Raw genomic sequence first — 50097 nt, 5'->3', positions numbered from 1 at the left:
GAAGTGATTGCCTCTTTGACTGGATATCCATTCATATTAAATGGGTTATCTGTAGCAAATATTTAGGAAAATGGTATCAGAGGGCACTATCACGGCAACTGGAGGTCTGGCATCGACTGCTTATTGTCTCAAGCTGTCCAAAGATGCCAATGACAGACTTGATAAGGTTGCTGAGGATCTCAGCGACGATCGATAGCGGATGGATTGCAGATAATTAAAGCAATACGACTGACGCAACAATCATCAGGATCGATCGGGGCAACCACGGCGGCATTGCCCCTACAAAACGCGCTTAGTCAGAGAAAAATACCATCGATCGCACTTTTTTAAATAAGGAGATTTCCTCTTTTGAGAACGTTGTGCCGACTGCGGAGAATATTGCTGTTCGGATCTGGCAATTGTTGCTTGCGCCCGTTCGGGAATTGGGCGCAGAGTTGCACAAGATTAAGCTGATTGAAAGTCCGAATAATAGCTGTGAAATTTTTGGCGCTGATTTAGAAGAAGTGGTGGCTGAACTTCAGCAGCCGGAAGCGGTTTTAGCTGGGGTTTAGAGTTAAAAATCGGGTCGGCTGGGGCGGGTTCACCGGGATAGTTGGCTAATTGTGCAGATTGGTGAAGCCACCCCTACCAGCCTAATGATAGATTCCGAGAGTTATCCAACCGCATGAGGCGCGAGAATATATTCTTTCACCAAAGTTCCCCAGCCAGAATTACTGGCAGTTTTCCTGAAAAGTCAGACTCCGCCCGTATTTTGGAGATAGTAAGTCAGCATTCCTCATGTCAGCTATTCTAACTGCTGAGAGTATGAGGTCGATCGCCCGATCGCTGACAACCAAGCACTAATTTCTCCTAAATGAGTTGACGTTTATGCGCGTCTCAAATGTAGCTCTCTTGACTCTGGCTGCCCTCGCATCCCACAATTTAACTGCTAATACTAGCGCCAATCCTGCTGCACATCCTATTTCTCCTGAGACACCGCAGGCTAGCAACTTTGTTGATGCGGTAAATAATACTGAATCGCGTCAGGCTGAGTCAATTAGCGAGCCTGAGACGATCGCCTACGAACAATTTTCCCCAAATAGTACCGTATCGCGTCGGGCTGAGTCAATTAGTGAGCCTGAGACGATCGCCCACGAACAATTTTTCCCAAATAGTACCGTATCGCGTCGGGCTGAGTCAATTAGTGAGCCTGAGACGATCGCCCACGAACAATTTTCCCCGCGAATTGCTGTAAAATCGCCAACTGGTTTGCTGGTAGCGGCCGCTCAACCCGATTTATCTGCTAGTGCAAAAACCAAGGCGAATACTCCTGCTGCATCCGGCGATGAACTAACAAAATCTTTACAAGAAACCTGGCTGGCTAAATTAATCGAAACTGGGGTTGAGACCAATCCTCAAGTTCGCGAGGTTGTCGCTTTTATCTCCCCGTCTAGTGGCAGTTCTGAATCTGGATACGGTTTTAATAGTACCATAACTTTGCTCAATATTTTACTAATTCTTGGTACTGTATTTCCACCAGTGACCATTGCCTTTTTTTGGATGATGCGACGGCTGATCATCAAACACTTGGTTGCTGATGCCAATAAACGATTGCAAGGCATTGGTGTATTGGAATCAGAACTCATAAATTCTAGCCAACTGACTCAAAAGTTGAGAAATGAATTAGAAGCGCAAATGAGTGCAGCTAAACAATCTATTGATTTTTTAACTAGAGAAACTGAACTTTCCAAATCTTCCGTCGAGCAAATTGAGACTCTCAAATCGCAATTTATCATGCACCTGCAAGTTTTGCGGACAGAAGTTGACGAGAAAAAATATCAAATTGTTCAAGAAATTTCCCAAGTTCCCGCAGTTGTTGCCAAAGAAGCTCTCAAAATCGCACCTCAACCGGCATTAAACAATTCCCAAAATTCGCAAACTGCACCTGCTAGCAACGAAAATTTGATTGCTGACGATTATATCAAGCAAGCCGAAGGGCTTTATTTTCAAGGCAATTATGATGAGGCATTAGTGTGTTTGGAAAAAGCTGTTTTAGCGAATAAATTTTTGAATGAGGCTTGGTATTGGCGCGGAAATGTGTTAATAAAATTGCAGCGCCCGGAAGAAGCACTCGTCTGTTACGACCAAGCAATATCGATTAAACCGGATAACTACGAAGCATGGTATAATAAAGCGCATTTGCTGGGAAAATTGCAGAAGTACGAAGAGGCGATCGCCTGTTACGAGCGAGCAAGTTCGAGCGAATTCCGAAAATACGGTTGTTGGCACAGTATAGCGGCTTTGTTGGGTCAATTGCAGCATTACGAAGAAGCGATCGCCAGTTACGATCGCGCCCTCGCTATCAAAGCAACCGACAGCGAAATTTGGCACAACCGAGGTGCGATGCTGGCCAAAGTACAGCAGTACGCAGCAGCAGTTGATTCTTACGATCGCGCTCTTGAACTCAATTCCAAGAGATATGAAACTTGGTACAATCGAGGCAATATGCTGTGGAGACTGCTCCGCTACAGTGATGCTATTGATTCTTATGATCGGGCGATCGGCATCCGGCCCGACAAATACGAAGTTTGGTACAATAGAGCCGCTGTGCTCGGAAAAATGCAGCGATATCAAGAATCGATCGAATCCTACGACAAAGCAATAGCGATTAAACCGCAGGATTTTGAAGTGTGGCACAACCGAGGTGCAGCTTTCGACCAACTGTCGCAGCACGAAGCAGCAATTGCCTCTTACGAATCCGCAATTACCCTTAATTCCGAATGTTACGAAGCTTGGTTTTGTAAAGGCGAATCATTGGCAAAATTGCAGCGCAATGAAGAAGCGATCACAGCTTATGAGAAAGCGATTGCTATTAAGCCAGACTCCTACGATGCTTGGCGTCATGTGGGGATAGCTTTGTCCGAATTAAAGCGGTATGAGGAAGCAATGGCAGCTTACGATCGAGCTATTGCCATCAAACCCGAAAATGCGGAAGCTTGGCGCGATCGAGGCGCACTAGTATCAGAATTAAAGCAGGATACAGAAGGATTTAGTGCCGGGGAAAAAGATACTCAAAAACAGCCACAATCCGATGATTCTTCGGACAGTTAGGTATATCAAATCCGTTAGCATCGGAATAGTAAATTTGAGTTGACGGTTGACTGTTGACGCCGTGAACAGTCAACCGTCAACATCATGTATGAGTGTAACCGGAAATGATATTAGGTGTAGCCTACAACGCTACGTACACACCCGAATTTTCTTATTGGTAATTGTGCGCTGTGATGGGAAATCGCGGGGTTTCTGCGATTTCCCATCACAGCGCACAATTATGGATGAAGATACCCGAAATTATAACGATCAAGCTGACAGCGACAAGACAGGCGACTCCTGCCGAATCGGAATCTCAATAATAAACTCTGTTCCCCCGCCTGGTGCAGAAATACACCCCAAGCTTCCCCGGTGTTTTTCCACTACAATTTGCCAGCTAATCGACAACCCAATCCCTGTGCCCTTACCGGGGGGTTTTGTCGTAAAAAACGGGTTAAATACGTGGCGACGAACCTCTTCCGATATCCCTGGCCCATTGTCCACAATTCGGACAGCTACGTAATTGTTGCTGGTTATTTCTGTGCTAATCCGAATCACGCTAGGATTCGCTTTAATTTCTTCTAGCGATCTCTGCGTGTTCCACTCGTCAATAGCATCGATCGCATTTGCAAGTACATTCATAAATACCTGATTCATTTCTCCCCCATAACAGTCCACTTCGGGCAGGTTTGGGCAATAGTCCCGCACCACTTCTATCGAGGGGCGGTCTGAGTTAAATTTTAGTCGGCTCTGTAAAATCATCAGCGTGCTGTCCATGCCTTCGTGAAGGTTGACCGCTCTCATTTCATATCCTTCTTGCCGTGCGAATAGGCGCAAAGATAAAACAATTTCGCGGATGCGATCGGCTCCTAAGTACATCGATTTGAACAATTTAGGCAAGTCGTCTTTGAGATAATTTAGCTCGCTTGCCACGATTTCTGCTTGTATATCTTGAGGCGGATGAGGATAGTGCTTTTCGTAGAGGTCAAGGATAGTGACCAAAGCTTTTGAATATTCCAGAGCATAGGAAAGATTTCCATAAATAAAATTAATTGGATTATTGATTTCATGGGCTACACCAGCTACGAGTTGGCCTAGCCCCGACATTTTTTCGCTTTGAATGAGCTGGCTTTGCACCTGCTTGAGTTCGTGCAGGGAATTTTCGAGCTGTAGGGCTTTGTGCCGCTCTCGCGCTTCCGATGCTTGCAAAGCTGCTTGTGCAAGCTTGCGTTCAGCAGCCTCCTGCTTGAGGCGTTCATTCGTTTGGGAAAGTTCAGCAGTGCGCTGTTCTACTCGCGTCTCTAGCTCTTGTGCTAAAACTTGTAGGTCGGCTTGCGCTTGCTCGCGTTCGACAATTTGCGCCTGAAGCTTTTTAGTTAGATTTCGCAGATTCAGGTGCGTGATAGCCCGAGCTAAAACTTCTTCCTGTTGAAGGGGCTTAGTGATATAATCAACTCCCCCCACATTAAAGCCTTGGACTTTGCTTTCTGTATCGTCCAGCGCGGTCATAAAAATGACTGGGATATCTTTAGTTAAGTCATTTGCTTTTAGATGTTGACAGGTTTTAAATCCGTTCATCTCTGGCATCAGAACATCCAGCAAAATTAAATCCGGCTGGGAATATTGCACTTTTTTGAGAGCGCTAGACCCACTGCGAGCCACCCAAACAGTGAAGCCAGATGCGCTCAAAAAATCCAATACTGAACCCAGATTAGTGGGCGTATCATCCACAATTAAAATGGTGCCTCTGTCTAAAGATTTGCTAGTCATTTTTAGTCCTCATCTAAACTGTTGAACAAATTCTACTAATTTGTCTTCTTCAAAGTTTTTGGTTAATTCAAGTAACTGATTGGCAAAAGGTGCATAACGCATATCTATTGCCTTCAGCTTGCTGGCTCGCTTCTCAATACTGAGTAGTTCACCTTTCATGGCTAAATCGAACAGGACTGCAACTTCTTCCGAAGGGGGAGCAATCAGTTGTTGGTCTTGGATTTGGGAAGGGGGATCGGTGAAGAGACCTTCTAAACTGAAAGTTGTTCGCTCATCATAAACCCATTCTAAACGTAAATGGTGCCCCAAGCATTCTAATAACTTTTCTGCCCGAATTGGTTTGAGGAGAAAAGCGTTGCAACCAGCCTGGAAAATGCTTTGGGGTTCGCCCGATAAAATGCTAGCAGAAGTTCCGATCGCGATTACATCCTTCAATGGAGGGATTTTTCTGAGCCGCCTCACCGCTTCAAAGCCGTCCATGACTGGCATTACTAAGTCAATTATAATACAGTCCGGTTGAAATAACAGCGCTTTATTCACGCAGTCTTGACCGTCCGTTGCCTCCATTAATTCAAACCCAATGGGAGCTAAGAGATTAACGAGGACAGAGCGATTTTGCCAGCGATCGTCAACGACTAAAATTTTCCGCCGATCGCCTGAGAAACCCCTGATAATTTTTTCAGGTTCTTTTTGATACCCTTCCCAGCTTTCCGTAATAGGCAACTCTAACTCAAACCAGAAAATACTGCCTTTACCTAAAGAGCTTTGTACTTTCAGTTCGCCGCCCATCATTTCCACTAATTGGCGACTAATTGGCAGCCCTAATCCTGTCCCCTCTATCTGGCTAACTGAACCGCTGGATTGCTCGAAGGGCAAAAATATTTTCGAGAGTTCGTCCGGCGCGATGCCAATGCCTGTATCTTCTACTTGGAAAATAAATTTCGCTGTTAAGGATTCGGGATTGGCGATTGGTGATGACAAAGATTGCTGAGTCTCTAGTCTTTCTACTTTAAAACTAACGCCTCCTTTTTCGGTGAATTTTATGGCATTACCGAGTAAGTTGATGAGAATTTGCCGCAATCTTTTTTCATCGGCTTGGACGCAAGTCGGAAGTGGAGTTAGCGGTTCGTAAATCAAAGAGATTCCCTTCTGGTGGGCGCGAATCTGGCAGATTTCTGTAATGCCTTGGAGAAAGTCTGACAGGTGAAACTCGGTGAGGTAGAGTTCCATTTTTCCGGCTTCGATTTTGGAGAGGTCTAGAACGTCATTGATCAGAGTTAGGAGGTGTTCGCCACACTGATGAATTATGTTAATACCAGAATTTTGCTGACTGGTTAAACCTGTGTCTCGTTTGAGGATTTGGGTATAACCTAAAATGCCGTTGAGCGGTGTGCGAAGTTCATGGCTCATGTTGGCGAGAAATTGGCTTTTGGCGCGGTTTGCGGCTTCGGCTGCTTGCTCGGCTCGCTGTCTCTCTTGAATTTCTACTTCTAGGCGCGTATTTTTGGCTTTTAATTCCTCGGTTCGCTCTTCTACTTTGACTTCTAAAGTGTGATAGAGGTTGGCATTCTCTAAGGCGATCGCCGCTTGTCCCGATAGCATCCGCAAAACTTCTACCCGCTTCGGCGTGAAAGCGCCAGCAATCACGTTGTTTTCTAGGTACAGGATGGCAGTTAACTTACCTTGATATAGGATAGGCGCACACAAAATTGATTTTGGTTTGTGTTGGGTAATGTAGGGGTCGGCGTTAAAGATTTCCTCGCGGCCCGAATCATTTAAAACGACATCTTTCTGAGTTCTGGTGACGTAATTAAGTACCGAGATAGGCACTTGCCCAGAAGTTGATACTGGTAAAGATTCCAGCACTCGAACTCTATCTTTAGTCCCCGCCGCTTCTATAACAAGTTGACCCTCTTTTGAGAGAATAAGCAATCCAGTTTCAGCGCCTGCGTTTTCTATCAAAATTTTCATTAACTTGGTGAGCAAGTTAGGTAGAACAATTTCACTAGAAATGGCACTAGATGCTTTCATTACAGTTGCTAAGTCTAGCAACTCTGTTTGACTGCCTGTAATGGTCAAAGGAGGAATTGTCATCGTAGGGTTGAAAGGGGTTTCGGTGAGCGCAGGCGAGCGCGCTATTAATTTCGGGTATTTTTCTTCTAGATGTTTAACTTTAGCTAAAGCTCCCCAGCGCATATAGGCATAATAAGCATCGGTCATGTAGGTGCGGGCAATCTTTTCTTTACCCCATGAAAAATAAAATTTAGCAGCGAGTTCGTGAGCTAGTGCTTCTTCGTTGATGTACTCATTTTCTTTAGCAAGAGCGATCGCTTTGTCGTACATCTCGATCGCTTCTACTGTTTCGCCTAAAACACGATTTTTTTCTGCCTCTACTAAATAGAATTTATGTTGATGATTCATTGGAGCATAATGCGCCCATTTTTGCAACTTTTCTTGATTAGCTTGTACTCGGTTAAGAATGTCCTGTTGGTCGGGCTGCGAAGTTTCAGAATACACAGCTAGGCGTACTAGAGAATCGTATAAATAGAAAATAACAACAGTTAGCTGCCCTGTAGATGATCCGAAAGAACTTTCTACTTGAGGGATATTTTTTAAAGCTTCCGCGTAATTCTCAAACACATAACAAAGCGCAAGTTTGTGCAAGTATAAGTAATGAATGGCCAGTTGGTTGTTGGTTTGCTGATATAGCGGCACCATTTTATCTTCGTCGTAAATTTCTCCCTTTAACTGACATATGTTTTCGCTTCTTCCCATCATGTTTAAGACAGCTTGCCAACAGATTTTTGTATTATTAAGCGCTGTTTCTTGGCTGATTTTATGAATTGCATCTGTGTAAGTTGCTATCTCTCGTTCGAGTTGCATTAGTTGCTTGCCAACAAAAAACGAGTAATGACTCCACACCATGACGGCATAGCCAGCATATTCTAAATCTCCCGTTTCCAGCCCAGTAGAGAAAGCTGCCAGGAAAGGTTCTAAGGTACTTCGGACGTGTTCTTTCCAATGTTGAACGGCAGCATACACTAAGTGGCAAGTCTTGGCTTCGATTTCTTTGGCATTTAACTTTGACACTAGACGTAAAGCTAATTGGCCGAACTCATAGCCCCGCTCAATATCTCCTACCGCCCCGCAAAGAAGAAGACTATATACCGCATACGCAAAGGGAGACACAGAAGCATTGCCATATTGAACGGATAAATCGACCTGTTTGCACACTGTTAAAGGCACCAGTACGGGCATTCCAGAATAGCAAGCAGAAAATATACTTGACAAAATCCTGATTGCTGCTAATTGATAAGGATCGGTCATTTCAGGGAGCTCGATTAAGTCCTCAATTCGAGTTCCGCTCAAAATTGCCGCAGTTTCCCCCAGCGCCTGCCCAATATCAGATGGGTTTGGCGAGTCGGGAAACTCTACCTCCAACTGCTTTAAGACTTCCAGCCCCGTATTCAATGCTTCCTGCAGCTTGTTCTGCGCCATATAAGCTTGAATCTGGACTTCGTACACTTTTACTATGTCCAATAGCGTTTTGGCGCAGTTTTGTACTATCTCAACGAATCTCTGCATTCCGTCAAAATCACCACTCAAATATGCTGACTCTGCTGCTTCCTCATGCAGCCTTAATGCCAGTTCATATTGATTGTCCCAACTATCTACCGCTAGCAGAGATAAACCCACTTGCAAATATTTAACGGCGGAATCGTGGGCTGTAGCAGCTTTCGCTTTCTGACCTGCAATTAGATTCAATTGAGCGAGTTCATATTTTTGGGATTCAGTTGTAAGTAAGTCAGTACCATAATTGAGTTGGTTAACTAAAGCGAAAATATTTTCTTTTCGGTCTTCTGGCGTTGTACTTTGCAGCAGCAGTTGACCGATTTTTAAGTGGGTTTCTTTTTTCTGCTCATCTGGAATCAAAGAATAGGCAGCTTGCTGCACGCGGTCATGTAAAAACTTGTAGTCAACTTTCACATCAGTTAAGGTAAAACCGCCCGATTCTTCTTGACTAAATACGAGGGGAATTTTGTATTCATTGCTCAAAGGTAAAATCAACCCAGCTTGCAGTGCTGCCCACAATTGCGCTGCCGTGACTAAGGATGATTCCTGATTGACAATCGCCAAAACTTCTAAGTTAAAACTGTTGCCAATACAAGCAGCAAATTTTAATACTTTTTGTGTATCTTCGGGCAATTTGCGTATGTTTCTAGCAATCAATTCTACAACATTGTAATCGGTGATGCCGATCGCTTGAATTTGCTCGATATTCCATTGCCAACCCCCCTTTGTCCCCCCTTGGTAAGGGGGGATTAGGGGGGTGAAGTTATAAGTCAACAAATCTTCTTGATAGAGAGTTTTGAGGAGTTGACTTATGAAGAAAGGATTGCCCTGGGTTTTATTAAACAGTAGAGACGCGAAATTTCGCGTCTTTACAGACAGGGCTTCCGAACCGCCCGATTCATTTAAAGTATCCGCAATTAATTCTTCAACATGAACCAGGTGTAATGGTTGAAGGACAATATTATTCACCGTCGCACCAGTTTGGCGAATCTTGTCAATTGTTTGAATCGTCGGATGAGTTGGAGAAACTTCGTTATCTCGATATGCCCCAATCAGCAATAAATACTTGCTATCAGAATCACTTATTAGCAATTCAATTAATTTCAACGACGCCGAATCCGCCCACTGCAAGTCATCGAGGAAGATAACTAAGGGATGGTCAATAGTCGTAAATACGCCAATGAATTGTTTAAAGACGCGGCTGAAACGGTTTTGAGCTTCAGTTGCCCCAAGTTCTGCTACGGGTGGCTGTTTGCCAATAATTAATTCGACTTCAGGGATAACATCAATGATGACTTGTCCGTTATCGCCTAAAGCGGATAACAGTTTTTCTTTCCAAGCTTGGATTTCTAATTCGCCTTCGGTTAGAAGTTGCTGAGTTAAGGATTGGAATGCTTGAATTAGGGAAGCATAAGGAATATTACGCTTGAACTGGTCAAATTTACCCGCAATAAAATAGCCTCGTTGCCGCACAATGGGTTTGTGAACTTCATTGACCAAAACTGTTTTGCCTATCCCGGAATAACCTGAAACCAGCATTAATTCGGTAGTGCCACTGGCAACGCGATCGAAAGTTTCTAGAAGTTTTTCAATTTCTTGGTTGCGACCGTAGAGCTTTTGCGGTATGTTTAATTGCCCTGCTTTATCCGCACTTCCAACAACAAAGTTGGAAATATATCCGCTAGCCTGTAGTTTGAGCAAGCAAGTTTCTAGGTCAAATTTTAGTCCTTCAGTGCTTTGGTAGCGGTCTTCAGCATTTTTAGCTAATAACTTCATCGCAATCGCTGAAATTTGTGGCGGGATTTCAGGATTTAGCTGGTGAGGGGGAATGGGAGTTTTGGCAATATGGCTGTGTACCAATTCCAGCGGGTCTGTTGAATTAAAGGGCAACTCGCCTGTGAGCATTTCATAGAAGGTAACGCCTAGTGAATAAAAATCAGTGCGGTAGTCAATTGACCGATTCATCCGGCCAGTTTGTTCGGGCGACATATAGGCGAGTGTGCCTTCGAGCAAATCTGGATGGCTGAGCGTCGAATTTTCTCGCTCCAAGCGCGAAGCGATGCTAAAATCAATAATTTTAAGTTTTTCAGTGGCTGGGTTGATGATAATATTTTGTGGCTTTACATCTTTATGAATAATGTTATTTTTATGGATTTCTGCTAAAGCAGAGACAAGCTGGAGACCCAAAAAAATAAATTGAATGGTTGTGAGTTTTTTACCCTTCATCCAATCGTTGAAAGACTGGGAGCCTGAATCTTCTAATATCAGTGCTAAACCGTTTTTATAGCTTTCTAAACTAATGGCTTTGACAATCCCTTCTACGTTCAAGCTGTGCAGGATTTGATATTCGTGTCGCAAGCGGGTGATGTCAGAAAGAGTGGGATACTCAGCCTTTAGCTTTTTGACGATCACGCTGGAAAAGTCTGAATCCTTCCGAACGCGATCGACTGAAGTTCTTATTCCGCTGTGGAGGGTTTCAACGAATTGATAGCCAGCTAAGTTGATAGTCATTGTTATTCTACAGATCGCAATGGAATGCAGCGTAAGGTTAAGGCCGGTTTTAAAACTTAATTATTGTTAGAGCTGATTGTAACATAGTAATTTACTCAACAAAAGTTAGCACAGTTTTTGCCCCGACTTTTCTACAAAGCGTAGAGGAGCCAAGGGCAGCGAGTCAGAAAGGCTTTTTCTACATCCAAAAGTTTACTATGTTAGAAAGGCTATGCTTGCTTTTAGCGAACTATGCCGGTCTATCTAGGATGCACTAAAAATATTAAAACCTATTAAAACTTAATAAAGTGTAATTTATTAATTTATTGGCTTTTACTCTCCTTGGTTCCATCGGATTGCGATCAAACGGATATCATTTAATTATATTTTTGTATCAATCAGTAAAGAAAACTTAACAATGTTAAAAATAATAAAAAAATAAATTCACAAAGCTTAAAATGAGTTTCAGGAATTATACGACTTTTATAAAAAACTGCTACAGTTAGTAGCTGTCTTTTTTGTGAGTTACTACCCAAATATAAAGAGCGGAAATGTCAGGAGTTGTCAAGATTGAAATGGAGGAAACAGAATCTGAACTGAAAGCTCTTCTCGCTCAGAGTTAAAGATGATCACCGACAAGAACAACAGCAATCTCTGCATTGGCCCAAAACCCAAATGGTACAAACAGTATCGTCTTCTTCTGTGCGCGTCGGGAAACATCGTACCTAGTTTGCAATGAAAGATAATTTTCTAGCTATCGTCAAGGGGGAATGGAAGAATTATTATCCCAACACCCCGTTGGGGAAGACCAATAATAATCAATCGTGAAACTGTAGAGAAATTAGAGAAGGAATTGCCAGAACCAGCAGGATTCAGTAGCTACAAGGAAGTACATCATCTGTTGGGGGCGGTTTTTTTTATGGTAAATTTAGGTGAGCTGCAAACAAGGAGAATAGTTATATGTCTGTTCAGCTTCAAAAACGGTTATTTACAGTAAAAGAATATCATTTGATGACTGAGGTTGGTATTCTCTCCGAGGGCGATCGGGTGGAATTGATAGAAGGAGAGATTGTTAAAATGGCTGCAATTGGAACTCGTCATGCAAGTTGTGTGCGACGACTGATCCGCAGTTTTAGCGTGATTCCACAAAATCTTGCTATTTTGGGTGTCCAAGACCCTATCCAGTTGACTGAGAGGACTGAACCTCAACCGGATGTTGTATTGCTGCAACCTCGCGCTGACTACTACGCCACAGCCCATCCAGTACAGTCTGAAGTTTTGCTGTTAGTTGAGGTTTCAGATAGTACGGTTGATTATGACAGAGATGTGAAAGTATCCATTTACGCGCGATCGCTCATTCAAGAAGTTTGGCTGGTAGATTTAGTTGAAAATTGTTTGGAATTCTACCCTCAGCCCGGCCCGAACGGTTATAGTTTAATGCTCAAGTTTTGGCGCGGTCAACAAGTTGCGCCGCTGGCTTTTCCCGAATTGGAAGTGAGCGTTGATTGTATATTGGGTTAATAGAAAAATTTTCTATTATTGAATTTTACTAATTTAGGGGGGAATTCAAATCGCCAAATTTCGGCTTCTACCTTCTACCTGACATCCGTTATATCCGTTACATCCGTTACAAAATCCGTTGCCGAACTTCCTTCTCCTATAATAAGTTTAATTACTCAAATCAGCGCAAGTGTTATGACTATTGCCAAATCATTTGAATTGGAAGTCACCCATCTCCCAGACCACACTGAACTGCCAGAGTCCGATGGTACTTTTGTGAAAAACTTTCAAGAACTTCCTCAAAGCATTATTCTCACTGATTCACTCCGACCAATTTTGCAACAAATTCATCCGGACGGACGCTATCGCATCGGTCAAGATTGTGGGATTTATTGGCGTTTAACTGACCCACTAGAACGAGGTGCCGAAGCGCCCGATTGGTTTTATGTGCCGAATGTTCCCCCACTATTAAATGGTGAGGTGCGACGTTCTTATGTATTGTGGAAAGAATACGTTGCACCGCTGATAGTTTTGGAATTTGTGTCAGGGAACGGTGCAGAAGAGCGAGATAGAACGCCGCCGCCCGAACCAGGTCAATCCGAAGAACAAAAGGTGGGCAAATTTTGGGTTTACGAACAGGCGATTCGCGTGCCTTACTATGGCATTTATGAAGTGAAAAAAGCCGCTGTAGAAATGTATCATTTAGAAGACAATTGCTATCAGCGCATGAGTGTAAATGAGCGCGGTCGCTATCTGATTCCTCAGCTTGGAGTTGAGTTGGGAATTTGGCAAGGTGAATATGATGAGATGAATTTACCTTGGTTGCGTTGGTGGGATAGTGAAGGGAATTTGCTGTTAATTGGAGAGGAACGTGCGGCAGAAGAACACCTGCGGGCAGAACGAGAAAGCCTTCGCGCACAACAAGAAAGCCTTCGCGCGGAGGAAGAAAAACAACGCGCCGATCGCCTAGCAGTAAAATTGCGCGAAATGGGGATTAATCCTGATGAGGTGTGATTGTTTTTAGGTTGTTAAATGGGGTGTGATTGCCTTCGGGATAGCTGCGCTGGCGTGTACTTTTTAAACAACAGAAATATCAGAAGCCCCAAAAGGCCGATCGCTCCCCTCATCTATATCTCAATATTAAGATTTCCTTAGTTGCTGCCGTCGCGCCCAGAAATCGGTGATACAATCAACAGCTTAGCTAGGGGTGCCCGAATATCCGGGCTGAGAAAACACCCTTAGAACCTGAGTCTGGGTAATACCAGCGGAGGGAAGCTGTTTATCAAGGAAATTAAATATGCGTACCGAATGGATCGCGAAGCGTCAGGGGCACACCAATGTATCTCAAATGCACTACGCCCGCCAAGGTGTAATTACTGAGGAAATGCACTTTGTTGCTAAGCGAGAAAATCTCCCGCCAGAACTTATCCGCGCCGAAGTAGCGCGGGGACGGATGATTATTCCCGCTAATATCAATCACACGAATTTAGAACCGATGGCGATCGGCATTGCCTCTAAATGCAAAGTCAATGCTAATATCGGTGCATCTCCCAACTCTTCCAATATGGAAGAAGAAGTTGACAAGCTTAAACTAGCAGTGAAATACGGCGCTGATACCGTGATGGACTTGTCCACCGGCGGCGGGAATTTGGATGAAATTCGCACTACAATTATCAAAGCTTCACCAGTGCCGATCGGTACTGTACCAATTTACCAAGCACTAGAAAGCGTTCACGGTAATATGGAAAGTCTGACGGCGAATGACTTTCTTCACATCATTGACAAACACGCTCAACAAGGTGTGGATTACCAAACAATTCACGCCGGAATTTTGATTGAGCATTTGCCGTTGGTGAGAAATCGGATTACGGGGATTGTCTCTCGCGGCGGCGGCATTTTGGCGCGGTGGATGCTGCATCACCACAAACAAAATCCTCTCTACACTCACTTTAACGACATCATTGAAATCTTCAAAAAATACGATGTTTCGTTTAGTTTGGGAGATTCTCTGCGCCCCGGTTGCACTCACGATGCGTCGGATGAGGCTCAATTAGCGGAACTCAAAACTTTGGGACAATTAACTCGCAAAGCTTGGGAACATGACGTGCAGGTAATGGTGGAAGGCCCGGGCCACGTGCCGATGGATCAAATTGAGTTTAATGTCAAGAAACAAATGGAGGAATGTTCGGAAGCACCCTTTTATGTTTTGGGGCCGTTGGTGACAGATATTGCGCCTGGGTACGACCACATTACCTCAGCAATTGGGGCGGCGATGGCTGGTTGGTACGGTACTGCAATGCTGTGTTACGTGACGCCGAAGGAACACTTAGGATTGCCGAATGCTGAGGATGTCCGAAACGGGCTGATTGCTTACAAAATCGCGGCTCACGCTGCAGATATTGCACGGGGCCGTCCGGGTGCGCGCGATCGCGATGATGAACTCTCGAAAGCGCGTTACAATTTCGATTGGAACCGTCAATTTGAGCTGTCATTAGATCCAGAACGGGCAAAGGAATATCACGACGAAACTTTGCCAGCGGATATTTACAAAACTGCTGAATTCTGTTCAATGTGCGGGCCTAAGTTCTGTCCAATGCAGACTAAGGTTGATGCCGATGCTTTGACGGAATTAGAGAAGTTTTTGGCTAGGGAACCTGTAGCGCAAAGCTAATTGGATTAATTCGTAGGGTGGGCATTGTCCACCTTACTTAATCGTAAAGCTGTTTCGTTTCTTGTGGGGCGGGCATCCGACCCGCCCAAAACTAGGGTGCTGATGACGCACCTTACTTAAGGTTATATTAAAAGCAGTTTCCTAAAAGGAGAATTGCGATGTCCCTTCAACTTCAAAGACGGCTTTTCACGATGAAGGAATATCATTTGATGAGTGAGACAGGGATTCTTTCTGAATCTGAGCGCGTCGAACTCATTGAAGGAGAAATTATTCAAAGGGCTGCTATTGGAACTCGTCACGTAACTGCTGTGAGACGACTTAACCGACTTTTTCACCGACTACCAGAAGATAGAGTTATTGTTCTGGATTACTTCTACACCAACAGCTTCAACTACATTAATACTTACCAAGATATTTATTACCATGCTCTGCCTGGTAACGAGAAATTTTCAATTTGTAGGGTGCGTTAACGCCGTGTAACGCACCGCCAGCCTCATGCACCATTTGAGCTAAATAAAAGATTTACCTAAAGATATTAGCTTGCGCTGTTTCTTGGCACTTGGAAAGAATGCGCCGATCATTTGAGCTAATTGTGCGAATAGGATGGAGATTGGTTAGCTGAGTATTGATTTCAACTGTTTGAACTTTTCCGGCTGAGATTGCCTTCCCGGACAGTGTATTTCCCTGAATTTTACCAGTGAAGCACGCAAAGTCCGATCGCGGCGCGTAGATTGCACCAACCACGCGATCATTCTGGCGCTGAAACACAATATAGTTTTGAAGAACTTGGTTGGGCTGTGGCGAATCTCCGTACAGGTAAATACCATCTGGCAAAGAAGCAACATTAGTCTTAGAGGGATTTTGTTGTGCTTGAATCGGTTGTTGCTGAATGCCAACACCAATTAGTGTCAGAGGACAAATAAAGGCTGTTGCCAGTAGTTTCCATTTCCTTTTAATAGATGCAGGTAAAATCATTACTGCTTCTCCTTGCGCGTCATCTAACATCTTAAAACAGTCTTCTCTAGTTAATGTCTCACTCAGGTTATAATTTAGCTCTGCTAAAATCAGCCGATTGGTAGAGATTCTGCACCTGAAAGCTTGCGCTTGTTTAGCACCGACAACTTTATTTTCCATTGTGATCCAAGTACCTGAGCTGATTTTGATAGAATTAGAGTCGGCATAGTTTCTCATCCCACCCAATAAAACACCGCTCTAAAGTTGATGCCGATGCTTTGACCAAGAATTTCTTGGTGGTATCCGCCACGTGATTTATCCGTGAAATCAATCCAAAATCTAAAATCTAAAATCCTCAAGCCCCCGCATTTATCCATGAGGTCAATGCTAAAATCTAAAATCTAAAATCTAAAATCGATTGACGGAATTAGAGAAGTTTTTGGCTAAGGAACCTGTAGCGCAAAGCTAGTTGCTAGGGTGGGCGGAGTCTTTCCGCCCACCCTTCCCCATTCACAAAGCGCTAACTTTTTGTTTGGTAAAGCACAAAAGATTCTGGATAACTTCTAGAGCAACCGCTTTAACTACATTAATACTTACACTATTACCCAGTTGATGATAAGCTTTATCATCATTAGGATGCAAAATAAAACTATCGGCAAAACCTTGTAACCGCGCCGCCTCGCGGGGAGTAATCCTGCGGACTCGGTTATGATAGTAAACTCCTAATCTATTAGCATCACTGGCAACAATTGTTACCGAAATTTTCTGCGGATCTAGAAATTTATAGACTTCAAATGAAAAGTTACCGGATACAGGTTTGTATTGATTGTTGTTCCGTTGCAGGTACTTTTTTGTTACCAACGAATCCAGCATTTCATCGAGATTGGGATTAGGAAAAAAAGTAGCTATTTGCTCTTTAGTTAATAGCTTGCCATCTTGGTCAGATCCAAATTCTTTATTGCGCCTTTTCAATATAAAAAGATTCATTAATTCAATTTCGTCTAAACTGCACTCGCCTCGTAAACCCAGTTCCCAAGAATGAATCGAATTGCCACCGCGATAGTCAATTAGCCGCCTACCGTGCAAGCGACTGAAATCCTTGTTAACTATTTGCTTCAATGCCTTAACAAATTCTGGCGAACAATCATATTTTGGATCGGGATTGTCTTCCAAGATATCTGCAACTGTGACAGGTTGACTTAACGGGGAAAATAATGATAGTTGTTGATGACTAGAGGAATGCGAATCTTTTGGGCCTACGTCGGTAATTAGCTTAAATTGGGGCGAAGCATTTAAAATTCCTACTAGGTAAACTCGGACGCGGTTCTGAGGTAAACTAAAATTAGAGCTGTTGAGCAAAAAATAATCGAAGCTGTAACCTCGGCTTTTGATTTCGCCCTTAATAGTTTCGAGGGTTCTGCCGCCGTCGTGGCTGACAAGCCCCCGCACGTTCTCGAAAATAAATGCTTGAGGTTTAAAGGTATCAATTAACCTTGCAATCTCAAAAAATAGGGTGCCTCTGGTGTCTCCAAAGCCCTCTTTTTTGCCAGCATAGGAGAAAGACTGACAAGGAAATCCCGCTAGTAAAATGTCATGTTCAGGCAGTTTGTCAATTAATCGGATGTCGCCTAAAGGTGTGTCGGCAAAGTTTTTCTGGTAAACTAATTGAGCGTCGGGATTGATTTCGCTGCTTAATACGCATTCTGTTTCCAGATTCAAGGAACGAGCGGCGGATTCAAATGCTAATCTCATGCCACCTATTCCTGAGAATAAGTCAATAAAACGGATTTTTGACATAATAATTTTAGTTAGTTTAGATTTTAACACCATTTCTTGAGTATAGCATCTCTTTACTCATTGTTAGGCACAAAGTAATTCCTCAAAAAATCGCAAAGTACATTAAGTTCATTGTGGGAAAATGCCACTGTGCAATGACTATATGTACACAAAGTTCTGATTGCATTTTCCCTCTCAAAGTTACCAGCGCCATCAATGACATAAGCCATTTTATAACCTGCATTTTCAATCTGCTCAAATCTAGCTCTTGCTTGTCCAGCTTTACGTTCAATTACACTATTTGTTGTTACCTGAAAGCTAATTTCTATCGCAACAAACTTATCTTCTTTAGAAATAACCAGATCAAATGTTGTTAGTCCTTTTTCGCTTTCTTGGTCAGTATGTCTAACGCCGGGTAAATGAGCGTTAGGTCTAATAGCTATATCTATAACCCCTAAATTATCTTGTAAGTATTCTTTGACAAAGTTTTGAGCGATTTGACCTAAAGTATTGGATTGTGAGCCAGAGGTTATCCGGCTAACCCAGATATATCGTTGTTTAATAAACTTATTTAATTTATCGGGTTGACCTAAGTAATTACCAATTTCACATTTAGCTAGAACCTCAGCGCTTTTTTCATTCAGTGAACTAGCGCCGAACAAAAGAATTGCTATTAAATCTTTATGTGCCAAAGATAGAGATTGATTTTGGAGTATTTTTTTACCGTCAATCCCTAGTTTATTATTGGTTAGTTGACCTGATGCTGGTAGAAAAGTGAATTGATAAGAGTAAGTTTGCAGGTTCCAAAGGTAATCTAATCTCTTTAATGGAAACATAGAATTAAACTGACTATTCACTCTTTTTATCATTTCTCCCCCAAAATCCGCCAGTACAATTAAATGCTTTAGGAACATATTTGCAGAAAGTGTTGAAGCTTCTACTATTTGAAATAATCCGCTTAACTCCGAAACTGGGACGCTAAGAATAGCAATAAATTGCTCTTGAGTTTCTATCAATTTTGGTATGACACTTAGTTCTGCTTCCTTTTGAGATAAGTCGGAAGGCCAAAACATAGAAGCTAACTCACGGATTTCTTCAACTGTTCTTCTGTAATTGTAAGTTGACATTTTGGGCTTTGTGTGATATTAAGTGCTGTGAGTTTGATGCGATCGCCCCCCCTTCTCGCTATTAAATGTTTGGCGGCGGTTGACGCGATTCTTCTGGGGAGGAGGCTGGCGATCGCACTTTTGCCTATTTTTTGCTAGCCATCCACTTTTGAAGATCCTTAATCGTAAAAACGGTTTCAAAGTCCAATCCAACAGAGCGATAAAACTCCGCACCACCTTGCTCTCTATCAATCAGCGACAAAATACGATCGACCTTATAACCAGCCGCCCGCAACCTTTCCACCGCCTGCATCGCCGACTTACCCGTCGTCACCACATCCTCCAAAACCGCCACATTCGTGCCCTCTGGCAACAGCGGCCCCTCAATATACGCCATTGTCCCGTGTCCCTTCGTCTCCTTTCGGACAATTAAAGCTGGTATAGGTCGATCGCCCAAAGCCGAAACCACACTCACCGCACTTACAATTGGGTCAGCACCCAAAGTCAAACCGCCCACAGCTTGCACATCCGACGACAACATCGACAACAGCAAACGTCCCGTTGCCAAAGCACCTTCAGCGTGCAGCGTCACCGGTTTGCAGTTAATATAATAAGAACTTTTCTGCCCCGAAGACAGCACAAAATCGCCTTCGCGATAAGCAAACTCGCACAACAAATCTAGAAGTCGATCGCGTAACACCTTTAAATCCGCAGCATTCATAAGTCACACCGTGTAAAAAACACAAATAATCCGCCGATAATCAGTTTATAGTGGAATCGGAATTAATTAAGGAGGCTGAAATATATGAGTCAAAAGTTAAAAAGCCTGAGCGGCGCGTTGATTCTCGCTGTCGCCTCTGTCGCACTGGCATCAGTCAAACCAGCTCAAGCACAAACAGAGCGATTTCACCCGATTGCCGACGACTTCAACCGACAATTCTTTGAAGCTTCAGGAGACTTTTACCACAACGTCAGCTTGCAAGGTTACTTGGGCGACTATTTAGGCATCGGTTCCCCCAGCGGCGTCGTTGCCTTTCCCGAAAAAGAAATCGAGCGGGATGCTAGTCGCGTCAACGGCTTCTATCGACGAGTAATGCAGCGGCAAGTTTCCAGCGACCCGATTCTGCGCGTGCCAGATGCCGTCAATCCCTTCGATGCCTCAATCATGGCACTGCCTGCAGCTTGCCAGCTAGGACCTCAACCAAGCGGCTGTTTCCCCACTCCCGCCGGACTCCAAGATCAGTTTACACTTCCAACGCAGCAGCAAAATGCACCGAGTGATCAAGGGCCCGTTAGAGGACTTTATCAAATATCGCCCCCTGGCCAAAATTAATCGATCGACAGTTGCGAGTTTTTAGCCGAGGCTGGTTTACTAAATCTCGGCTTTGTTGTATTCGAGAGAAAGCTTCAACCCGCCCCAAAAGCTCATGTTTTAGCAATCCTTTCGGTAAACCCGCAACTGGCTTTTTTTAACTATCGCCGTTATTTCACAGGACTAAATATTATCCAATATTTATCAAACAATGCTGCCATCAGGCATGATTGTTCCTTTCAAAATAGCTTCACCCAAATTAGCTCCCGCCAAGTTCGCTCCCCTGAGATTTGCCCCGGTCAAATTAGCCCCTCTCAAATCAGCTTTGCCAAGGTTTGTCCACCGGAAATCTGCCCCGCTCAACTGTGCAAAACAGAGATTTGCCCGGAAAAGATATGCTCCAGTGAAGTGAGCTTCTCCGAGGTTAGCTTTAGAGAAATTAGCTGCATAGCAATGTGCTTCAATCAATTCGGCTTGAGTGAGATTAGCTTGACTGAGATTAGCACAGTTGAGGTTCGCGCCGATCGCATTAACTCCAGACATCACCGCACCGATTAAATTCGCATCACCGAAATCGGTTTGTTGGAGATTAGCAGCGGTGAGGTCAGCCCCAATTAAATTAGCACCGCTCAAATCAGCTCCCCTGATGTCAGCCGCTTGCAGGTTTGTTCCCGTTAAATTAGCTTTAATTAAATTAGATTCCAGCAGTTGCGCTCCCGCAAGATTTGCTAAACTAAAATTAGATTCTGCCAGGTTTGCCGCAATTAATTTAGCCTTAAACAAATCTGTTTTAAAAAGGTTCGATCGCCAAAGATGTGCACCTCTGAGATTTGCTTCCGCGAGGTTAGCTTCGCTGATATCCGGTTCTATATTTGGGTTGAGACTTCTCCATTTAATCCAAGTGACTGCACCTTTTTTTAACAGCGCTAAATGCTGTGTATTAGCCATAATTGCATCTCCTTTAACGGCTATTCCTTGCGACCAAAAATTGCTGGATTTTCTCGACCCGTCACGCTTTCCACCGCCGCAATTGCTGCCTGGGAACCTGCTATAATATCTCGTTCTGCGCCGCCGAGGTAAAGCCGTCCGAAACTACCTACAGCCTGAACCTCTAAGATGTTAATAGATGCGCCTTTTTCTGCTTCATTAGCCGCCAGCGCTGCATAGGCCGCCGGTTCTACTTCCAAGACGTAAAGCGTTTGTCCCGCCAGCAGCAACTGTCCGCGCCGGGTGCGGTTGATTAATTGTGTTTGGTGGGCATCAATATTGCGAATAATTTGACTGGAAATCACTCGCGGTTTGATACATTCTTCTCTGCGGACTCCGATGAATTCTAGAATTGCTTTACCTGCGGCCCGCGTTTCCCCCTGCTGACTCGAGTGTACTTCCAGAAGGCCGTACAAGCGTTCGACTATCTGCACTCCTGGGCGCACGGAGGCAGATTTGAGGGCGACATCGGTAATTCGGTTAATTTCGATACCGGGCGAGATTTCTATCCACAGCGACGCATCCCCTGGCAGCGGCAAGAATCCGGCGGCGACTGTGCCGATGTATGCTGCGTGCTGTGGCTGCAAGTTGTCTAGAAATACGTAGCTGCGTAACTCTATACCCAAAAGTTTTGATCTCCGTCGATCGACTTCCAACAGTTGTCTGTGCAATATCTGAGTTTACCTTTTTTTGTAAACAACACCTTGTCTATTGTCGGGACTGCCGGAGTCCGTCATAACCGAGTGAGGTGCCAGACCCCCTATTTCTAGTACCGGAGTGCCTCCGCGAGCAATATTTCATTTTGTGTGCCTGCTAAAAATTGGATATCAATCTGTAGTTATAGGTGGAACATAACCATCTTTACTGCTAGAGATGGATTTAACTTTAAAAGCCCATTGATATATTTTTGATAGTTAAAGATTTTAGCCAACAGAGAGCATTTGAATTATGAAACGTTCTGATTTATCCAAAGCAATCGGTGCAGGTATTATAGCTGCTGGTTTAGCCCTAGCACCAGCTCATCTCCCTGCTTCAGCTCAGACAGATACAACGGGCGGTACTACTTCCGGTACTAACACCACTACAACCACCACAACTCCTCGCTCCGATGTCTACAATGCTGAGACCGATCGCGATTTTGATTGGGGATGGTTGGGATTGCTAGGCTTGTCAGGTTTGTTGGGTTTGATTCCCCGCAAACGCGAAGAAAATGTCCGCTATACCACTACAACGAGTGATCGCGAGCCCGCCGTGCGAAGTGACTACCGCTAAGAATTCAGTCTTAGGGCTGTGGGCATCATGAAGGGACAGGATGTTTTAGCCTGTCCGAACGGCACCAATAATCATCAAAAAACCTCCATCTGTGAGGTTTTTTTGTTTGAGATGATGCGCGATGGAACGACGATTAAATTGGTTACATCTGACCTATTGCACCATTTTCCTGAACAGGCTTTCCGCCCGCTTCCACAAAGAGTGAATTTTCTTGTGGGCCGTTGCTCCTAGCCAGTCAATAAAATCATTATTGAGAATGGTGCAATATCTCAGATATAACCGGACTTAAAATTATTAACTTTTTCCTTTCTTCTTCCCTTCCTCCTACCCTACCTTTCGGGAACCCCTGCGGGGAACGGGAACGGCTTCGCCGAACGCGTTCTTTGCGTTTTCGCGGGTCGTTAAATAAAGACTTTTCCGACACAAAAACACTTTAAATAAGGTTTTTGCCCGATCGATCGAGTACCTCCCAAATCGCCTGCACCAACTTGTCGGGGTCTAAAGGCTTAGCAATGTGGCGCCAGAACCCCGCAGCCATGGCCTGCTGATAGTCAATCTCTCCAGCATAAGCCGTGAGGGCGATCGCCGGAACCAGTCCCCCTTGGTCAGGCGCCAGAGCCCGAACCTGCCGCATCAACATATAACCGTCAGTGTCGGGCATTCCAATATCGCTCAACAGCAAATCCGGCACCGACTCGGTTAAAACCGCCAAGGCCTCGGCGGCATTAGTAACTGCTGTAACACTTGCCCCACACTGCTCAAGCAGAAAAACCACTAAATCTAGCGCATCGGCCTCATCATCCACCGCTAACACCCTGATACCGCTCAAATTGAAGGATTGGTCCCGCGACGCAGTTCCCGCAGGGCTGGTCTGAGATGGCACGGGCATCAGAGGTATCCTGACGGTCAAGGTTGCACCTTTTCCTTCGCCGGCACTGTCGGATTTCACCGTGCCGCCGTGGAGTTCGACGAGATGGCGGACGATCGCCAATCCTAAACCCAATCCGCCAAACTTGCGCGTCATCGAGCTGTCAGCTTGCCGGAAGTAGTCGAATACATAGGGAAGAAAATCAGGTTCGATACCTTTTCCCGTATCAGTTACAGTAATTTGGGCTTTGGTGTCCACCTGATCGAGAACGACTTGGATTTTGCCTCCCGGCGGGGTGAACTTGACGGCATTTGAGAGCAAATTCCAGACTACCTGCTGAAGCCTGCCCGCATCGCCCAAAACCGAGCCGACATTCGGTGCAAATTGAGTGCTGATTTGAATCGACTTAACTTCCGCGGCCAGACGCACCGTTTCAATGGCGGCGCTGATTACCCCAGCTAAATCCACAGGTGCAATATTCAAGCTAACCTTACCTTGCAGAATCCCCGACACATCGAGCAAATCTTCGATAAGCTGGGTTTGCAGTTTGGCGTTGCGCTCGATCGTCTCTAAGGCATAACGCTGCTTTTGGGGTGTCAGAACGTTCGATTGCAGCAGCTTCGCCCAGCCCATAATCGGGTTTAAGGGAGTCCGCAATTCGTGGGACAAAACAGCCAAAAATTCGTCTTTGACGCGGTTAGCCTGTTCTGCCTCTTCCCGCGCTGCCTTTTCCCGTGCTAGAAGGCGTTCCCGTTCCGCTTCTGCAACTTTGCGATCGGTAATGTCAGTGTTTGTGCCACACCAGCGCAGCACCTTGCCTCGATCGTCGCGAATCGCCACGGCGCGGGAGAGAAACCATCGGTACGATCCGTCTTTGCCGCGCAAGGGGAAAGTATCTTCCCAGAGTTCGCCTGTTTCAATGCAGCGCCTAAATTTTTCGACAACGCGATCGAGGTGTTCCGGGTGGTGCACCTTTTGCCAGTCCCAGCCTCGCATTTCTTCTAGGGTTGTGCCGGTGTAGTCAAACCAGCGCTGGTTGTACCAGAAAATCGCCCCAGTAGCATCTGTCATCCAGGCCAACTGAGCGATGTTGTCAGCTAGAGCGCGGAACCTAGCCTCGCTTTCGTGCAGCTCATGCAGGGCTCGCGCGTGCAGGATCACCGTCCAGAGGCGAGCCACCACTTCTTGCATCAGCCAAACTTCATCGGGCCGCCAGTGCCGAACCACCTGTGATGCCACCAGCAAAAGAGCCACCCAGCGCCCTTCCTGAAGGCAGGGAACATCGACCAAAGCGCGAATCGACACGGCACCGTAGTTATCGAATAAATGCGCTGTATGGGGGTAATTAGCGATATCTGAGATGACAAGGGTTTGACCTGCCATAGACAGAGCTTTCAGTTCGGGCGTCTTAAAGTCTGAGATTTGATAGGTGCCGACGGTGCTTGCCAGGTCGGACTGGTGCCAGTCTTGGTGGACAATTGCCCGATCGGCTTCTAAATCGATTTCGTGCCAGATGCAGCGATCGACCTTTAAATATTCTCCCAGACTGTTCATCGCTTCCGACAACATTTCTGCGGGGTTGAAGCGCTGCCGCAAGCGGACTTCGAGCTCAGAGAGAAACTGCTCGTTAAGTTGGGCTTGTTTGCGATCGTGAATATCGGTGTTTGTGCCGATCCACTCGACAATCTGGCCGGCTGCGTCGCGAATTGGCACGGCGCGGGACAAATGCCAGCGTTCCATCTGGTCTACTGCCCGCCGCAGGCGCAGCTCCATTTGATAAACTTCTCCGCTGATTAGACATTCTTCCCAGCGGGCCCAAGATTCTGCCAAATCCGAGGGCGGGACTAGGGATTCCCAATTGCTTTGAGCGGCTTCCTCGTAAGACATTCCCAGATATTCCAACCATCTTTGTTTATTGGTAAAGCGAATTTCCCTGGCTGAGCTTACGTTCCAAATCAGGTGAGGCAGCGACTCAGCCAGAAAGCGGAAGCGGCGATCGCTTTCTGCTAAGCTTTCTTCGGCTCGTTTGCGATCGTCAATATCAATGCCGATACCAGCCCATTGCACCACCTTTCCCCCCCTGTTTTTGACGGGCACAAGTCGCGCTAGATGCCAGCGGTAATTACCATCAAACCTCCGTACCCGACACTCGAATTCGTAGGCTTCCCCTGCTTCAATCGCAGGAGTGCGCGTGGCGACAACTGTTGGCAGATCATCAGGATGAAATAATTGCAGCACCGGCGCAGGCATCGGCAATTCTGGCATCATCCCGGTGTAGCTTTTCCAGTGTTGGTTGCAAAACTCTAACCTGCCGTCGGCGGTGTTGATCCACATTAATTCCGGGACACCATCGGCGAGGGTGCGATAGAGATTTTCGCTGTGCCGTAGTGCTTCTTCTATTTGCCGGCGCTCGGTTTTGTCCTGCATAATTTTCAGGAAACCTTGCACCTCGCCGTCTGCGTCGCGCAGGGGCATCACCAGCCCGCTGCCCCACAAGCAGCTGCCGTCTTTGCGGAGGTGCCAGCGCTCGTTTTCTGCCTTTCCCTGAGTCAGGGCGATGTGCATTTCTGCTTCCGGCATTCGTGCTGCTGAGTCTTCTGGAGTAAAGATGATGCGTCCGTGCTGCCCGACGATTTCAGTTTCGGAATAGCCCAGCAATCTCTGGGCCCCTGCGTTCCAACTGGTAACCTGTCCGCCGATGTCGAGGGTGAAGATGGCGTAGTCTTTGGCGCTGTCGAGAATCAACTGCAGGTGGGTTTCACGATCGCACAGTGCTGCTTCTGCTTGTTTGCGCTGGGTAATGTTGCTGGTGAAGCCGACTATTTTGGTTGCTTCACCTTGCTGGTTGCGGATTAAACAGCCGCGTTCCGAAACATCGATCCAGCGCCCGTCTTGGTGCCGGACTCGGTACTCGATTTCATAGCGATCCGGAATATTCAAGATTGATTGCCCCCCGGCTTGGATGCGTGCCAAATCGACAGGATGGATGCGTTCTCTCCACCACTCTGCTGTTGCCGCTGCATCCTCTGGGTAGACACCGACGATCGAGCACAGTCCCTCGGAACGGTAAACTGAGTTTGCTACCAAATCCCACTCAAACACCATGCCGTCGATCGCCCTTGTAGCTGATTGGAAACGGTTGTAGCTTTCTTGCAAGGCGAGTTCGGCCATTTTGCGAGCGGTAATTTCCTGTACCACGATATGAATTCCGACAATCTCTCCGCCCCTGTCTCTGAGCGGCCACCAATTCTGGAGCCAAGTGCGAACAACAGCGGGTTGAGCCCTGGTTTCACCCGTGAGTTCAAAATTCCGGATCGGTTCTCCGGTGTCTAGAAGGTGGGCCAATAAAGTTTCGGCTGTATCTGCCCAGTCGGGGACAATTTCGCGCAGGGTATGGCCGATGTGCATTTCTACGGCCAAGCCGTTCATTTGGGCAAACCGCTGGTTGAGCCGCACGAACCGCAAATCTGTGTCTAAAACGGCCAAACCCACGGGAGTTGTTTGGTAGAGCGACTCTATCTCTACAAGTTGACGGCGCACGGTTTGCTCACTCTGTTGCAGGGCGAGTTCGGCCTTTTTGCGATCAGTAGCATCAAATAATACTCCGATAAACCGCACTGCTTCGCCTGCCGCGTCGTAGAGATAGCGCCCGAACGCGCTCAACCAGCGGATTTCTCCGTTATCGGCACGGATGATTCGGTATTCGGGGGAGTAGAGCGATCGCGTTTGCCGAGCTGTTTTGGCTGCTTCCATGACTTGCTTTAAGTCGTCTGGATGCACGCACTTTTGCCACACAGCCGCGCTTGCTTCCCCGCCCGGTACCGGTTCGCAGCCCAAAATGCTGAAATGGGTCGCCGACCAAATTACTCGATTTGTTCGCACGTCAAAATCCCAGGTTGCCATGCCTGAGCCTTCGATGGCGACGCTCAAACGTTCTTCGCTTTGTTTCAAGGCAATTTCAGTTTGTTTGCGATCGCTGATATCTGTGAGGGAACCCACGGCGCGCACGGGATTGCCTGATTCGTCCCAAATTGCTCGCGCTCTGGCTAAAACCCATTTGTAGCGCCCGTCCCCACAACGGATGCGGTACTCGCAGCAGTAATGTGATGTTTCTCGATTTAAGTGCTGCTGCCAATTGCTTTGCATCATCTCCAAATCATCGGGATGAACCCAGCTCAAATATTGGCTGAAGTCCTTGACTTCTTCCGGGCCACGTTCCAAAATCTCTAAAAAGCGATCGCTCAAAACAGGGCAATTTGTTTGCAGGTTGTGATCCCAAATGCCGTCGTTGTTGCCCTGCAAGGCTAATTGCCAGCGTTCTTCGCTTTCTCGCAAAGCTTCTTTGGTTTGATGGGCGCGATCGATTTGTACGGCGGCAACGGCAAAGTCTGCTAGGGCGATGGCGATCTGCAAGTCTTCGGCATCGAATTGCCGATCGGCATCGTGAGATACAATCCATATTGCCCCCAGCGGTTGATTTTCTGCTTGCAGTGGCACGACTAATGCTTCGGCGATCGGCAATTCTAGCTGCTGTAGGTCGGTAAAATATTGTTCTGGAGCGAAGTAAAGCTGAGGAGTTTGATGATCGATCGGGGTTCCCGGCAAACGCAATTTGGGGGGTGTTTTTGTATCTTCTACTGCTTCCCACGCGCCCGCCAATGCCTCCCACCGAAATATTTGTTCGGAACTGGCATTTTCTTCTAGTAAGCAGACTCCGACGCTTCCTGCGTCGCACAAATCTTTAGCGATCGCCACCAGTGTTTTGAGCAGCCTGTGGGGTGAGGTTGCCAATTGTCGGGCAAGCGTTTGCAGCGCTCGGTTTTCTGCTTTGTCATCGTGCGATCGAGGAATGCGGCGCGACAGTTCCTCGGCGATCGGAATGTCGGTTAAATTAGTTTGTGGGGTTGGCCAAGCTTCCATCAATTAGTGGTATCTATGTCTTTCGGTCTGAGCTGGCGAGCGTACATCAGCGCCCTCTTAAAGCATCTGCTATAAATTATAGCATCTACGGAGAGACAGCATCATTTATCTACTAGCTATCTAGGGAATTTATTTTTAGTTTTCAGGTTAATTGATTGCCTTGCTTACTTTTACTATTGTCGCCACAATATGCACAATTTTATTCCAGAATCGCGCTTTTTTCCCTATCTAACTTGGACAGAAATTCAGTCAATGCTGGATAAGGAAAACACGGTGATAATTCAGCCACTAGGTGCGATCGAACAACACGGCCCCCATTTGCCTTTAATTGTAGATGCGGCAATTAGCGCGGCGGTGACAGGCAAAGCACTGGCAAAGTTAGAGGCAAATATTCCCGCGTATGCTTTGCCACCTTTGTACTATGGCAAGTCGAACGAACACTGCCATTTTCCCGGTACAATTATGCTCAGTGCTCAGACTGTTTTAGCAGTAATCAGTGAAATTGCGGACAGTATTTATCAAGCTGGATTTAGAAAATTAGTGTTAATGAATGGTCACGGCGGACAGCCACAGGTAATGGAAATTGCGGCGCGGGATATTCATCATAAATATCAGAATTTTTCTGTTTTTCCGCTGTTTGTTTGGGGCGTTCCGCATGTGGCTGCTGAATTATTAACTGCGAAGGAATTGGAGTTCGGAATTCACGCGGGCGATGCAGAAACGAGTTTGATGTTGTCAATTTTGCCCGAACAGGTGAAAATGGAACTGGCTGTTTGCGAGTACCCGCAGGGTTTACCAACAGACAGTTTGCTGAGTATGGAAGGGAATTTACCTTTTGCTTGGCTGACGCGAGAGTTGACTGAAAGTGGTGTGTTGGGCGATGCGACGGCGGCGACGAAAGAAAAGGGAGCTCGTATTCTCGAATCTCTCTCTGACGGCTGGGTACAAGTTATCAAAGATGTTTACAAATTTCGCCAGCCGCGTAGTAATTAAAAATTAAGAATTAAAAATCAAAAATTGTTCTAATTCATGTCAAAATGAGTCTAAGAAATTTTTTGAGTTGGAAAACTAACGATGAGTGTAAATTCTAAATTGCAGCGCGCATTTGAGCAAGGTCGCGCCCTGAAAATTATCAGCGGTTTAAATAATTTTGATGCCGCCAACGTTGCGGCTGTCGTCAAAGCAGCGGATCTCGGCGGTGCTTCCTTTGTCGATATTGCTGCCGATCGAGATTTGGTATTGATGGCAAAACAGTTGACAAATTTGCCAATTTGTGTATCTGCCGTGGAACCGGAAAAGTTTGTGCCTGCAGTAGAAGCTGGCGCTGATTTGATTGAAATTGGTAACTTTGATGCTTTCTACGCAGTAGGCCGCCGCTTTGAAGCTGAGGAAGTTTTGCACTTGACTCGCGAAACTCGATCGCTATTTGCGAACATCACTCTTTCTGTGACAGTTCCGCACATTTTGGCACTCGACAAACAAGTGCAGTTAGCAATTGAATTAGTCAAAGCTGGGGCTAATATCATCCAAACCGAAGGTGGCACCAGCGCTCAACCAATTCACGCCGGCACCCTGGGATTAATTGAAAAAGCAGCGCCTACATTGGCCGCAGCCTTTGAAATTTCCCGCGCTGTATCCGTCCCCGTACTCTGCGCTTCCGGTATCTCCAGCGTCACCGCACCCCTCGCTATTGGAGCCGGTGCTGCGGGTGTTGGTGTCGGTTCTGCTGTCAGCCAACTTAATAGCGAAGTGGCGATGATTGCGGCTGTTCGCAGTTTGGTTGAAGCTTTGGCTTTGGTTTCCCGATCGCACTTGCAAGCTTCCATTTAATTAAGAAGGAAGTTCGGCAACGGATTCGCTCGACGGATGTAACGGATGTCAGTCCGATGTCCGTCGGAAGAAGGAAGAAGGAAGAAGGAAGTTCGGCAACGGATTCGCTCGACGAATGTAACGGATGTAACGGATGTCAGTCCGATGTCCGTCGGAAGAAGGAAGAAGGAAGATTTTTCCCATCCCCCACTCTCCCCATCGCCCACTCTCCCACTCTTCCCCTCTCCCCCTCTTCGTCTCTTCCCATCTTCCCATCCCCCACTCTTCCTTAATAATTGATAAACCACACGGCATAATCATCTAATAACTGATTGTTGCGGGAGATTACATCAACTGATTCTAACTCTGATAAAGGCAACATAAACTTTTGGTGATCGCTGACGCGCTGCACTTCCACAAATATGCCTTCTTCCTGAAGCACCAAATCCTCCAACTGATTAATTGTGAATCTATCAGTATAAGAAGGTTGAGTTTTTTTGAGCCGTGCATATTCTTTTTTGCTGCCCGAACCCATTGTATATTCTTCTTCCCATTCAAACTCTTCTATGCCGGTAACGTGGCAGGGGAGTTCAATATTTTGCTTGATGTAATCTAGATATTTGAGTGAATTTTTTAGGTTGAAATCAATATTTTTTGACCCCAAAATCTTACTGATTTTAGTTTCAAATTGCTTGGTATTAAATGGCATATTTTTATCGAGATGCGCTAACATTTCTGGATCGAACCCCGCTCTCAATTCGGATAATTCCTCCAGCAGGCTCTGAAAGTCGTTGACCGGTTTCGGTCTTCTGCCTGCTACAATGGTTTCATCAAGCTGAACTGGAGGAAGTTCGGATTGTGAAGGAAGGGATTGGCTTTGCTTTGGGCGATCGTCCACTTTAGACTTGTTAACTTTAGACTTGTTAACTTTAGGCTGGTTAAGTTTAGGCTTGTTAAATTTAGGCATCGCTCGGTCTCGCTAGCTCGGTTTATCAATAAAGTATATCTTGGCAGAAGTACATTCGTGTCTGATAGGAGGAAGCTATTATGCAACTACTGAAATCACCTGATGAATCGCCAGTCTATCAAGGACAATTCGGCGAATTTACGATTACTCAAAATGATCGCACGGGAGTATTGATTTACCGTGCCGGATTGGGGGTGGCGGCGCTGTGTTTTGCGATCGGCACTACTCTGGTGCTACAACAGAGCGACAACCCAATGGCAATCCAAGCTATAACGCCTGTTTTTGCTTGTTTCTGGATAGCTTTAGGCGTCAGCTTGGCAACTATTCACATTTACATGATTGCGCTGCATCGAACACTACAGGCGTTTTGGGCGATCGGCGGTGCGGCAGCATTGTTTGTCGCCCTACAAAGCAGCCAACCTCTAGCTTTAGCAGTGTACGAACATCCAGCCACGTTGTGGGGAATTGGCTTTACTTTTGCCGCTTTAAATGGCATTTATTTTAAGGAAGCATTCTGCTTTAATCGCCTCGAAACCAAGTTTCTGACTCCCGGAGTTCCTCTTTTAATTTTAGGACATATTTTCGGCTTTTTGTCAGCCGAAAATGAACAACTTTTGCTGGCAGTTTGGGCGGGTTTGTTTATCATCTTTGCTGTACGTAAGTTTTTTCAACCGATGCCGCAGGATATCGGGGATAAAAGCGTTTTTGAGTATCTGAAACACTAATAATTTGGGAATGGGGCATTGGGAATGGGGAATGGGGCATTGGGAATTTCTATAACTTTCCCACTATTTCCCTCTTCCCCAGTCTCGCCGAATCTACCTCCATACCTGAAAACATCTAGATCGAGTTAAAATGAGAATTCGTCTAATCCGTCGTCGAGAAATGTGGGTAATTACCAGGGAAGGTTGGGTAATTGCAAGCACGGGATTGATAATTTTAATGCTCTTAATTCTCACAAATATCCATCCGTTTTTGGCTGTAAATGCGCCGATCAAAGCAGATATATTGGTTGTCGAAGGCTGGTTGCCGGATTATGCGATCGAAAGTGCGATCGCCGAATTCAAAAAAGGCGAATACCGCCAATTAATTACCACAGGAGTTCCTTTAAGTAAAGGCTTCTATCTTGCTGAATATAAAAATTATGCCGAACTAACTGCCGCGACTTTTATTGCGCTAGGATTTGATACAAACCAAGTAGTAGCAGTACCAGCAGCGAGTGTTGTCAAACACCGCACTGCTGCTTCGGCGATCGCACTTCGCGATTGGCTGGCTGCTTCTGCCATAAAAGTTGACTCAATTAATCTTTATTCCTTTGGCCCTCACGCCCGCAGAAGTTGGATTGTTTTCAAAGAAGTCCTGAATCCTGACATTAAAGTCGGGATTATAGCTGCTGAATCGCAAGATTACAACCCACAAGAATGGTGGAAATCGAGCGAAGGTTTTCGGACTGTGATCGGAGAAATTATTGCTTATATTTACGCCCGTTTCGTTGATTGGAAAACCTAGCCAGTAATTGTCAACTTCCCTCTTAATTCTCTTCGCGTTACTAGCGCCTTAGCGGTTCGTAAAAAAAATATATAACAGTTTTAAATCTGTGGAAATACAGGACACGGCAGTGCCATTTATTTACCTGGACATCTGTGAAAATACAGGCCACGGCAGTGCCATTTCCCTACCCAAGGAATACGGGACAGGGCCGTGTCGTTTGCCTACTATATCCATTCCACCCAAGATGATAAAATTATTCTCAGATAAGTTGAGGGTAACTCGTTGCTAGAAGAACGCGCTTACTGGTTGGCATGGTCGCAAATTAACGGTATCGGACCGATTTTGTTGCAGAGATTGCACCAAAATTTCAAGAGTTTGGCAGAAGCTTGGATGGCAAAACCAGTAGATTTAATGCGAATCGAAGGGTTCGGCAAGCAGATAATTGAAACCATTGTGCAAGAACGCACTAAACTCAATCCCCAAGAATTTATCGAAAAACATCTTATAAAAAATCCCTGTTTTTGGACGCCCGCCGATCCAGATTATCCCCGCTTATTATTGGAAATTCCCAATCCGCCACCAGTGTTGTATTATCGCGGTTTAGTTGATGTAAAAGAGAATCAAGGAATTACACCGACAGTGGCAATGGTTGGTACTCGCAGCCCTTCGGAATACGGCAGAAGGTGGACTCGCAAAATTAGTACGGCTTTGGCTAGAAGCGGTTTTACTGTGGTTTCGGGATTGGCTGCGGGCATTGATACAGAGGCTCATACAGGCTGTTTGGAGGCGGGAGGAAGGACTTTCGCAGTAGTGGGGACGGGAGTAGATATTGTATATCCTAAACAAAATGAGAGGTTGTGCGATCGCATTTTGCAGCAGGGATTGGTAATTAGTGAATATCCGGCGGGGACTCAACCGAATAGAACTAATTTTCCGCGCCGAAATCGCATAATTGCTGGCTTAAGTCGCGCTACAATCGTGATAGAAGCTCCGCATAAATCTGGGGCTTTAATTACTGCTTATCAAGCAAATGATTTTTGCCGGGATGTGTATGTTTTGACGGCAAGATTGGATGATGAGCGTTCTTTTGGTTGTTTGGAGTTGCTGAGTAAAGGTGCTCATCCGATTCTGCCGAGTAGCGATCGACTGTTAAGCGAAGACAGGTTGCTGGAAATGCTCGGAGCTATGCCAAAATTGGATAGAGCCGAGCAGTTGTCGCTATTTCCCCCAAATCCGACGGTTGAGAAGCAAGGGCCGCCGTTGGAGCCGGAATTGGCTAAGGTGTTAAGTGCGATCGAATCTGGGCCGATTTCTTTTGATACAATTGTGGAAGCAGCGGGATTAGAAACGGGAAGAGTTTCTAGTATACTTTTGCAGTTGGAATTGTTGGGATTAGTTTCGCAGTTACCAGGAATGCGATATCAGCGGTGCTGATTTGTAAGTAATACGGTTTAGGGCATTGGTGTCAACTTAAGTCTAAAACCCTCTTTATCTCTCGTTTACCGCCGAGGCCAGATCCCCCTAAATCCCCCTTAATAAGGGGGACTTTGAGAAGATTCTTGTCCCCCCCTCCGGCGGGGGGCTAGGGGGGATCGAGCGAACTATTAGAACAATTGCTTGACCCGAAATCGCTCTTAAATCAATCCGAAATTGACCGCACTAATACTGCTAGCAGAAACACCATTGAGAGAAGCTAAAATCTCCCCTGTTTGTGCCAACCGGATTAATGTTGCACCGCTATCTTGAGCAATCGCCAATTGCGAGAAACTCAACCCGTTACCCAATACTAACAAATCTTTACCGACTTCAAAATCAGTAATCGTATCAGTACCGGAATTGGTAGAGAGTAAGAACTTATCTACTCCCCTTCCTCCTATCAAACTATCAATTCCTAAACCGCCCGTGAGCAAATCATCTCCCTTACCTCCGTAGAGAATATCATTACCATCATCGCCATTCAAAATGTCAGCACCGCGATTGCCAAATAAAACATCATCACCGCTACTTCCCAGGATTGTATCGCTACCTTTGCCACCGAAAACCGAGTCATTTCCAATGCCGCCATCAAGGGAATCATTGCCCCTCATCCCCATCAACACATTATTCGCGCTGTCGCCAGTCAGGATATCGTCGCCATTGGTACCGAGAATTGCATTCGGGGAATTGCTGCCCAAATCTGCATCACCGCTGACAACAGGAGTGGCAATCCCAACAGGCAAGATGACAGCTTCAATTCTGCTATCTAAAGCAGTACCAGTATTGTCAGCAACTACCTGGGAAATAGGTTTATTTCCTGCACCAACTGATTTGAAGTCTTGAGTTGTTGGGCCCAAGGCTACTTGTTGGAGGCGGGCAAGTGATTCAGGAATTGATGTTGCTGTTGGGTTGGAGACAGCCGCATCAATGCGTTGATTGGCTGTTGCCATTACTGTCGCCGATTGCGAGGTAATTTGGCTGAGTTGTTGACTGTTGAAACTGGGGTCTATTTGCTGGATTTTAGCGGCTGTTTGCTGAATGATTGGTTCTAAAGCGGCTGCATTACTGAGGTTTAAGACTGTACCTGATTGAATTTGAGCCGTAATTGAACTGACAACAGCTTTGACAATATCGGTATTGGCTGCACTGGATGCACCGTCAATCAAAGCGCTGGTTTGGGTGATGAAGTTTTGGACTTTCACCATTGCGGATAAGACTTGGACGCCGCCCGGTATGTTGTTGTTGGTGGCTTCTATGGGGTCTAAGGTAGTTAGGTCAACATCGGCGGGGAGAGAAAGGGCGGCTTTGACTAAAGATTGTGCTTCTTCTGGTTCAATTCCTTTGTCGATTAAGTCGGCGACTAAGGTTGTTAGGAGGGTGACAACTGTGGAATCAGGTGGTGCGGTGACTGGTGTTTCTAGGGGTAATCCGGTGGCGGTGTCAATGCCTCCTGTGGCTACTAGAGTGCCTTCTGATGGGTCGATTTCTCCGTTTTTGTTGGTGTCGAATGTCTCGAAGGGGATGTTGAGATTGAATTTACCGTTGCTGTCAGTAGTAGTTGATGGTTCATTGGTATCTTTGATGCCGTTTTTGTTGGCGTCTAAGAACACAGTTGCACCGTCTATATAGCCGTCAATAACAGTACCTCCAAACGGCGGGTTGTTGGGGTCGTTGTCCGCGATCGTCACAATAGCACGAGAGGGATCGCCTATCTTTTGGGAGTAGTCAGAATGTAAGGTGATAAAAACTTTCTCGTCGCCTTCTACCAGGTTATCGTCGTTGACCTTGACAACCAGGTTGACGCTGCGTTTACCGGCTGGAATGGTGACAAAGTTGCCGGACTCGTTAGATTGCAAGGGCTCACCGGACTCGGAAAGCAATTGGTAATCTATACCGGGTATAGCAGTATCAGGTATGGGAGTGTAGCTTATATTATCGAGCCGATTATCCACTTTGTAATAGACATCCAGCGGCTTAGCGAGGTTGCCACCAGTACGGGTAATAGTGAATTTTCCAGGATTGGGTTCTTCGGTTGCAGGGATTGTTTCCGCCGCATTTGGATCTGTAGCAGTGATAGTGAGGGTTGGTTTGATATCGGGGGCTTTAAATTCTCCTTGGGCAAAGGGTGAACCCGCCCAAGCACCGTCGATCGCCTGTACACTCCAGTTATAAGTTTGTCCAGGGATTAAGTAATCTGGCTTGAGCAGCCAATTGTACTCCCCGTAGTTTTGGTTGATCTTGGCTTGGTTGACATTCCCCAACTGCACTACTTGCCGAGTTCCGTCATCACCGGACATGGGGCCAACAATGTACTCTTTAATGGGGGGCTTATCACCACCGTTGGGATTGGGACGAGTAGTCCAAACTTGCAGGTTGTAACTTAAACCCCGATCAGGAGTTTTAGAGTCCAGAGTTTTACTGTCGATTGAGGTACTACTCTGTGCTGGCCGCCAACTTAATACAACTCCTTCTTCTGAAATAGTATTAGACTGTAAAAATTGAGGTTGAGGTGCAGAGGGTCGGGTGTTCGCATCAGGGGTGTTGCTGCGGTAGACTTTGACAAAGCTGCCACCCGGAAAAGATGAATCATCTCTTGTCGTGAGTGCAATATCGAGTCTGCCGTCTTTGTTGTAATCTCCCCAAGAACTAGGGCTGGCAACATTATTAGGCAGCCCTGAATCCTTGAGGAGTTCAAAATTGCTGCCAGAATCATTTCTTTCGTAAACTTTGGCGGCACTGGAACCCGAATTATCACCCAGTTCTGTCACAAGGATATCCAGCTTGCCATTGTTGTCGTAGTCTCCCCACGCACCAGGACTACCACCATACCCGAATGTGTAAGCTTCCTGAAAGCTAGTAGTATCCCCATAGCTATTGTTTGCGAGGAATCTGGTACGGCCGTAGTTCAATTCATTTGGACGCGACGATCCACCTGTAAGCAAGATATCTAGTTTGCCATCGCCGTAGGAGTCTCCCCATGCACCGTAAATAATAGGTTCTTGGGGGTTTGGATTTTGCGGCAGTGGCTTTTCGGTAAAGCCATTGCCAGTGTTGCGATACAATTTTGCGATGTAATTTGGCTTGGGGTCGCTTTTTAGAGCAGTGTCCCCTGTCAGCAAGATATCGGGTTTGCCATCGTTGTCGTAGTCTCCCCAGGCCGCATTGCCAATAACACCGGGCAAGCTAGCCCCCGTCTCCTCCTCAAAGGTAAGGGCGTAGTTAAAGATACTGCCGTTGTTAAAACCAATGGGTTCGTTGCGAAACACTTTGGCGATGTATCCTGAACTTGTGTCACCTGTGAGTACGAGATCCTTTCTGCCATCGTTGTTGTAGTCTCCCCAAGCCGCGGAACCGCTGAAAATACCAGGCAGCTTTACCCTCGTATCTAGAGTAAATTTAGTGGTGTCGATGGAGGTTGGGTAATTGGGAATAGTGCTATCAGTCCTTTGGTTCCGGTACAGTCTGGTGATGGGGGTGTAGCGTGGCGAACCAGAGGTGTCTCCTTCATTAATTACGCCTGTGAGCAAGATATCGAGATCGCCATCATTGTCGCTGTCTCCCCAGGTAGCAGAAGGTTTGGAATCATGATTCTTCCCATTTTCCTGAATCACACCTCCGTAAACGGTAGGCAGCCCTATATCAATTGGTTTAAAGCCTTGATCACCTTCGTTGCTGTACACTTTCGGGATGTATTGCGATCGGGGAAAAGAAAATGAGTTTGAACTACCTCCTTCCATCACCAACAAATCCAAATCGCCGTCATTGTCGAAGTCTCCCCAAGCATTAGGGCCGACAAAACCAGGTATCTTCAGATCGGCGAGTTCGTTGGTGAAAACTTTATCCAAAATTTGCAAGTTGGTAGAGCTTTGAGTACCAATATTGGCATTATCCGCACTAGCAATCCGAAACGCGATTTCTTCTGTTCCCTCAGCTTGACTATCCGGTAAGATTTCAATTGTGAAAGTTTTAGTATTTTCACCTGGGTTAAAGGTGACTTGACCAGAGTAACTGGAGGCAAATTTCCAATCTGTTCCCAAAGTCGCTGAACCACCAGTAACAGGTTGTATGTACGCCCTGGAAATTTTGTTTAGCTCCTCGGCAGTCCCAGTGCGAGTGAGAGTAATTTCTGCCTGAACGACTCCTGTGGAACTTTCCTTGACTTTGTAAGTAGCTTGGGAAAAACTTACGGTGGGATCACCACTAAGAGGCAGATCGATAGTAGGACCACCAGCAATCCGAGCGTTAGATGGCGGTATGGTGTTACCCCTGTTAACAACAGTCGCATCCGGTGCATTGAGGCCGTTGTAGTTACTATCCGCACTCACAGCAGGGGCAGTGACAATCTTATAAGTCTTATCGAAGTCAAATACTCGATCGTCCACACCCGTTACCGTAACAGTCTGCCACTGATTCCAATTAACAGAATTGAAGGTAATCGATTCCGTTGAAATTACTCCCTCTGCCTCATTGCTGCTACGCAAATCAATTCTCACATCAGCAGTAGGTTGGCTGTTGAGTCTGATGGTGAATTGGTCTGTGCCACCTGCTTCTGTAGTTACTAATCCCGATGCCGGACTAATAACAATGCCAGGACTTCCTACTACTGGCGGATCGACAACGACTGGCGGATTGACAACGACTGGCGGATTGACAACGACTGGCGGATCGACAACGACTGGCGGATCGACGACTACTGGCGGATCGACGACTACTGGTGGCTCAACTACTACTGGTGGCTCAACTACTACTGGCGGCTCGACGACTACTGGCGGCTCGACGACTACTGGCGGCTCGACGACTACTACCGGATCGACGACTACTACCGGATCGACGACTAATGGCGGATCAACAACTACTGGCACTGGCGCTACATCGTTATCAGAGATCGCCACTGTCACCCCTGGCACCACAACCACATTATACTTAGCATCACCCCCACTCACACTGTGAGCAATAGTGCCGCTGTGCGCGCCTTCGACAATCGTATCGTCAACAGCTTTCACCGTAACGGTTTGAGCCGTCTGCCAATTATCAGCAGTGAAAGTCACAGGGGCGATCGCCTCTATCTGATTACCTGTTGTGAGAGTGATAGTTACAGGGGCGATCGGCTGCGACATTAACTTGATGCCATAACTGCCATTCACACCCCCTTCAGCAGCAGTTGTGCTCGTAGGTGTAATGCTGACACCTGCTGTGTCGTTGTCGGTAATCGCTACATTGACATCCTGAATTGTTGTGCCAGTATACTTAGTGTCGGTACTGGTAACAGTGTGAGCGATCGTGCCGCTGTGCGTACCTTCGGCTTTGCTGTCATCGGTAGCGGTGACAGTGACTGTTTTGGCAACATTCCAATTCGTGCTGTCAAAGATAACAGGCGCGATCGCATTTATTTGACTTCCGGCATTAAAGTTAATGGTAACAGGGGCGATCGGCTGCGACGTTAACTTGAGCTCATAACTGCCATTTGCACCGTCTTCTGTAGCAGTTGTTTGCGTGGGAGTAATAGAAATACCAGCGGTATCATCGTCTTTATTGGTAATGCTAACATCCGCTGCATCTAGCTTATAATTCGGATCGTCGCTAACAGCAAGTGCTGTGACTATTTTGTAGTCAATATTGCCGTCAGCAATGCTATCGTTAACCCCTGTTACTGTCACCGGCTGCGGTGTATTCCAGGTAGCCGGAGTGAAAGTTATGCTAGCAGGGGAAACAGTTCCCTCGGCAACATTATCCGGGTTCAAACCGATAGTCACATCAGCAGTCGGCTGAGTATTCAGAACCACAGTAAAGTTAGCCTTTGTGCCATCTTCACCCGTAGTTAATCCCGCCGTCGGATTAATTGTAATTCCCGGAGTTTCATTGTCACTGTTGGTGACGGTGACATCATCAGGATCGAGGTTATTGTAATTAGCATCGGTACTCACAGCAGCAGCCGTGACAATTTTGTAAACTTGAGGGCCATCAGCTACCGCATCGTCAACCCCAGTCACCGTTATTGTTTGTTCACTGTAGCTAGCGGGAGTGAAAGTTAAGCTATTAGGAGAAACTGTTCCCTCTGCTGGATTGAAACCACTCAAATCGATGGTAACGTTAGCTGTTGGTGCAGCGTTTAATTTGACTGTAAATTCTGCCTTACCGCCAACTTCTGTTGTTGATATGGCCTTTGGACTGACAGTGATGCCGGCAGTGTCATCATTTTTGATAGTAGCCGTAGCGGTAGGTGTCGCAATAGTCGGTGCGCCACCCGGTGAAACTGAATTTGATAAAGTAATGGCAACAGTTTCATCCGGTTCTATATTGCCATCTCCCAACACATCCAAAGTAATAGTCTTGGATGTTTCGCCCGCAGCAAAACTGATTTTACCAGTGGCAGCCGTTCCGCCAGAAGTGCCGCCGATATTGTTGTAATCAGTGCCGTTAGTCGCAGTGCCGGTAATGGCATAATCTACGGTACTCCAAAGTTCCGTGCTGCCGCTGCGAGTAATAGTAAATGTGGCAGGAGTAGCGCCGGAATTGCCTTCGGTAACTGTGGGATTGTCGGCGACAATTGAATAAGAACTATTCCTGTCCAATATTGCCACTTTTCCTTGACTTGCATCGGCGACACCGCCTGTAATTGTGCCAAAATTGAGAACTAATTGTTCGTTACTGTCAACGATATTGTCAGCTTTAATAGTTACGGCAATATTCTGGGGGAGAGTAGTAGTGCCTGCAGAGAAAGTAAGGGATGTAGTTGAAAGAGTGTAGTCTGCACCTTGAGTAGCAGTGCTGCTGGGATCTATGACAATTGGTACAGTTACATCACTTAAGGGAGTGCCACCGCTGATAGTAACCGGGACATCAATTACTGTGTCGGTGGTGCCTTCATTAACGTTGTAAGTGTTACCTATTTTGGGAGGAACGAAGGATACCGTATTGGGTGTATTTAGCAGCACCGAAACGTTATCTGAACCGTTGTTCGCTACTGCCAAATCCGGGAGAGTGTCAGCGTTAAAGTTGCCTGAAATAATGGAAGTTGGACTTGTTCCCGCAGCAAAGTTAATCGGTGCACTAAAACCGCCATTGCCGTTGCCTACTAAAATTGCAGCGCCGCTGGTTCCTGTTACTGCTAAATCAAGTATGCCATCTCCGCTAAAGTCTTTCACAACAATCCCGGAAAGCCCTGCCCCCGCGCTAACATTAGTGGCCGCGCCAAAGCCGCCTGTGCCATTTCCCAATAGAATTGAGACACTGTTAGAGCTGCCATTAGCTGTGGCCAAGTCGAGGTAAGTGTCTCCGTTAAAGTCCCCAGTGGCGATCGAATTTGGAGTTGGCACACCCCCAAAATTAGTAGCTGCACCAAATCCGCCCGTACCATTTCCTAACAGAATTGAGACATTATTAGAGAAGCTGTTGCCAACCGCTAAATCGGGGAAACTGTCAGTGTTAAAGTTGCCTACAACAACGGAACCAGGAATCGCACCAACATTGAAATTAGTGGCAGCCCCAAAGCTGCCAGCACCATTCCCCAACAAAATTGACACGCTACCAGAAGCACCTTGAGGATTAGCGTTTACCACTGCTAAATCGAGGAAAGTGTCGGTGTTAAAGTTCCCCACAGCTATGGAAAGGGGAGTATTACCCACATTGAAATCATTACCTAAATAGAAGCCACCAGTACCATTTGCTAACAGAATTGAGATATTACTACTATTTACTACTGCTAAGTCGGGGAAATTGTCATTGTTAAACAGTCCCGAGGTGACGTAAAGCGGACTTGAACCTACGGCAAAATTGGTAGCTGTGCCAAAACCCCCTGTGCCATTCCCTAACAAAATTGAAACGTTGTCGTCATTCTGGTTAATTACTACCAAGTCTGGGAAAGTATCAGCGTTGAAATCCCCTACATTAATACCTCTGGGACCTGACCCTGCGCCAAAATTAGTCGCAGCACCAAAACTATTCAAAACATACTCGTAAGCTGCTAATACTTCGGCTTCAAATACCAGCGGCGTTTCTATTGAACCGGTTCTGACTTCCAGTTCCCAGTCGCCACCTTTTGCTACACTTCCCGTAAGGTTTTTGGAAGCGGCAACAAAGGCCCCGGTTAACTCACTCAAGCGTTTGACAAATGCTTTACCTGTCTCGCCTGCTGCTACTGAGCACCCGTACAGCAGGATATTCGGTCGATTTTTGCTCCTTGAGTCGGTTGGTGGCGAAAACCATTGCTGTAGATCATCCCGATCGCACTCTATATCATCTAAACTAAAGCGAACGTCGCCGAGTTGCAAGCTACCCGGAGCACCGTGAGAAACAATGTGAATGCTGTCAATATTGGTACGAAGAGCTAAAATTTGAGTAATTTGGTCGATCGCATCCCGGTTCCCATCCAAAACGACTACTTCCGTACCCGGTTTTACCCCAGCGACTAAACTTTGATAATTTTCTACTTTAGTATCAATCAAGGCGATCGCATTTGGTGAAACTTGATTATTTAAATTTGGCATACTGCACCTACTAATAGCTAAAAAAAAGACAATGATTCCCCTGTTTCGCGAATTACATCGGAAACACTTTCTCAAGGTTGTAGTAACAATAACTGTTTTTTGAGAAAATCTATATAAAGTTTTCTTTATAAACCCCTATTTAATTAAAGTTTTGATAAAGTTGGGGAATTTTATTAAAAAATATTGCGGATGAGCGATATCGAGGTGGAGAATATGACACAAAAACTGTTCAATAGCAAGTGTGATTAGACTGAAATATTAAGAGCGGGATTTTTGATACAGATGTGCGATGGGATTCCGCCGTTAGCTTCAACCCCTGGCGGATTTTCGGGCAAGGGTGGGGGCGGGTTTACGAGATAATTGGTTTTAGGCAATTATTTTTGGTAAAACCCGCCCCTAAAACTTATTTCCTACCATCTTTAGGGGGGATTCCCTACGGGATAGCTTCGCTTCACGTACTTACTTGAAAGTCCGATAGAATAAGTGCTTGAACCCACATCTTTCTTAAAGCAATCCGAAATTAACCGCACTAATATTGCTAGCAGAAACACTACTGAGAGAAGCTAAAATCTCCCCTGTTTGGGCAAACCGAATTAAAGTTGAACCGCTATCTTCGGCAATTGCCAATTGCGAGAAACTCAACCCGTTACCCAATACTAACAAGTCTTGACCGACTTCAAAGTCATCAATTGTATCAATACCAGAATTGGTAGAGAGTAAGAATTTATCATTGCCTACATCCCCTACTAAGGTATCCTGGCCCAAATCGCCGCTGAGGAAATCGTTACCCTGACCTCCTAGCAGAATATCATTGCCTTGACCGCCGTAGAGAGTATCGTCGGCTTTTTCACCAATTAGGATATCTTCACCTCGATTGCCAGAAAGGAAGTCACTGCTGGCACCACCAGTCAAAGTATCAAAACCCTTTCCGCCATAAAGCGTATCGTCCCCAATTCCACCATCTGTTAAGTCGTTCCCCTGATTGCCATTCATCCAATCATTCCCATCAAGGCTAAACAACAGGTCATTCCCTTTTTTACCGCGCAATATATCATCGCTAGCGCTGCCCATGAGGGTATCATCGCCATCGGTGCTTTCGGTAGTATTTTCCCCATCTTTAACGAATTCAATACCGCTTTCTGGGAATGGTTCATCGGGTGTAGATGGTGCGCTAGACTCATCAGTATCTAAGGTATTGCGGACTGTGGGATTGTTAGCTGTTGCCGACTGAATTTTGGTATTTAGAGATGCACCAGTATTTTCGGAAATTGCCGACTGAATCGTCTTATTTCCGGCTGCAACTTGCAGTAAATCTTGGGATACTTCTCCTTGTGCGACTTTTTGTATGCGGGCGATTTCTGTGGCGGCATCTGAGGGCGAGGAATTGCTGGAGGCGATCGCACCAATTCGCTGATTTCCCTCGGCAATAATAGAGGCAACATCCGAAGCAATACTAGATACTTGCGGTACTTGCAGTTGGCTTGTCGCCGACTCAATAATGGCCTGCAATTGCGTTGAATTGCTTAAATCGACAGTGCCAGATTTAATTTGATTGGCAACGGCGGAAATTACGCGATCGGCAATCTCATTTTTCGCGGTATTTGAAGCACCGCTAATTAAATCAGTTATCAAAACAATGGTGTTTTGTACCTGAGCGTGTGCTGCATAAACCGCCAAACCGTTCGGGTCGTTTTGAGTAATTGCCTGTAGCGGATCGTAGCTAGTCAAGTCAATTCCTGACGACACTCCCAGTGCAGATTTTACTTGAATTTGCGCCTGATTAGGGTCAGTACCTTGCTCGATTAACTGGGTCAATAGGGTAGTTAACGGAGTGACGACAGTAGCATCTGGTGTGGCAAATAGGGGCGTTTGCTGTGGCAAATAAGTAGAGGTATTGATGCCATCTATCAGTACAATTTTGCCTTCATCCGGTTCAAGGTCGCCGCTATTATTTTTGTCGAATTGGTCAAGAGAGACATCTAAGTCAAAGCTGCCCTCTGCGTTAGTAATTGAAAACGGTTCGTTTTCATCTTGGATTCCATTAAAGTTGGCATCGAAGAAGACTGTCGCCCCGGCCATGTAACCGTTAATTGCTTTGCCCCTAGTGCTAGAACTCGGTCCTAAACTAAACTTAGCTAACTCAAATGTGGCAAAGCTCTTATCGTAGACTTTTTTGTAATCTAATCCGCAGGGATAAGGTAGGTTGAATTCAGGGGTGATGGTTTTGCGACCGAACGGCGTCCAAACTTTTACTGCTGGAATAGTTTTCTTACAGATTTTAACTGAAATTGACTTAACTTCAGCACCCAAAAAAGCATTGACTTTTCCTGTTACATCAAACAGTTGCGAGGGTTTGCTGATGCGGGAAGTAATTTCCGATGTTCGGATTTTGCCGTCACCGCCTTTTTTGGGCTGAAATTCTCCAATATCTATCAAATCGATGCCGACTTTTCCTTGAATTCCACCTTTGACATAACCGGAGACAATTTTCGCGTCTATCCCAGCACCCACCGCAATACTAGCGTCAAGTGTGAGTTCGTCAACATCTCGTCCTGTGCCGTCAGCATTTTCGCGATCGCTTACATAGAATCCATCCAAAACTTTGCCAGCAGAACCCGCAGCAAAATTCGAGTTTTTCCACTGGTTTAATCCGTAGGTATCGTACCCAAATCCTAGATGAGCTGAAGCACTAAACTTGCCTTCAAGTAAACCATTGATGGGCCCCCATATCGGAAAATCTTTCCGAATATTAAAGTTAAATCCCAGTTTGGGCATCTGATAGGTGAATACCGGAACATCCGGTTTACCTATCAGCAATTGAATCGCGGTTTGCGGTTTGGTCAAGAGTGGCACATCAAAGCCATCAATGTCTTGCAAAGCATTTAAAAATTCCTTGACCTTGCCATTTGTTTTGGAGTTAATTTGTTGCTTAGCGGTTTGCTGTACAGCAGTTTTTGGCACTGGGGAAGCATTCTGAAGATTAGCACTTTGAGCGGTAACATCTATATTCCCCAGAGTGTAGGAACCCAAGTCGATTTTATCGGGAGAGTTTGCTATTTGGTTTGCCAAACTAACAACTTTATCAACCTTGGCAACTGCATCTAAAAAGCGAGTATCGATATCGCGACCAGAGATTTTTGCTGCCAGTTCTAGTACGCTAACTTTGCCATCCTTATTTTTATCAAACGGCCCCGCTATCCCTAGTTTAGACAGTAACTTGGTGTCGGCATTCAGCAAGTTGATAACTGGTCGAAATGGTTTAATGACATCGGAAATTTTACCAATCACTGGTTTGGCAAAGTTGTTTACAAATGTCCCCAAATCTAGTTGCATATTGTTAAATGCAACTGCGGGCTTTTGCGGCCCGGTTAATTGACCGTTAGCGTAATTTAGGATCGGCCAATTAACTGCTAAGTCGAAGTTATAGGAGGGGAAGGCAGCATTGCCGTTGATGCTGGTCTTTGCGGTGAGACCGAGATTGGCATTGCTCTTTAAGTTGGCATTGAATAAGTCTTTGAACTGATAGTTACCTTGCAGTTCTGGCAGGGTGAGGCGAGAGCCATCATTGGGCCCACCAAGATTGTCTAAGTCCTTCAGCTTGACTTCGAGGTTGGCATCGACTTTAGTCGGTTTTTTGGGATCGTTGGCGAGGTCTACTTGGAAAAAGCCTAAGTTGCCTTTTGTCTTGAATTGGTCATTTAGGCCGAAGTCAATGTTGGCGGTTAACTTGGTTTTGTCAGTATCTATGTAACAGCCGAAATCTTTACTAACACCAACTCCTAGGGACAAATTGTAGTTGTATTTTGATTTGGCTTTCCCATCTACATCTAAGCTTAATGCCGGTACTCCTAAGTTTTTAGAGAGATTGATGTCGGGAAACTGATATTGTTTGCCAAGGGTAATTAGCAACGTGTTTTCATCAGGTGTCGAATTCCCAGTTAGAGCGACTGTGAAATCTGGCCCAAGTGCTGTGCGGATGCTACTTTCTAACTGACTGATACTTTGATTTGCCCCATTTTTAACTGCATCGACTAGCTTAGTCTTGAAGTTGCTAATAAAATCTGGGGAAATGTTCTTCAGTGGGCCGACAATGGGTAGGTTAACTGCCTGTAATTGGTTGTCAAGAATTTTCTGAAGTTTATCCAATCCAGCTTCTACGCCGCACCAATTCTTCTGTGTGTCGATCGTACCAGCAGTTGGCGGTGGTGTCGGTGTCGGCGTCGGAGTGACTGGTGTCGGTGTCGGCGTCGGAGTGACTGGTGTTGGTGTCGGCGTCGGAGTGACTGGTGTCGGTGTCGGCGTCGGAGTGACTGGTGTTGGTGTCGGTGTGACTGGCGTTGGCGTCGGAGTGACTGGCGTTGGCGTCGGAGTGACTGGTGTCGGTGTCGGCGTCGGAGTGAGTGGTGTTGGTGTCGGTGTGACTGGTGTCGGTGTCGGAGTGACGGGTGTCGGCGTTGGTGTCGGAGTGACTGGTGTCGGCGTTGGTGTCGGAGTGACGGGTGTCGGCGTTGGTGTCGGAGTGACTGGTGTCGGTGTCGGCGGTGCTACATCGTTATCAGTAATCGCCACTGTCACGCCCGGAATCGGGATCGAACTATACTTACTATCAGCACTAGCAGCCGTATGAGAAATACTGCCTGTGTGCGGCCCTTCCACAACCGCATCGTCTGTAGCCGTGACTGTGACTGGTTGCGCCACATTCCAGTTAGTCGTGTCGAAGGTAATCGGTGCGATCGCACTAATTTGAGTCCCAGTGTCAAAATTAATCGTAACGTTGGCAGCAGGTGCGGTAGTCAAAACCACTCCGTAGGTAGCCGTTGCACCGCCTTCAGCAATATTTGTACTGCCTGCCGATTGCACAATGGAAACACCGGGACTATCGTTATCACTAATTGATGCCGTAACATCGGGCATCGCTTTGGCGTTATAACTGGCATCGGTACTGGTAACTGTGTGAGCGATCGTGCCGCTGTGGGTTCCTTGTGCTACACTGTCGTCGATCGCACTAACAGTGACAGTTTGATCGACATTCCAGTTAGTGCTGTCAAAAGTAATCGGTGTGGCGATCGGGCTAATTGCATTGCCCGTATTAAAGCTAATATTAACCGGTGCCGTCGGTTCCGAAGTTAACTTGACTTTGTAACTGCCAGTTGCGCCGCCTTCGGTAGCAGTGATGTTCGTAGGTGCAATGCTGAAACCTGCTGTGTCATCATTTGTGATGGTAGTTGTAGCAGTTGCAGTAGTAGTGGTAGGTGTCGGCCCAGGTGCAACAGGATTCGATAGCGTAACCCCAACTGTTTCGTCGGGTTCTACTAATCCGTCGCCTACCACATTTAATGTGATAGTTTTAGAAACTTCACCCGCAGCAAAGTTGATTGTCCCGCTAATACCCGTTGCCCCAGAAGTGTCGCCGATGCGGTTGTAATCGCTGACGTTTGTAGCAGTTCCGGCGATCGTATAATTGACGCTACTTGCTACATCTGTGCCACCGCTGCGAGTCACGGTAAAAGTTACGGGAGTTGTGTCAGTATTGCCTTCGACGATACTGGGAATATCAGCCGCAATGGCGTAAGAAATTGGCTGGTTAGCTGCAATAGTCAGTGTGGCTTGATTTGTTGTACCAACCAAGTTTCCAGTAGTAATTATGCCAATGTCGAGAATTACTGTTTCATCGTTCTCAGGAATACTGTCAGGTGTGATCGTGACAGCAACATTCTGAGTGAGAGTAGTAGTGCCGGCGGGGAAAGTAACAGTGGTAGGCGAAATTGTGTACTCTGAAGTGGTGGCTGTGCTGCTGGGGTTAATTGCGATCGGTACAACTACATCGCTTAAGGGAGTGGCACTGATAGTAACGGGAATATTGACTACTGTATCCGCAGTTCCTTCAGTGCCACTGTAAGTTGCAGCACCGAAATTTACCGCCGGGGTTGTATTTAGCAGAATCGAGGTGTTTTGACCGCCAAAGTTCGCCGTAGCTAAATCAGATAAGCCATCTTTGTTAAAATCGCCTACAATAATACCTTGGGGATTGGTTCCCACAATAAAATTAGTGGCAGTCGCAAAGCTGCCATTGCCACTTCCAAACAAGACGGAGACATCGCCCGATCCATTGTTGGCTGTGGCTAAATCGACTTTTCCATCTGCATTGAAGTCACCACTAGCAATAGCAAGGGGTTGTGTTCCAACGCTAAAGTTGGTAGCTCCACTAAAGCTTCCAGTGCCATCTCCTAACAGTATTGATACGTTGTTTGAGGTTTCATTGCTGGTTGCTAAGTCAGGATTGTTGTCCCCGTTAAAGTCTCCTACAGCAATGTATTTAGGGCTATTTCCAACGGTAAAGTTAGTGGCGGCGCCGAAAGTGCTATTAGCATTCTGCAACAGGATTGATACGCTGTTATTATAACCAACGTTCGCTGTCGCTAAGTCAGACTTGCCATCTTTGTTAAAGTCGCCGACAAGCACAAAATAGGGATTTGAATAATAATCTGACCCCAAGCTCAAATTAGTGACTGCGCCAAAACTACCATTACCATTACCCGGCAAGATGGAGACGTTGTTAGAGGTTTGATTGACTGTAGCTAAATCTAAATTGCCATCCCCGTTGAAGTCTCCCACAGCGACGCTAGCGGGACCTAACACCCCACCAAAGTAGGTGGCTGCACCAAAAGTGCCATCGCCATTTCCTAACAGGAGAGAAACGTCGTTAGTAGAAGAATTGGCCGTAACCAAGTCAGAATTACCGTCTTGGTTAAAGTCGCCTACAGCGACAGACCAGGTAGTGACAGCGCTTGGCGGACTGGTGTTAAGATTAGTGGCAGCGCCAAATTGGCCAGTGCCATCTCCCAATGCGATCGAGACGTTGCGATTCTCTCCAGTGGTGGCAAAGGCTAGGTCAAGATTGCCGTCTTTGTTAAAGTCCGCAGTCGCAACTTTACGGAGACTGTAGGTTATGGGAAAATTAGTCGCAGCACCAAAAGTATTCAAAACATACTCGTAAGCTGCTAATACTTCGGCTTCAAATACCAGCGGGGTTTCTATTTTCCCGGTTCTGACTTCTAGTTCCCAGTCCCCGCCCTTTGCTACACTTCCGGTGAGGTTGTGGGAAGCCGCAACTCTTGCCCCGGTTAAGTCACTCAAGCGTTTGACAAATGCTTTTCCTGTCTCGCCTGCTGCTACACAGCACCCGTAGAGGAGGATATTAGGTCGATTTTTGCTCCTTGAGTCGGTTTGTGGCGAAAACCATTGCTGTAGAGAATCCCGATCGCACTCTATATCATCTAAACTAAAGCGAACGTCGCCCAGTTGCAAGCTACCCGGAGCACCGTGAGAAACGATGTGAATGCTGTCAATATTAGTACGAAGAGCTAAAATATCAGTAATTTGGTCGATCGCATCTTTATTCCCATCCAAAACGACTACTTCCGTACCCGGCTTTACTCCGGCAATCAAACTTTGATAATTTTCTACTTGAGTATCTATAAAGGCGATCGCACTTGATGAAACTTGATTATTTGAATTTGGCATAAGCTGTTGTGCATTTAAAACGCATATTGTATTATACAATATAACCATATTTATGAAAAGTCAATGCCGAGTAAAA

At 46.0% G+C, this 50097-nt stretch carries 28 protein-coding genes and 1 riboswitch; of the genes, 15 read left to right on the top strand and 13 right to left on the bottom strand.

Features of this window, described 5'->3' with window-relative positions:
* Positions 1-70 precede the first annotated feature (70 nt).
* The gene (locus QUA10_RS20015) at positions 71-196 is read left to right on the top strand and encodes a hypothetical protein (RefSeq protein ID WP_333084267.1); all 126 of its coding nucleotides are present in this window, start codon (positions 71-73) and stop codon (positions 194-196) included.
* A 163-nt stretch (positions 197-359) separates the two neighbouring features.
* Complete coding sequence (locus tag QUA10_RS20010) at positions 360-551, top strand: 6-carboxytetrahydropterin synthase (protein ID WP_445243594.1); 192 nt, start codon at positions 360-362, stop codon at positions 549-551.
* 159 nt (positions 552-710) lie between these two features.
* Here the strand turns inward: QUA10_RS20010 and QUA10_RS20005 are convergent, their stop codons facing one another.
* Positions 711-836 (bottom strand): hypothetical protein, encoded by a 126-nt coding sequence (locus QUA10_RS20005; protein ID WP_333084268.1) that lies wholly within the window; start codon positions 834-836, stop codon positions 711-713.
* A gap of 31 nt (positions 837-867) precedes the next feature.
* Here QUA10_RS20005 and QUA10_RS20000 point away from each other — a divergent pair, with 31 nt between their 5' ends.
* Complete coding sequence (locus QUA10_RS20000; RefSeq protein WP_333084270.1) at positions 868-3090, top strand: tetratricopeptide repeat protein; 2223 nt, start codon at positions 868-870, stop codon at positions 3088-3090.
* A gap of 249 nt (positions 3091-3339) precedes the next feature.
* Here the strand turns inward: QUA10_RS20000 and QUA10_RS19995 are convergent, their stop codons facing one another.
* Entirely contained in the window at positions 3340-4839 is a 1500-nt protein-coding gene (locus QUA10_RS19995) for a response regulator (RefSeq protein WP_333084271.1), read from the bottom strand.
* Positions 4840-4848: 9 nt separating this feature from the next.
* On the bottom strand, positions 4849-10923 hold the full coding sequence (locus QUA10_RS19990; protein ID WP_333084272.1) for an AAA family ATPase: 6075 nt from the start codon (positions 10921-10923) through the stop codon (positions 4849-4851).
* Positions 10924-11862: 939 nt separating this feature from the next.
* Here QUA10_RS19990 and QUA10_RS19985 point away from each other — a divergent pair.
* From QUA10_RS19985 to QUA10_RS19970, 4 genes are all read left to right on the top strand, one after another.
* Complete coding sequence (locus QUA10_RS19985; RefSeq protein ID WP_333084273.1) at positions 11863-12423, top strand: Uma2 family endonuclease; 561 nt, start codon at positions 11863-11865, stop codon at positions 12421-12423.
* A gap of 174 nt (positions 12424-12597) precedes the next feature.
* Positions 12598-13416 carry a Uma2 family endonuclease gene (locus QUA10_RS19980; RefSeq protein ID WP_333084274.1) on the top strand — a complete coding sequence of 273 codons (819 nt, stop codon included), beginning with the start codon at positions 12598-12600 and terminating at the stop codon, positions 13414-13416.
* A 179-nt stretch (positions 13417-13595) separates the two neighbouring features.
* Positions 13596-13692: riboswitch (TPP riboswitch) on the top strand.
* A 7-nt stretch (positions 13693-13699) separates the two neighbouring features.
* Entirely contained in the window at positions 13700-15073 is a 1374-nt protein-coding gene (gene thiC / locus QUA10_RS19975; protein ID WP_333084275.1) for a phosphomethylpyrimidine synthase ThiC, read from the top strand.
* 158 nt (positions 15074-15231) lie between these two features.
* Positions 15232-15543 carry a hypothetical protein gene (locus tag QUA10_RS19970; protein WP_333084277.1) on the top strand — a complete coding sequence of 104 codons (312 nt, stop codon included), beginning with the start codon at positions 15232-15234 and terminating at the stop codon, positions 15541-15543.
* 52 nt (positions 15544-15595) lie between these two features.
* Here the strand turns inward: QUA10_RS19970 and QUA10_RS19965 are convergent, their stop codons facing one another.
* The 4 genes from QUA10_RS19965 to pyrE all read right to left on the bottom strand — a co-directional run bounded on the left by QUA10_RS19965 (position 15596) and on the right by pyrE (position 19630).
* Positions 15596-16207: a hypothetical protein gene (locus QUA10_RS19965; RefSeq protein ID WP_333084279.1), complete on the bottom strand. Its 612-nt coding sequence runs from the start codon at positions 16205-16207 to the stop codon at positions 15596-15598.
* A 330-nt stretch (positions 16208-16537) separates the two neighbouring features.
* Positions 16538-17824, bottom strand: coding sequence for a DNA (cytosine-5-)-methyltransferase (dcm, locus tag QUA10_RS19960; protein ID WP_333084280.1), 1287 nt, complete (start codon positions 17822-17824; stop codon positions 16538-16540).
* Between the two features lie 53 nt (positions 17825-17877).
* Positions 17878-18930: a restriction endonuclease gene (locus QUA10_RS19955; RefSeq protein WP_333084282.1), complete on the bottom strand. Its 1053-nt coding sequence runs from the start codon at positions 18928-18930 to the stop codon at positions 17878-17880.
* Between the two features lie 124 nt (positions 18931-19054).
* Positions 19055-19630, bottom strand: coding sequence for an orotate phosphoribosyltransferase (pyrE, locus tag QUA10_RS19950; protein WP_333084283.1), 576 nt, complete (start codon positions 19628-19630; stop codon positions 19055-19057).
* An 84-nt stretch (positions 19631-19714) separates the two neighbouring features.
* Between pyrE and QUA10_RS19945 the strand changes: the two genes are divergently transcribed.
* Positions 19715-20242 carry a hypothetical protein gene (locus tag QUA10_RS19945; RefSeq protein ID WP_333084284.1) on the top strand — a complete coding sequence of 176 codons (528 nt, stop codon included), beginning with the start codon at positions 19715-19717 and terminating at the stop codon, positions 20240-20242.
* Positions 20243-20425: 183 nt separating this feature from the next.
* Here the strand turns inward: QUA10_RS19945 and QUA10_RS19940 are convergent, their stop codons facing one another.
* Both QUA10_RS19940 and QUA10_RS19935 read right to left on the bottom strand, forming a co-directional pair.
* Positions 20426-21169, bottom strand: coding sequence for a pentapeptide repeat-containing protein (locus QUA10_RS19940; protein WP_333084285.1), 744 nt, complete (start codon positions 21167-21169; stop codon positions 20426-20428).
* A gap of 20 nt (positions 21170-21189) precedes the next feature.
* A complete protein-coding gene (locus tag QUA10_RS19935) occupies positions 21190-21834 on the bottom strand; it encodes a hypothetical protein (protein ID WP_333084286.1) in 645 nt (214 codons plus the stop codon).
* A gap of 322 nt (positions 21835-22156) precedes the next feature.
* Between QUA10_RS19935 and QUA10_RS19930 the strand changes: the two genes are divergently transcribed.
* Positions 22157-22480: a WGxxGxxG family protein gene (locus tag QUA10_RS19930; protein ID WP_333084287.1), complete on the top strand. Its 324-nt coding sequence runs from the start codon at positions 22157-22159 to the stop codon at positions 22478-22480.
* A 433-nt stretch (positions 22481-22913) separates the two neighbouring features.
* Here QUA10_RS19930 and QUA10_RS19925 read toward each other — a convergent pair whose 3' ends face one another.
* On the bottom strand, positions 22914-28268 hold the full coding sequence (locus QUA10_RS19925; protein WP_333084289.1) for a PAS domain S-box protein: 5355 nt from the start codon (positions 28266-28268) through the stop codon (positions 22914-22916).
* A gap of 189 nt (positions 28269-28457) precedes the next feature.
* Between QUA10_RS19925 and QUA10_RS19920 the strand changes: the two genes are divergently transcribed.
* The 3 genes from QUA10_RS19920 (at position 28458) to QUA10_RS19910 (ending at position 30377) form a co-directional block, all read left to right on the top strand.
* Entirely contained in the window at positions 28458-29261 is an 804-nt protein-coding gene (locus QUA10_RS19920) for a creatininase family protein (protein WP_333084291.1), read from the top strand.
* Between the two features lie 81 nt (positions 29262-29342).
* Entirely contained in the window at positions 29343-30098 is a 756-nt protein-coding gene (locus tag QUA10_RS19915) for a DUF561 domain-containing protein (RefSeq protein WP_333084292.1), read from the top strand.
* A gap of 45 nt (positions 30099-30143) precedes the next feature.
* Positions 30144-30377, top strand: coding sequence for a hypothetical protein (locus QUA10_RS19910; RefSeq protein WP_333084293.1), 234 nt, complete (start codon positions 30144-30146; stop codon positions 30375-30377).
* On the opposite strand, the gene QUA10_RS19905 is transcribed toward QUA10_RS19910, so the two are convergent.
* Positions 30367-31044 carry a calcium-binding protein gene (locus QUA10_RS19905; RefSeq protein WP_333084294.1) on the bottom strand — a complete coding sequence of 226 codons (678 nt, stop codon included), beginning with the start codon at positions 31042-31044 and terminating at the stop codon, positions 30367-30369. The genes QUA10_RS19910 and QUA10_RS19905 overlap by 11 nt on opposite strands.
* Positions 31045-31124: 80 nt before the next feature.
* Between QUA10_RS19905 and QUA10_RS19900 the strand changes: the two genes are divergently transcribed.
* The 3 genes from QUA10_RS19900 to dprA all read left to right on the top strand — a co-directional run bounded on the left by QUA10_RS19900 (position 31125) and on the right by dprA (position 33969).
* Positions 31125-31769, top strand: a complete 645-nt coding sequence (locus QUA10_RS19900) for a DUF2301 domain-containing membrane protein (RefSeq protein WP_333084295.1) — start codon at positions 31125-31127, stop codon at positions 31767-31769.
* A 130-nt stretch (positions 31770-31899) separates the two neighbouring features.
* Complete coding sequence (locus tag QUA10_RS19895) at positions 31900-32553, top strand: YdcF family protein (protein WP_333084296.1); 654 nt, start codon at positions 31900-31902, stop codon at positions 32551-32553.
* Between the two features lie 264 nt (positions 32554-32817).
* Entirely contained in the window at positions 32818-33969 is a 1152-nt protein-coding gene (gene dprA, locus QUA10_RS19890) for a DNA-processing protein DprA (protein ID WP_333084297.1), read from the top strand.
* A 200-nt stretch (positions 33970-34169) separates the two neighbouring features.
* Here dprA and QUA10_RS19885 read toward each other — a convergent pair whose 3' ends face one another.
* Both QUA10_RS19885 and QUA10_RS19880 read right to left on the bottom strand, forming a co-directional pair.
* The gene (locus tag QUA10_RS19885; RefSeq protein ID WP_333084298.1) at positions 34170-42497 is read right to left on the bottom strand and encodes a DUF4347 domain-containing protein; all 8328 of its coding nucleotides are present in this window, start codon (positions 42495-42497) and stop codon (positions 34170-34172) included.
* A 504-nt stretch (positions 42498-43001) separates the two neighbouring features.
* The gene (locus tag QUA10_RS19880; RefSeq protein ID WP_333084299.1) at positions 43002-50021 is read right to left on the bottom strand and encodes a DUF4347 domain-containing protein; all 7020 of its coding nucleotides are present in this window, start codon (positions 50019-50021) and stop codon (positions 43002-43004) included.
* Positions 50022-50097 lie beyond the last annotated feature (76 nt).

Origin of the sequence: Microcoleus sp. Pol8_D6 (assembly GCF_036700965.1) — a bacterium.
GTDB lineage: Bacteria > Cyanobacteriota > Cyanobacteriia > Cyanobacteriales > Microcoleaceae > Microcoleus.
Note: the sequence above shows the minus strand (reverse complement) of the source record. Positions and strands in the feature narration are given on the sequence as shown.

Bases quoted from the DNA above. Each gene is read 5' to 3' on its own strand.
- QUA10_RS19970 (WP_333084277.1), top strand. From the start codon at position 15,232: ATGTCCCTTCAACTTCAAAGACGGCTTTTCACGATGAAGGAATATCAT.
- QUA10_RS19910 (WP_333084293.1), top strand. From the start codon at position 30,144: ATGTCAGTCCGATGTCCGTCGGAAGAAGGAAGAAGGAAGAAGGAAGTT.
- QUA10_RS19885 (WP_333084298.1), bottom strand. From the start codon at position 42,497: ATGCCAAATTTAAATAATCAAGTTTCACCAAATGCGATCGCCTTGATT.
- QUA10_RS19905 (WP_333084294.1), bottom strand. From the start codon at position 31,044: ATGCCTAAATTTAACAAGCCTAAACTTAACCAGCCTAAAGTTAACAAG.
- QUA10_RS20000 (WP_333084270.1), top strand. From the start codon at position 868: ATGCGCGTCTCAAATGTAGCTCTCTTGACTCTGGCTGCCCTCGCATCC.
- QUA10_RS19985 (WP_333084273.1), top strand. From the start codon at position 11,863: ATGTCTGTTCAGCTTCAAAAACGGTTATTTACAGTAAAAGAATATCAT.
- QUA10_RS19945 (WP_333084284.1), top strand. From the start codon at position 19,715: ATGAGTCAAAAGTTAAAAAGCCTGAGCGGCGCGTTGATTCTCGCTGTC.
- QUA10_RS19990 (WP_333084272.1), bottom strand. From the start codon at position 10,923: ATGACTATCAACTTAGCTGGCTATCAATTCGTTGAAACCCTCCACAGC.
- QUA10_RS19930 (WP_333084287.1), top strand. From the start codon at position 22,157: ATGAAACGTTCTGATTTATCCAAAGCAATCGGTGCAGGTATTATAGCT.
- thiC (WP_333084275.1), top strand. From the start codon at position 13,700: ATGCGTACCGAATGGATCGCGAAGCGTCAGGGGCACACCAATGTATCT.
- QUA10_RS19955 (WP_333084282.1), bottom strand. From the start codon at position 18,930: ATGTCAACTTACAATTACAGAAGAACAGTTGAAGAAATCCGTGAGTTA.
- QUA10_RS19900 (WP_333084295.1), top strand. From the start codon at position 31,125: ATGCAACTACTGAAATCACCTGATGAATCGCCAGTCTATCAAGGACAA.
- QUA10_RS19995 (WP_333084271.1), bottom strand. From the start codon at position 4,839: ATGACTAGCAAATCTTTAGACAGAGGCACCATTTTAATTGTGGATGAT.
- dcm (WP_333084280.1), bottom strand. From the start codon at position 17,824: ATGTCAAAAATCCGTTTTATTGACTTATTCTCAGGAATAGGTGGCATG.
- QUA10_RS19880 (WP_333084299.1), bottom strand. From the start codon at position 50,021: ATGCCAAATTCAAATAATCAAGTTTCATCAAGTGCGATCGCCTTTATA.
- pyrE (WP_333084283.1), bottom strand. From the start codon at position 19,630: ATGAATGCTGCGGATTTAAAGGTGTTACGCGATCGACTTCTAGATTTG.
- QUA10_RS19915 (WP_333084292.1), top strand. From the start codon at position 29,343: ATGAGTGTAAATTCTAAATTGCAGCGCGCATTTGAGCAAGGTCGCGCC.
- QUA10_RS19980 (WP_333084274.1), top strand. From the start codon at position 12,598: ATGACTATTGCCAAATCATTTGAATTGGAAGTCACCCATCTCCCAGAC.
- QUA10_RS19895 (WP_333084296.1), top strand. From the start codon at position 31,900: ATGAGAATTCGTCTAATCCGTCGTCGAGAAATGTGGGTAATTACCAGG.
- QUA10_RS20015 (WP_333084267.1), top strand. From the start codon at position 71: ATGGTATCAGAGGGCACTATCACGGCAACTGGAGGTCTGGCATCGACT.
- QUA10_RS19940 (WP_333084285.1), bottom strand. From the start codon at position 21,169: ATGGCTAATACACAGCATTTAGCGCTGTTAAAAAAAGGTGCAGTCACT.
- QUA10_RS19925 (WP_333084289.1), bottom strand. From the start codon at position 28,268: ATGGAAGCTTGGCCAACCCCACAAACTAATTTAACCGACATTCCGATC.
- QUA10_RS19920 (WP_333084291.1), top strand. From the start codon at position 28,458: ATGCACAATTTTATTCCAGAATCGCGCTTTTTTCCCTATCTAACTTGG.
- QUA10_RS19965 (WP_333084279.1), bottom strand. From the start codon at position 16,207: ATGGAAAATAAAGTTGTCGGTGCTAAACAAGCGCAAGCTTTCAGGTGC.